This is a genomic window from Serratia sp. BIGb0234 (assembly GCF_024809915.1).
GTDB lineage: Bacteria > Pseudomonadota > Gammaproteobacteria > Enterobacterales > Enterobacteriaceae > Serratia > Serratia liquefaciens.
In genome coordinates this window covers 115344-173014 of record NZ_JANUEI010000007.1, presented here as the reverse complement: position 1 = coordinate 173014, position 57671 = coordinate 115344, and the positions used below count along the sequence as shown (strand labels likewise).

Below are 57671 nucleotides of genomic sequence, written 5' to 3'. Positions count from 1 at the left end.
GTCTGAAACCAAGGCCGGTACCGGCTGCGGTGGCTGTATTCCTCTGATCACCCAGGTGCTGAATGCCGAACTGACCAAACAGGGCATCGAAGTCAACCATCACCTGTGCGAGCACTTTGCTTATTCACGCCAGGAGCTCTACCACCTGATCCGCGTCGAAGGCATCAAATCCTTCGACGAACTGCTGGCCAAATACGGCAAGGGTTACGGCTGCGAAGTGTGTAAACCTACCGTTGGCTCACTGCTGGCCTCCTGCTGGAATGAGTACGTGCTCAAACCGCAACATACGCCGCTGCAGGACACTAACGACAATTTCCTCGGCAATATCCAGAAAGACGGCACTTATTCGGTGATCCCACGCTCCGCCGGCGGTGAAATCACGCCGGACGGTTTGATGGCGGTCGGCCAGATCGCCAAGGAATACAATCTGTACACCAAGATGACCGGCTCTCAGCGCATCGGCATGTTCGGCGCGCAAAAAGACGACCTGCCGGCCATTTGGAGCAAACTGATTGCCGCCGGTTTTGAAACCGGCCACGCCTACGCCAAGGCGCTGCGCATGTCGAAAACCTGCGTTGGCAGCACCTGGTGCCGCTATGGCGTCGGCGACAGCGTCGGGTTTGGCGTCAAGCTGGAACACCGCTACAAAGGCATTCGCACCCCGCACAAAATGAAGTTTGGCGTTTCCGGTTGCACCCGTGAATGCGCCGAGGCGCAGGGCAAGGACGTCGGCATTATCGCCACCGAAAACGGCTGGAACCTGTACGTCTGCGGTAACGGCGGCATGAAGCCGCGCCACGCCGATCTGCTGGCGGCTGACCTCGACAGCGTGACGCTGGAGCACTACCTCGATCGCTTTATGATGTTCTATATCCGCACCGCCGATAAGCTGCAGCGCACCTCGGTATGGCTGGAAAGCCTGGAAGGCGGCATCGATTACCTGCGCAAAGTGATCATTGACGACAAACTGGGCATCAACGCTCAACTGGAAGCCGAAATCGCCCGCCTGCGCGATGCGGTGATCTGCGAGTGGAAAGAAACCGTTGAGCACCCCGAATCTCAGGTCCGCTTCGCCCACTTTATCAACAGTAGCCAGCGCGATCCGAACGTCCAGGTGGTCGCCGAACGCGAGCAGCACCGCCCGGCCCGTCCGGATGAACGCATTCCCGTCACCCTGTTGGAAACCGAGGAGAACAACGCATGAGCCAGTGGACAACCCTTTGCCCTATCAGCGATATCCTGCCAGGTACCGGCGTGTGTGCCCTGATTGGCGACCAACAGGTGGCCATCTTCCGCCCCTACGCCGACGATCAGGTCTTTGCCATCAGCAATATTGATCCCTTCGCCCAGGCCAGCGTGTTATCACGCGGGCTGATCGCCGAACATCAGGGTGAGCTGTGGGTCGCCAGCCCGTTAAAAAAACAACATTTCCGCCTGCACGACGGTTACTGTCTGGAAGATGACAGCCGCTCCGTCGCGCATTTCGCCAGCCGGGTTTTGGACGGCATGGTGCAGGTCGCGGCCTGATATTTCTACTTTAACCTCAGGGGAAGCAGCATGTTCACCGATACCATCAACAAATGCGCCGCCAATGCGGCGCGCATCGTCCGGCTGGCAAAACACAGCCCGCTGGGCTTTTGGATCAGCTCGGCAATGGCCGGGGCCTACGTCGGCCTCGGCATCATTTTGATCTTCACCCTCGGCAATCTGGTCGCTCCCTCCCTGCGTCCGCTGGTGATGGGGGCCACCTTCGGCATCGCGCTGACGCTGGTGATCATCGCCGGTTCCGAACTGTTCACCGGCCACACCATGTTCCTGACGCTCGGCGTCAAGGCCGGCACCATCACGCAGGGCCAAATGTGGGCGGTCTTGCCGCAGACCTGGTTAGGCAACCTGTTGGGCTCGGTGCTGGTGGCGCTGATGTACTATTACGGCGGCGGCAGCCTGTTGCCGGTGGACACCAGTCTGGTACACACCGCGGCGTTGGCAAAAACCACCGCACCGGCGGAAGTGCTGTTCTTCAAGGGTGTGCTGTGTAACTGGCTGGTCTGCCTGGCGATTTGGATGGCGATCCGCGTGGAAGGTGCCGCCAAGTTCATCGCCATCTGGTGGTGTCTGCTGGCCTTTATCGCTTCCGGCTATGAACACTCGGTTGCCAATATGACGCTGTTCGCCCTTTCCTGGTTCGGCCATCACAGCGAAGCCTATACCCTGAGTGGCATCGGCCATAACCTGCTGTGGGTGACGCTGGGTAATATCCTGTCCGGCTCGGTGCTGATGGGCCTGGGCTACTGGTACGCCACACCGCGTGCCGAACGGCCGCAGGCTGAAAAAGCCGTAACGCGTCAAGCCGCATAATATTCCGGGGCGCTTTGCGCCCCACTGCTGATTGCCCCGAGGATTGCCGATGGATTACCTGCCGATTTTCTGCCAACTGCAACACAAAGCCTGCCTGCTGGTCGGTGGCGGCGAGATTGCCGAACGCAAAGCCCGTTTGCTGCTGGATGCCGGCGCGGCGTTGACCGTCAACGCCTGCAGCTTCAGCCCGCAATTTCACGAATGGGCCGCGCTTGGCCGGGTCACGCTGGCAGAAGGCGAGTTCAGCGCGGCATTGCTGGCGGAAAAGTGGCTGGTGATCGCCGCCACCGATCGCGTGGAAGTCAACGCGTTGGTGTATCAATGCGCCAACCAGCAACGGGTGTTCTGCAACGTCGTGGATGATCCCAAGCGCGCCAGCTTTATCATGCCATCGATTATCGATCGCTCGCCGATTATGGTCGCGGTGTCTTCCGGCGGTAAAGCGCCGGTGCTGGCGCGGCTGTTGCGAGAAAAACTGGAGGCCATACTGCCTCAGCACCTTGGCAAGCTGGCGCAACTGGGCGGCTCATTGCGTCAACGGGTGAAAAAGCACTTCTCTGACATCGGCGCACGCCGTCGTTTTTGGGAAAAACTGTTTGCCCACGACCGCCTGGCGCAGTCTTTGGCCAATGATGACCAACCGCTGGCGGATCGGCAGATCGAAGAGCTGTTTAGCCATCAACAGCAACAATGCGGTGAAGTGGTACTGGTGGGTGCCGGACCGGGTGACGCAGGCCTGTTGACCCTGAAAGGTTTGCAGCAGATCCAGCAGGCTGACGTGGTGGTTTATGACCGCCTGGTCTCCGATGAGGTCATGACGCTGGTGCGTCGCGATGCCGAGCGCATTTTCGTCGGCAAACGTGCCGGCAACCATTGCGTGCCGCAAGATCAGATTAACCAAATCCTGCTCGAGCAGGCGCAACAAGGTAAGCGCGTGGTACGACTGAAAGGCGGTGACCCATTCATCTTTGGCCGCGGCGGTGAAGAGCTGGAAACGTTGGCCGACGCCAATATTCCGTTCTCGGTGGTGCCGGGCATTACCGCGGCTTCCGGTTGCTCAGCCTACAGCGGTATTCCCCTCACCCATCGCGACCATGCGCAAAGCGTACGCCTGGTGACGGGGCACGCCAAGCGCGATGGCGGGTTAAACTGGTCAACGCTGGCCGCCGGGCAGCAAACGTTGGTGTTTTACATGGGCCTGACGCAGGCGGCAGAGATCCAACGCCAACTGATCGCGCACGGTATGCCGGCCTCCACCCCGGTGGCGCTGGTAGAAAACGGCACCTCTTGTCGTCAAAGGGTGATCGAAGGGGAACTGAACCAGCTGGGAACCCTGGCCATGCGAGCTGCCAGCCCAAGTTTGATCATCGTCGGCAGCGTGGTGAACCTGCGCAGCAAGCTGAACTGGTTCTCCAGCCAGGAATCACCACAGCCACTGGCGCAAATGGCTTGATTCAGACGTAAAAAAAGCGGCCAATGGCCGCTTTTCTTTTATGGCGAGGATCACTGTGGCGACACGAAGCCAACCGCCTGGTAAACCTTGGCCAACGTTTCCTGTGCGCGCGCACGAGCCTTGGCCGCACCGTCACGCATCACCTGCTGCAGCAAGGCCTCGTCATTGCGGAAACGGTGGTAACGCTCCTGCAGCTCACCCAGCATGCCTGATACCGCTTCGGCTACCGCACCTTTCAGGTGGCCGTACATCTGGCCTTCAAACTCGGCTTCCAACTGAGCGATGCTCTTGCCGGTCACACCGGCGAGAATATCCAGCAGGTTTGATACCCCTGCCTTGTTCGCCACGTCGTAACGCACTACCGGCGGCTCTTCAGAGTCGGTCATCGCACGTTTGATTTTCTTGCTCACCGCTTTCGGATCTTCCAGCAGGCCAATCACGTTGTTGCGGTTATCGTCCGACTTGGACATTTTCTTGGTCGGCTCTTGCAGCGACATCACGCGAGCGCCGGACTTGGGAATAAACGGCTCAGGGACTTTGAACACGTCACCGTACAGCGCATTGAAACGCTGACCAATGTCACGGCTCAGTTCCAGATGTTGCTTCTGGTCTTCACCGACCGGAACCTGGTTGGTCTGGTACAGCAGGATATCCGCCGCCATCAGCACCGGGTAGCTGAACAGGCCGGCGTTGATGTTTTCCGCATAGCGTGCGGATTTGTCTTTGAACTGGGTCATGCGGCTCAGTTCGCCGAAATAGGTATAGCAGTTCAACACCCAGCTCAGTTGCGTATGCTCCGGCACGTGAGACTGTACGAAGATGGTGCTCTTTTGCGGATCGATGCCGCAGGCCAGATACAGCGCCAGCGTGTCCAGCGTAGCTTTGCGCAGTTTTTCTGCGTCCTGACGTACGGTGATCGCATGCAAATCAACGATGCAGTAGATGCAGTCATAATCGTCCTGCATTTTCTCCCACTGACGCAGGGCACCCATGTAGTTGCCAATGGTCAGTTCACCGGACGGTTGTGCGCCGCTAAATACGATGGGCTTACTCATGTTTAAATTTCCTGATTCTCTAAAGATGACAGCCCAAGAGCGGGCAACAAATCGGCAAAGCGCTCCAACACGCGGTCGGGATGGCTCAGGGCAATCGCCTCGCCGTAGTTATAACCGTAGGTCAGCGCGGCGCTAGGGCAGCCAGCCGCCTGCGCCGCCTGAATATCGTTGCGGGAATCGCCCACAAACAGCAACTCGTTGGTGCGCAGACCCAACTTGCCGAGGACCAGATACAGCGGTGCCGGGTGCGGTTTCTTTTCCACCACGTCATCGCCGCCGATAATCAGCGAAAAGTCATCGAGAATGCCCAATGCGGCCAACAGTGGTGCGACAAACGGCGTCGGTTTGTTGGTCACCAGCGCCATGGGATACCCTTGCGCAGCTAATTGGGCCAGCGTTTCCTTCACCTGCGGAAACAGACGGCTGCCGCTGTCCACGGTTTGCGCATAGAAGTGATCAAAACGTTCGCGCAGTTGTTGGCAGTGTTCCGGGGTGGCTTCCACCTCAGCCCAGCGCAGCGCGCGTTGTACCAGCACGTCTGCGCCATTGCCAATCCAGGTGCTGACCCGGTCTTCGCCGGCCTGCGGCAGACCCATTTCCGCCAGCGCCATATCAATAGCGGCCGCCAATCCCGGCGCGCTGTCTACCAGCGTGCCATCGAGATCAAAGGCCAGAGCGCGGATGGCACTGAAATCAGCCATGCGTCACCTTCGCCAGTTCGCTGCGCATATCATCAATCACCCGGCGATAGTCCGGCTTGCCGAAGATGGCTGAACCGGCGACAAACATGTCTGCACCGGCTGCGGCGATTTCGGCGATGTTGTCGACTTTCACGCCGCCATCCACTTCCAAACGGATATCGCGACCGCTTTCGTCTATCAGCTTGCGCACCTGGCGCAGCTTATCCAAAGTGCCGTGGATAAACGACTGGCCGCCAAAGCCAGGGTTGACCGACATCAGCAGGATCACGTCGATTTTGTCCATCACGTAATCGAGATAGCTCAGCGGCGTCGCCGGGTTGAATACCAAGCCGGCTTTACAGCCGTGCTCTTTAATCAATTGAATGGTGCGATCGACGTGTTCGGAGGCTTCCGGATGGAAAGAGATGTAACTGGCACCCGCTGCGGCGAAGTCCGGCACTATGCGGTCTACCGGCTTCACCATCAGATGCACGTCAATCGGTGCGGTGATGCCGTAGTTACGCAGCGCCTGACAAACCATCGGCCCGATGGTCAGATTGGGAACGTAGTGGTTATCCATCACGTCGAAGTGCACTACGTCGGCACCTGCGGCCAGCACGTTGGCTGTGTCTTCACCCAGGCGAGCAAAATCTGCCGACAAAATGGACGGGGCAATCAAAAATTTTTTCATCCGCTATCTCCAAACGTAGGGTTCGAATTTGTTATACGCCGGGGCGTAACCCCGGTTTAACGATAAAGCGCCAAAAGTTCATTCACTTTGCTGCGGCCGAGAATATTGCGGCTGATGGTGCGACGCGCTTTCACAACAAACAGCGAGGCGTGCTGATACCAGTCACGCGTCAGTTCGGTATCGTGGTTGGAAATCAATACCGGCACCTGGCTTTCTACTGAAAGCTGATGTGCCATCAACGCCAGGCTTTGTTGATCGGCCATGCTGAAGCTGTTGGTGTGGTAGGCGGTAAAATTCGCCGTCGCCGATAATGGCGCATACGGCGGATCGCAATACACCACGGTACCACGCTCGGCTTTTGCCATGGTATCCCGGTAATGCTCGCAGACAAAAGTGGCGTTGCGGGATTTTTCGGCGAACCAGTACAGCTCTTCCTCGGGGAAGTACGGTTTCTTGTAACGTCCAAAGGGAACGTTGAACTCGCCACGCAGGTTATATCGGCACAGGCCGTTATAACAGTGGCGGTTCAGATAAAGAAACAGCAGCGCGCGGCGATAAGGATCGGCACTAGTATTGAACTGTTCGCGCAGCAGGTAAAACTGATCCGACTTATTGAATTCATCGGTGAAAAGAAGGCGGGCATCACGCACGAAGTCATCCGTACGCAGCTTAACGATGTTATACAGGTTAATAAGATCGCTGTTGATGTCGGCGAGAATATAGGCATCGTATTCCGTGTTCAGAAAGACTGAACCCGCACCCACGAAGGGCTCGATTAAGCAGTCGCCTGCTGGCAGATGACGACGAATCTCGTCCACCAGCGGGTATTTTCCACCAGCCCATTTTAAAAAAGCGCGGTTTTTCTTCATGCCGTCAATTAGCTACTTATTATACAATTCAGAGCGGCGGATTGTACTCTGTTTCAGACAGCACATCAGCGCACAAATTTAAGTGATTGATACCCATCATACTTCAAGCCGCAGCATCGCTGGCCACGCACGGTTGTTCAGCCTGTTTCCAGGCCACTTCAGTCATCTGTCGCGGGTTAACTGGCGCACCCCGATTAACATGGGCGCAGCATGCTGCGCCCCTTAATGTCTGAAACCCCTGCTCTTGCCGTCTGACTGCAGCTTGAAATCTACCGGGTTACTTTTTCAGTTCTTGCTGTACCTGGCGTACAGGTCGAACCCATGGTTTTTTCGCCTGAACATCCGCTGGCAGCGTCGCGATTGCGCGCTTCGCTTCTGCCGAAGAGGCATAGTTGCCACTCACCAGCACATACCAAGGTTTACCGTCACGCTGGGTTGCGTACACCAGATAATGCTGCAGTTTCTGCTGCTTGGCGTAGGCATTGAGCGTATCGGAACGCGAGGCACTGCTCAGTTGCAGAGTGTAATGGCCTGCCGGTGCAGATTGCAGCGAACCCGCGTTGCCGCTTACGGCTCCCGCCTTGGCACTTGCCGCTCCCGCTTTGGCGGAAGAGGTCGGCGCCGGTGTATACACCGTGGTTGGCGCTTTGTGCTGCGAGGTCGTAGCCGTCGGCTTGCTGACGGTTTTTGCCGGCGTTTTGTGTTGCTGTGGCGCCGTTCCCTGAACCGGACGTACGGTTTCTTTCGCCGTTGCGCCGTTCATCAGAGTCGCAGGAGCCGTCGGCAGGGTCGAAGCCGGCCCCGTCATGCCCTGCGCCGCGGTATCAACCTGCCCCTGCTGGGCCGACAACGCGTCCGACATATTGCCCGGTAAATCGACCCGTTGCTGCGCGCCGCCCTGCGGCTGCTGCGGTTGCGCTTCCGTCGGGGTGCTGGCGATCGGTGGAACGCTGACGGTTTGCGGCTGCGAACTGCTGCTCACACCGTTATTGTCATTGGTGTCGGTAGTACCACCCGGAACGCCGGAATTACCGGCCGTCAGCGACGAAGAACCGGACAGGTTAATGTCTTTGGCCGCGCCATTTTGCGCGCCTTCCTGGGCCGCTTCATGCTTGGTTGGCGCTTTCAGCGCCGAGCCAATGCCGACAATCAGCAATAACAGCACCAAAATACCGATACCAATCATTAAATGCTGACGTGAAACGGCAAAACGCGGTCCCGGAGCCGGTTTGCGCGAACGTGCAGGACGACGATCGCTGCTATCAGGTCTGAGATCGTCTTCCGGTTTAAACTCATCCATCTGAAACCCTCCAACTAGAGGCAAAAGCCCACCACTGTAGATTTACCGTGGCACGGGCAGATTAACCCGATGATGTCAAAGCGACGCCATGCCTGCTTTGCACATAATTAATATAGATGTAAACGGCGGCTAAGCCACTGTTACTTCGTCCGATTTACTTAGGCATTCCCTGCAGGAAGGCAAGCTGCGATGGAAGCAAGCACCATTTCATGCCCAACTCCGCCGCGGACTTCCGCCTGGCCAATGGCCGTCGGCAGTACCAGACGCAGTTCACCGGCCAGTACTTTCTTATCGCGCATCATATGTGGCAAATAAGATTCCGGTGCCATTTCCTGCGGACCACACACCGGCAAGCCAGCGCGTAATAACAGTGCTTTGATACGTTCAATATCTTCGGCGGAGAACTGACCGAGACGGTGCGCGGTTTCTGCCGCCATCACCATGCCAGCAGCGACGGCCTCACCGTGCAACCATACACCATAGCCCATTTCGGCTTCGATAGCATGGCCGTAAGTATGGCCCAGATTCAGCAGCGCACGCAGACCGCTTTCGCGTTCGTCAGCGGCAACGACCTCAGCCTTAAGTTCACAGCAACGGCGGATGCAATAGGCCAAAGCCTGCATGTCCAACGCCACCAGAGCATCAATATTGTTTTCCAGCCAGACAAAGAAATCGCGATCGAGAATAATCCCGTACTTGATCACTTCAGCCAAACCAGAGGAGAGCTCACGCGCCGGCAAGGTTTTCAGGCAATCCAGATCAACCACGACTGAAGCGGGTTGATAGAAGGCACCGATCATGTTTTTACCGAGCGGATGATTGACGGCGGTTTTACCGCCAACGGAAGAGTCCACCTGCGACAGCAGAGTGGTAGGGACCTGAATAAAGCGGACTCCGCGCTGATAACACGCGGCGGCAAAACCGGTTAGATCGCCTACCACGCCGCCGCCAAGGGCAATCAGCGTGGTATCGCGACCGTGCGGTTTTTCCAACAGCGCCGAGAACACCTGCTCGAGCACGGCAAGAGATTTGTACTGTTCGCCATCAGGTAAAATCACCTGATCCACCATGACGCCAGCCTGTTCCAGCACCTTCCGGACGTGGTCCAGATAGAGTGGCGCCAGGGTTTGGTTGGTGACCAGCATAACCTGCTCACCCGCCTTCAGCGGCATAAAAGAAGCCGGATCGTTGAACAATCCGGCGGCTATGGTAATCGGGTAGCTGCGCTCCCCAAGCGTTACGGTAATTCTCTCCATGTCGCGCTCAGTTCTCAGTGTGGTTTATCCCCGCTACTGCGGGGAACACAATCAGTCTTTCCGCATTTGCCGTGGCGAACACGGAAACCGCAATCAGTTGCTTTCCAGCATGTTGATAATCTGGTTGGCAACCACTTTGGCGCTTTGATCGTCGGTGCGGATGGTGACATCTGCAATTTCTTCGTATAACGGATTGCGCTCTTTCGCCAGCGCTTCAAGCACTTCACGCGGAGGAGAATCAACCTGCAGCAGCGGACGCTTTTTGTCGCGCTGGGTTCGGGCCAATTGCTTCTCGATAGTGGTTTCCAGGTACACCACTACGCCACGCGCCGACAGACGGTTACGCGTTTCACGCGATTTAACCGAACCGCCGCCGGTAGCCAGCACGATGCCTTGCTTTTCCGTCAGTTCATTAATGACTTTTTCTTCACGATCGCGGAAACCTTCTTCACCTTCCACGTCGAATACCCAGCCCACGTCAGCTCCGGTACGTCGCTCAATTTCTTGATCGGAGTCGAAAAACTCCATATTGAGTTGCTGAGCTAACTGACGGCCAATAGTGCTTTTGCCGGCACCCATAGGCCCAACCAGAAAGATATTGCGTTTCTCTGCCATGTTTTTCGGTATTACTAAGACAATTCGTTAATGTTAACCCGCCCCGCCAATCAAATCAGCGGCGGGACCTAAACTGAAACCTCATGAACGATAGTGCGAGATCAGACGGAAAATTATCTCAACACTCTTGGTAGTTTGGCAACCGAATAAATCGCAATCCACGCCGCAGGAGGGAAACCATACGTTTTTAACGGCGTCTTGGCGCTAACAAAAAAAACCTCGGTGCTCAATTCGGTAACCCTTGTAAGCTAAATCGGTCGCAGCGTCAAACGCAGATGCCCCCAAGGCGATAAAAAAGTGCATCTGCTCATCAACTTTAGGTGATTTCCCACGAACCTGACACATTGCCGCTCAGGCCTTAATCAATGTCGGAGTAATGAATATCACCAGCTCACGCCGTTTATGCTGCTTGCTGCTCTGTTTGAACAAAGATCCCAGCAGTGGCACATCGCCAATACCGGGCACCTTATCTGCCCCCTGGGCGCTATGGCGCTGAAATACGCCACCCAAAACAATGGTTTCGCCATCTTTCACCGTCACCTGGGTTTTGATCTCCTGCTTATCTATCGCCAGCGTCTCGCCTGTCGCGCGGCTGATGGAGCGCCCCGGCATGTTCTGACTGATTTGCAACGTCAGGGTAATACGGCCATTCGGCAAAATTTTTGGCGTCACCTCCATGCCCAGCACCGCCTCTTTAAATTCTATCGATGTCGCCCCGCTGGCACCGCTGTTCACTTCATAGGGAATTTCCGTCCCTTGCTTGATACTGGCAGTCTGCAGATTAGCGGTCAGCAGGCGCGGGCTGGCGATAATTTCCACCCGGTTCTCCTGTTCCAGCGCCATCAGTTCCAGATCGAGCAAACGGCCACCGATTCGTGCCAGATGAAAACCGGCGCTGACGGCGCTACGCTCCAACGGCAACGCCACATTGAAGCCATCCAATTGCCACGACTTTGCTGGCCGCTCGTCCGGCGCCAGCCCCCAACGCACACCAAGCTCCCGCAAGCTTTCGCTGTTAATAGTGACGATATGCGCCGCTAACTGCACCTGCGCCAATGGCACATCCATCTCCGCGATCCGCTGCGTCAATAACGCCACTATCGGTGCGGTATCGCGGAGCAGCACGGCATTGGTGCGTTTGTCCGCCACCAGGCTGCCCCGCTCACTCAACAAGGTACCGTCCTGAGCATTCAGATTTTCAGCAATCTCCGTCGCATCGGCATGATTCAGCGGCAGGGTCACGCTGTGTAATGGCTGTTTTTGCGCTAAAGCCAGCTGTTGTCGTTGCTTTTCCTGTTCGCTTGGTTCGGGAAACACCATCATCACGTTGCCCTCCAGCGTCATAGTCAGTTTCCCCACGCGTAAAATCACGGCCAGCGCCTGCCGCCAGGGTACCTTATCCAACCGCAGCGTCAGGTTTCCCCCCACGCCTGCGGCGGTGACAACATTAAGCTGCTGATGATCCGCCAGCGCCTGCAATACCACAGCCACAGGCGCATCCTGAAACTCCAGAGAAATGGGGTCAGGCTCCTGTGCTATGCTTGCGAACGCACTCCCCCACAGCAAAGCTGCAAGCCAACGACATCCTTTCATTTTTCTTCCTTATGCTTTCCCAACGCCAACACCACCCTATCCTCGGCAACCGAACAGGCCGGATTACTCTGAACCGCGCTTAACGTCACTTGCCGCTCCAGAATCTGCTCAACCTGCCAACGCCCAGCCAGTAGCATTTGGCTGGGTTTGACTCGCAACCACTTTCCGCCCGGCGTAACTATCCAGGCAAAACGCAGCCTCTCGTGTCCGAGGGTACCTTTTAAGCGCCAATTCACCGGCGACTCTGCCGCAGCAGGACAGTCGGGGGAAGGCAGCGGTCGAAAAGGATCCCGTGGCTGCGCCAGCAGCGCCATCGGTAGCAACAACAGCCAGAATCCAAGGTTTTTATTCATAGGGGGCAACCCGCACAGCCTCAGCCACATCCTGGAAAGTGAAATGCACCGACATCCCCTCCGTCTGCGTTTCAACAGTCATCTGATCGATGCGTAGCCTGGTGGGCAATTTTTCCAGCAGCCTTAATAAGCTGCCGTACTCAAGATGCAGCCGTAGGGCTTGCCGCGAGGCACTTTCCTGCTGCTGCCAGCGTTGCAGCCCGGCCCCCACTTGCTGCAATACGTCCAGCACCGCTTCATTAGCCACCGGTGAGGGCTTAACCTGTTGCAGTTGTTGATTGAGAGCCTCCATTGTCGGCATCCGGGCCAATTGTGCCCACAGCGGAGACATTTGTTGCGTTAGGCGTTGCCGCTCCACCTGGGTCTGCCCCAGTTGCTGCCATTTGTCCTGTAGCAGCAGAAGGCCGAACAGCAGGATCGGGCCGCTCAACGCCAGCCACTGCATCAGCAACAGCTTCCACCCCGGCAGGTTCAAGCATCTCGTTAGCCAGCGCGGTAGAGGCTTATTCATCCCGCCCCCACTGTGCCGTCAGGGTAAATGAAAACAAACCATCCTGACGCTGCACCACCTCAGTCAGGCGGCCGTGCTGCAACAACGGCAACGCAACTAGCCGTTGTTCAAACTGAGTCACCGCCTCATAACGGCGGCTCAGGCCCCGCAGACGGATATTTTGTGCATTAGTATCCAATGCGATAAGCCACAACGCTGCGGGCAACAGGGGCGACAGCTGTTGCAGCAATTGAAGGTAACGTCGGTTGTGCACCCCATTTCTGCCCTGTTGCTCCACCTGCGCGGTTAAGCGTGCCAGGCGAGCCATTGCCCGTTGCCGTTGCTGAAAACGTTCCGTCAATTCCGTCTGCTGCCCGACCAGCGTCAAAAGTGCCAGATACTCTTGATCCTGCTGACGGTTTAACACCCCCAAAACCCCCGTCAGCACCGCCGCAGCCAGCGCCAGTTGCAACACCAACAGGCGCAACCAGAAAGTGGCGCGCCGACGCTGAGCTCGAGTGCGCCAGGGCAAAAGATTAACCTGATACATCAGCTAGTTGTCCTCTGTGCGCAGCGCCAAACCCCCGGCTAATACAAATGCCGCCGGTATAAGGGGCTGTGGTGGACGCAGTTGACTAAAAGCGCTAAATGGAGACCAGGACAAACATCCTGGCGGAGGCAGCTCATCCAGCACGCTGCTATAGTAAATTTGCTGCGTAGCAAGTGGCTGGCAGGCGGCATGCATTGCCGCCAGCGCCTGACCCGCCTCTGTGGCCTCCACCATTGGGACAACCCCATAGGCAAAGGACCTAGAAGGTGATGCAACCCATAACCACTCCAGCTCGAGGCGATGCAGCAAACCGGTTTCGGTCGACACGCCTGCCGCTGTCGCCATCGTGCGAAGCGCGCAAGGGGTAATATCCACCGCCTGCGGCTGCAAATTGGCTTGGTGCAAGCAATGCAGCCACTGTTCCAGCTCCTGCTGTCGCGCAGCGGTAAGCAGCAAAGTGGCAGCGTCTGCCGGTGATGGACGGTAATCCAGAGCCAGCGACTGGCTGTCCAGCGGGAACTGTTTTAATCCCTGGTTGGTGATGTATTCACCGCGAGCCGGCTCTTTCAGCCTGGCGTCCGGCAGCGGCATCTGCTGCTGTAAAACCCGCTGCGCGGGCAAAGCAATGCGTAAGGAAATATGTCTTGGTAACTGAATTCGCCATTGTCGCAGCGCCTGAATCAGCAGCTCGGGGTGTTCGAGGCAGCCTTCTCGCAACACCGGTTGCGGTAGCCTTTGTTGCCACCAGTGACGCAGTTGCCAACCGTTGCGGCGGCGCTGTACCGCCAGGGCGCGAATGCAGTGACTTTGTATATCCAGCCCCACCTGCCATGCTTGAGTGAACATATTTCGCCCGACCTCCATATCGTCAGATGATAAAAGAACATATCCATGTTGCAGGCTTGCCTTTATACTACCGCGCGGTTGTTTATAAACTGCCCAAATGACATGAAAATGGGAAATCTCAGGTGAAGTTCGTAAAGTATTTACTAATCCTTGCAGTGTGTTGCATCGTATTGGGGGCAGCCTCGATCTTTGGCTTGTACAAATATGTCGAGCCACAGTTGCCTGACGTTGCGACGCTGAAAGATGTGCGGCTGCAAATACCGATGCAGGTTTACAGCGCCGACGGCGAACTGATCGCCCAATACGGTGAAAAACGCCGTATTCCGCTGAAGTTGAACCAAATTCCACCGGTTATGGTGCATGCGTTTATCGCTACCGAAGACAGCCGCTTCTATGAGCATCATGGCGTCGACCCGGTCGGTATCTTCCGTGCCGCCTCTATTGCGCTGGTCTCCGGCCATGCGTCGCAGGGGGCGAGTACCATTACCCAGCAGTTGGCGAGAAACTTCTTCTTAAGCCCGGAACGCACCCTGATGCGCAAAATCAAGGAAGCTTTCCTGGCGATTCGCATCGAACAGATGCTGAGCAAAGACGAAATTCTCGAGCTGTACCTGAACAAAATCTATCTGGGGTATCGCGCCTATGGCGTGGGTGCCGCGGCTCAGGTTTACTTCGGTAAAGACGTTAGCCAGCTCACCTTAAGCGAAATGGCGACCATCGCCGGCTTGCCAAAAGCACCGTCTACCTTCAACCCGCTTTACTCCCACGATCGCGCCGTCGCGCGCCGCAACGTGGTGCTGTCGCGCATGATGGATGAGCATTACATCACTCAGGCGCAGTACGATCAGGCCCGTAGCGAAGAACTGGTGGCCAACTACCATGCACCGGAAATCAGCTTCTCCGCCCCGTATCTCTCCGAGATGGTGCGTCAAGAGATGATCAAGCGTTATGGCGACAACGCCTATACCGACGGTTACAAGGTCTACACCACCATCACCAAAAAGCTGCAGCTGGCGGCGCAGGAGTCGGTACGCAACAACGTGCTGGCCTACGATATGCGCCACGGTTACCGCGGCCCGTCCAACGTGCTGTGGAAAGTTGGTGAAGCGGCGTGGGATCAAAAACAGATCGTCGATTCGCTGAAGAATCTGCCGAACTACGGCCCGCTGTCTCCGGCGGTGATTGTCTCGGCCAACGCCGAAGAAGCGACGGCGATGATGGCTGACGGCAGCCACATTGCGCTACCGATGGCGACCATGCGTTGGGCACGTCCTTACAAATCCGATACTCAGCAGGGCCCAACGCCGAAACGCGTCACCGACGTAGTGCAGGCCGGTCAGCAAGTCTGGGTACGTAAGGTGGGCGAAAATTGGTGGCTGTCACAGGTGCCGGACGTCAACTCGGCCCTGGTGTCGATCAACCCGAATGACGGGGCCGTGAAGGCGCTGGTCGGCGGGTTCGACTTCAACCAGAGCAAGTTCAACCGCGTTACCCAGGCGCTGCGTCAGGTCGGTTCCAATATCAAACCTTTCCTGTACACCGCCGCGATGGACAAGGGCCTGACCCTGGCAACCATCCTGAATGACCTGCCGATCACCCGTTGGGATCCGGGCGCCGGTACCGACTGGCGACCGAAAAACTCACCGCCAACCTACGATGGGCCAATTCGTCTGCGTCAGGGTCTGGGACAGTCGAAGAACGTAGTGATGGTGCGTGCGATGCGTGCGATGGGCGTCGACTATGCGGCAGAATACCTGCAGCGTTTCGGCTTCCCGGCGCAGAACATCGTGCACACCGAATCACTGGCGTTAGGCTCCGCGTCGTTCACCCCTATGCAACTGGTGCGCGGCTATGCGGTTCTGGCTAACGGCGGTTACCTGGTGGATCCGTACTTTATCACCAAGATTGAAGACGATAGCGGCAACACGGTGTTCGAAACCAAGCCGAAGATTGTCTGCAGCAGCTGTAATCTGCCGGTGATCTACGGTGATACCCACCGTTCCGCCGTACTTTCTGAAGACAATATTGAAAATGTCGCTACGTCGCAGGAAGGCAAGAATGGCAGCGTGCCGATGCCGCAACTGGAGCAGGTGACTCCGGCTCAGGTGCTCCAGGATGGCGATCAGCAGTATGCGCCACACGTGATCAGCACCCCGCTGGCGTTCCTGATGCACGACGCGCTGAACAGTAACATTTTCGGCGAACCGGGCTGGATGGGCACCGCATGGCGTGCGGGTCGTGACCTGAAGCGTCGTGATATCGGCGGTAAAACCGGGACCACCAACAGCTCGAAAGATGCCTGGTTCTCCGGCTATGGCCCGGATACCGTGACCTCGGTATGGATTGGCTTTGATGACCATCGCCGTGACCTTGGCCGTGCTACGGCTTCAGGCGCGATACCGGATCAGATTTCCGGCGGTGAAGGCGGTGCGAAGAGTGCACAGCCGGCATGGGACGACTTTATGAAAACCGCGCTGGAAGGCATTCCGGAGCAGAAGGTCACTCCACCACCGGGCATCATCAGCGTCACCATCGACAAGAGCAGCGGCAAGCTTTCTGGCGGCGGCGGCGGCAGTCGCTCCGAGTACTTCATCGAAGGGACTCAGCCAACGGACTACCCATCGCGAGATACCGGCACGACGTTGACGGATCCCGGCGGCGAGAGCCACGAGCTGTTCTAACAAAAAAAGGGCCAGAGAAATCTGGCCCTTTTTTTATCTAGCAATCAACGATTAACGTGAACCGCGTAAAAATGCCTCGGTCAGGAACAGCGCACTGACATTGCGAGCCTCACGGAAATCCGGTTCGGCCAGCAACGCCATCATATCGGCAATCGGCCAGCGTACCTGCGGTAAGGGCTCCGGCTCATCCCCTTCCAGACTCTGCGGGTAGAGATCGTGCGCCAGCACGATATTCATTTTGCTGGAAAAGTACGAAGGGGCCATCGTCAGCTTGCTGAGGAAATCAAAACGTTTGGCGCCAAACCCCACCTCTTCCATCAGTTCACGGTTGGCCGCCTCCAACACACCCTCACCGGGATCGATCAACCCCTTGGGGAACCCCAGCTCATAAGATTCGGTACCCACCGCATATTCACGGATCAGCAGCAAGTCATCGCCAATCACCGGCACAATCATCACGGCCTCACGGTCCGAGGGCCGCATCCGCTCATACACCCGCCGTACACCGTTACTGAACTCCAGATCGACGGACTCAACGTTAAATAAACGCGAACGTGCGACCGTTTCAACTTTCAGAATTTTAGGTTTTTGCAGGTGTTTATCCATGATTGCCTCAAATGAGTTATCCGGCGGCAGGCCACAACATCAGGCGTGATGACGCAGATAACCAGAATAATGATTGGCGTGACGCGCAGTTCACTTGCGCTCAAACGCTGACCAAAACCGATCTTGATCACATTGTGCGTTAATGAGAACCTTTGCCGCAACGAGCACAAGCAGTAATTTACTTTTTTTTAACAACTGTAGCCAGCACCTGCCGATTTTCTGTCTTTCTCGGGTAAAAAAGAGTGCATTAAAATAAGATAATGCCGATACCGATAGAAGAGCCCGATTGCTATCATCACGCAGGTAAGACATGGCGATAAAACGGGCAGTTATTATCAATAAATGAGATCCCGGCGGAGAATCTTTCCTCCCGTCACTGTTCAGGGTGTCTCTTGGTGATTTGACTGCGTATAATGCGCCACGATTCATCAGGTTGGTGAGGTTCACGGGTCCAAGATGGGGATAGCATGAGCACAATAGTGTTGATATTGGCCTTAGTGCTTGCCTGCCTGATTGCCGCTGGCCTGTATCTCTGGTTTAAAGCCCGCAATCAGCCGCTGCTCACGCGCGCGTTGCCCTTTATCAAACCCACACACCGTAAACTGACCGGCGAAGAGCGCACCGCCGTCGAGCATTATCTCGGCCAGCAAAATAAGCTGAGCAACAAACTGTTGCCCGGTAACGGCTCATTGCCTTCCGCCAAGCTGGCGCTGACCCCGCAAAGCGATAACGTCTACCCCATTACCCACGCCATTACCCGCTATGGGCTGGCCAGCGATGAACCCAACAAGTGGCGCTATTATCTGGACGCCGAAGAGGTGCATCTGCCACCGTTCTGGGAACAGTACATCAGCGCCGATAACCATGTGGAAGTGATCAGAACCCAGACGTTACCGCTGGTTATCTCCCTCAACGGGCATTCGCTGAAAGACCATATTCACGATCGGCCGCAACCGCCGGTGGTGAAAGCAGCCCCGAGCCAAAATGCCTCCATTCGCAAGGAAGAGAGCGAGCATGTCGAGCTGGTGAATATCCGCAAGGAAACGCCGGAAGAACATGCGCTAACTCGCCCGAACGGCATCAAGGAAGCCGCCGTTATCTCGGCTGCCCTGCTGCTGCTGTTCTTCAGCCTGATAAGCCCGGTGGTGGTCATTCCCTGGATGATAGTGGTCGCCGTGCTGATGATCGCCTGGGGTTGCTGGAATCTGTTCCGTCGGCCGACATCACGCGAACTGAAAGAAGTGCACTGCCTGCGTGGCACCCCCAAGCGTTGGGGGCTGTTTGGCGAATCTAATCAGGGGCAGATCAGCAATATCTCTCTCGGCATCATCGATCTTATTTATCCGCCGCACTGGCAGCCTTATATCACCCAGGATCTGGGCAAGACCACCGACGTGGATATCTACCTTAACCGCCAGGTGTTGCGCCAGGGACGCTTCCTTTCTCTGCATGATGAGGTGAAAAACTTCCCGTTGCAGCAGTGGGGCAGAAACGCGGTGCTGATGGCCAGTTCGTTTTTGGTGCTGGTGCTGCTGCTGACCTATATTCCGCTAAGCCTGCCGCTTAAGCTGAGCATGGCCTGGCTGCAGGGCGCGCAAAAAATCGAAGTGACCAACGTTCAGGCTCTCGAAGGCGCCACCTTGCGCATCGGCGATACCCTGAAAGCTCAAGGCAACGGTATGTGTTATGTGCCGCCACCGGTCAGCGGTTCGCACACCTCCAACTTTATGCCTTTCGACTGCTCAGGCATTTACTGGAACAACGCAGCCCCTCTGCCACAGCCGGAATCCGATATCATCGACAAAGCTTCAGCGTTGCTGGCGACGGTTAATACCCAGCTACATCCCGACGGTACCGATCAGAAACTCAACCCGCAGCTGGCCAGCGCGATTGAGAAATCCGGCATGATCCTGCTGGACGATTTTTCCGATATCGTGCTGAAAACGCAGGATCTGTGCCAGGCGGACAACGACTGCGTTCGGCTGAAAAACGCCCTGGTGAACCTGGGTAACGTCAAGAACTGGGCTACCCTGGTAAAACGCGCCAAGTCGGGCGCTTTGCAGGGGGTCAACGTGTTGCTGCGCCCGGTAAGTGCCGAATCGCTGGAAAGCCTGACCAAGGTTGCCGCATCGTCGTTTGTCTACAGCGAAACCCGACAGGCTGCCGCCGCGCTCAACAGCCCTCCACCTGGCGGGTTCCTGATCAGCAGCGATGAAGGCAAGCAGCTGGTCAATCACCCACAGCCTGCAGTCCCCTTAAACGAGTACAACGCGCTCGATCAATGGAATGAGCTGCAACGTCTGGCCAGCATGCTGCTGCATACGCCGTTTGAAGCTCAGGGCGTGATCACCAATATCAGCGTCGACGCCAATGGTACACGCCATATTGCGCTGCACAGCGAGCCGGATATCATCACCCTGTGGCGCTATCTCGGTACCAGCCTGCTGCTGCTGACGGTCGCCGTCGTTCTGGGCTACAACACCTGGCGACTGGTGCAGCGCCGCCGCATCAACCAGCACCGAACCGCCGATATCCAGCGCTATTACGAAAGCTGCTTTAACCCACAGCTCTCCCCAATGTCATTGCGGCCAATGCCCTGAGTCGTTCGTCGGCCTGCTTCCTGTCATCCGCTTATGCTACGCTAACGCTATTCCCCTTATCCTGCGGACCCCCGACGGTTCGCCTATGGAGTTTTCATGGTTCCCGAGTTTGACTGGCGTGAAATTGATACCGTGCTGCTGGATATGGACGGCACCCTGCTCGATCTGGAGTTCGACAGCCACTTTTGGCTCAGCCTGGTGCCACAAGCCCTGAGCGAGCAGCGTGCTATTCCCTTCGACGAAGCGCGTAAAATCATTCACCAGGAATATCTGGCGGTGCAGCACACCATGAACTGGTACTGCTTCGACTACTGGAGCGAACGGCTGGATCTTGATATTTACCGCATGACCACGGAGGTCGGCAGCCGGGCACGCCTGCGTGAGGACACCGAGCCCTTTTTGCAGGCATTGCGAGCCGCAGGTCACCGGACTATCCTGTTGACCAATGCCCATCCGCACAGCCTGGCGGTAAAAATTGAGCATACCGGTTTGGATCGCCACCTTGATTTATTACTTTCTACCCACACATTTGGTTATCCGAAAGAAGATCAGCGTTTGTGGCAGGCCGTGCAGCAACACACCGGATTTGATCCGCAACGCACCCTGTTCGTCGACGACGGTGAACCTATTCTGGATGCTGCCCGCACCTTCGGTATTCGCTATTGCCTGGGCGTGCAGAATCCGGACTCCAGCATGGCGGAGAAAACCTTTCGACACTACCCGGCAATGCGCGACTACCGCCTGTTGATACCGGCGTTAGCCAAGGGGGAGCAATGAAAGATAAGGAAACACGGGACGACGCGGTCCGGCTGGATAAATGGCTTTGGGCGGCTCGTTTCTACAAAACCCGCGCGTTGGCGCGGGACATGATCGACGGCGGCAAGGTGCACTATAACGGACAGCGCGGTAAGCCGAGCAAGAATGTCGAGCTCAATGCCGAGATCAAGCTGCGTCAGGGTAACGATGAACGCACGGTGATCGTTCTGGCTCTGGCCAGCCAACGGCGCGGCGCCGACGAGGCGCAGCAGATGTATCAGGAAACCGAAGCCAGCATCGCCAATCGAGAGAAAGTGGCGCTCGCACGCAAGATGAATGCGCTGACCATGCCGCATCCGGACCGCCGTCCGGACAAGAAAGAGCGGCGCGACCTGATTAAATTTAAATTTGGTGAGCAGGAATAACCCCTCGCCGCAATGAGAGAAAACTATGTCTAACCATGACCAATTGCACCGTTACCTGTTTGAAAACTACGCGGTGCGCGGTGAGCTGGTTACCGTCAGCGAAACCTATCAGCAGGTCCTGAACAACCATGATTATCCGGCGCCGGTTAAAAAACTGCTGGGTGAACTGCTGGTAGCCACCAGCCTGCTGACCGCAACCTTGAAGTTCGACGGCGATATCACCGTACAATTGCAGGGTGACGGCCCGCTGAAGCTGGCCGTGATTAACGGCAACAACCGCCAGGAAATGCGTGGCGTAGCGCGCGTACAGAGCGAAATCGCCGATGACAGCACGCTGCATCAGTTGATCGGCAACGGCGTCATGGTGATCACCATCGCGCCAACCGAAGGCGAGCGCTATCAGGGCGTAGTGGCACTGGAAGGCGAAACGCTGGCCGAATGCCTTGAGGCTTACTTCCGCCAGTCCGAACAGCTGCCAACCCGTCTGTTCATTCGCACCGGCGAGTTCGAAGGCCAACCGGCCGGGGGCGGTATGTTGCTGCAGGTGCTGCCGGCACAGGACGGCAATGCCGATGATTTCGATCATCTGGTACAACTGACCAACACGGTGAAAAGCGAAGAGCTGTTCAGCCTGCCGGCCAATGAAGTGCTGTATCGCCTGTATCACCAGGAAGAAGTCACTCTGTATGAACCACAGGACGTGATCTTCCGTTGTACCTGTTCACGTCAGCGCTGCGCTGATGCGTTGGTCACCTTGCCAACCGACGAAGTGGCCCAAATGCTGGAGCAGGATGGCAATATCGATATGCACTGCGATTACTGCGGCAATCACTATGTGTTTGACGCCGTAGACGTCGCCGCCTTGTACACTGGTAACACCGGTGACAGCGATCAGTTGCACTAAGTAGCACCCCATATCGGCGGGCGCGCCCTGCGCCCGCTCATTCACCTCGTTTGCACGTTTGCTTTTTTCCGTGTGCTATCTCTCAGATCGTAACGAAAAACCGACTAAAACGTTAAATATTTGATACCTATCGCGGTTACTCGCTGCTGAATCCCTACAATTGGCGCCAGAAATTCTGTGACCAAGGAGTAGTGACATGCGTGTTAAAGGTATAACCCCTCAGGATTTGGCCGCTTATGGGATTCATAACGTCGGCGAAATCGTTCACAACCCGAGTTATGACTTGCTGTTCAAGGAAGAAACAGACCCATCTCTGGAAGGTTATGAGCGTGGGGTCGTAACCAAGCTGGGTGCTGTATCCGTCGACACCGGTATTTTTACCGGCCGTTCCCCGAAAGATAAGTACATCGTCCGTGACGACATCACCCGCGACACCGTCTGGTGGGCCGATCAGGGTAAAGGCAAAAACGACAACAAACCCCTCAGTCCGGAAATTTGGGCTGACCTGAAACAGCTGGTCACCACGCAGCTCTCCGGCAAACGCCTGTTTGTGGTGGATACCTTCTGCGGCGCCAACGCCGACTCACGCTTGAAAGTCCGCTTTATCACCGAGGTTGCCTGGCAGGCGCACTTCGTCAAAAACATGTTCATTCGCCCGACGGAAGAAGAACTGCAGGATTTCGAACCGGACTTCGTGGTGATGAACGGCGCCAAATGCACTAACCCGAACTGGCAGCAACAGGGCCTGAACTCGGAAAACTTTGTCGCTTTCAACCTGACCGAACGCATGCAGCTGATTGGTGGCACCTGGTACGGCGGCGAAATGAAAAAGGGTATGTTCTCCATGATGAACTACCTGCTGCCGCTGAAAGGCATCGCTTCCATGCACTGCTCGGCTAACGTGGGTGAAAAAGGTGACGTGGCGGTGTTCTTCGGCCTGTCCGGCACCGGCAAAACCACCCTGTCTACCGATCCAAAACGCCAGTTGATTGGCGATGACGAACACGGCTGGGATGACGACGGCGTGTTCAACTTCGAAGGCGGTTGCTACGCCAAAACCATCAAGCTGTCCGAAGAAGCCGAGCCGGATATCTATCACGCCATCAAACGCGATGCGCTGCTGGAAAACGTCACGGTGCTGGCCGACGGTACGATTGATTTCAACGACGGCTCGAAAACCGAAAACACCCGTGTTTCCTACCCGATCTATCACATCCAGAATATCGTCAAGCCAGTTTCCAAGGCCGGCCACGCCACCAAGGTGATTTTCCTGACTGCGGACGCCTTCGGCGTGTTGCCACCGGTTTCTCGCCTGACCGCCAACCAGACCCAGTACCACTTCCTGTCCGGCTTTACCGCCAAGCTGGCCGGTACCGAGCGCGGCGTGACCGAGCCGACCCCAACCTTCTCCGCCTGCTTCGGCGCAGCCTTCCTGTCGTTGCACCCAACGCAATACGCAGAAGTCCTGGTGAAGCGCATGCAGGCTGCGGGTGCCCAGGCCTACCTGGTCAACACCGGCTGGAACGGCACCGGTAAACGCATTTCGATCAAAGATACTCGCGGTATTATCGATGCGATCCTCAGCGGTGAAATCGATAAGGCAGAAACCATTACCCTGCCGATCTTCGATCTGGCGATGCCAACCTCACTGCCGGGCGTCAACCCGGATATCCTGGATCCGCGCGCCACTTACGCCAGCATTGAGCAATGGCAAGAGAAGGCACAGGATCTGGCCGAGCGTTTTGTCACCAACTTTGACAAATACACCGACACTCCAGCGGGTGCAGCGCTGGTCAGCGCCGGTCCAAAACTGTAATAGCTTCCTTTTACAGCTTCAGCTAAGGCGTGGATATCACGCCTTTTTTTATTTTTATTGGTTGTTTTTTTGATCGACGCAAAGAGATAATAATGCAGTGCAATCATTGATAGCAACGGAGGTTTCAATGGCTACCATAACCGTCAGAAATCTGGACGACGAAGTAAAGGAGTTGCTGCGCGTCTCGGCAGCAAAAAATGGCCATTCCATGGAGGAGGAAGCTCGCATGATTTTGAAACAGGCATTAGTGAAAAAACCGCCGCGTTATGGGTTAGGCACCTGGATGCATCAACACTTTGCCGAGTTGGGCGGGGTTGAACTGGAGATCCCACCGCGCGATACCACGCCGCCGCGTATTGTCACCTTTGACGACGACGATGACCAATTATGATTATTCTCGATACCAACGTGGTTTCAGAAACGTTGCGCCCCAACCCGCACTATAACGTCATCAGATGGCTGAATGAAAAAGACAATGATGAGCTTTATCTGAGTGCGATAGTTCTCGCCGAGTTGTTCAGTGGAGTTGCCTGTATGCCTGATGGGAAACGGCAGCGCGAATTCAAACACAAGCTGGCGGAGGCAGTGCAGATTAGATTTGATGAGCAAACCCTGCCATTTGATACACTCTGCGCACTGCAATACGCGGAACTTATGGAGAAAAATCAGCGTCAGGGCCGGCTAATGGGCATCGTCGATACCCAAATCGCCGCCACCTGCCTGCATTACGGTGCCACCCTGGCCACGCGCAATACCCAAAACTTTATCCATTGCGGCATTGAGTTAATCGATCCCTGGCAGGCCACGACGGGCCGGCGTCTGCATGAAGAGGCAGCGGAATACTACGTGATGAGCAGGAAGTCCTGACGGGGGCGCAAACTGCGGCCCCCAGACAAAAAGATTACGCGCTGTCCTTCGGGGTCTGATGCCCATTGCCCGACTCTTTTTTCTCCATCGGTAACGGAATATAAGCCCGAATCAACAGCCCACCGCGTTCGCTGGTGCCGATATCCAGTGCGCCATGATGCCCATCGATAATACGCTGTACGATAGCCAGGCCCAGCCCGGTCCCGCTGGTACTGCGCGCGCTGTCACCACGAACAAATGGCTGCAACAGATGCTTCAGCTCTTCCGGTTTAATGCCCGGGCCGTCGTCTTCCACCTGGAACCAGCCGCGCTGCAGCTCACGGCCGCTGCTGACTTTGATCCAGCCGTTGCCGTAACGCGCCGCATTCACCACCATATTCACCGCTGCACGCTTGATCGACAACGGATGCACATTCATCATCAGTTCGCCCGGCGCCAAAGCGGTTTCAATCACCCGCTCATAGCCACTCTCGGCAGCCACCACTTCGCCCAGAATGCTATTCAAATCGCTGATTTCTGTCTGCATCTCCTGGCCGGTGCGCAGATAATCAATAAACTGCTCAATGATGTCGTTGCACTCTTCAATATCTTTATTGATCGACTCCGCCAGGTAGCCGTCTTCGGCACTCATCATCTCGGTCGCCAGACGGATACGCGTCAGTGGCGTACGCAGGTCGTGGCTCACCCCGGCCATCAGCAATGTGCGGTCGTCCGCCAGCTGCTTGACGCCCGACGCCATCTGATTAAAGGCCCGCGTTACCGAACGGACTTCCGATGCGCCATACTCACGCAGCGGCGGTGGAATGATGCCCTTGCCCACCTGCAAAGCGGCATGCTCAAGCTCCACCAGCGGGCGGTTCTGAATACGGATAAACAGCCAGGCGCCACCTATGGCCAACAGCATAATCGCCAGGGTATAGCGGAACAGCGGCGAGAAATCGCCCTGGTGAATTTCAGTCAGTGGAACACGCACCCAGATATCCGGTTGCAGCCAGGTTTTCAGCCACACCACCGGTGAGTTTTTGTTTACTTCCACCCGCACGTCGGTGGGCCCGCCGAGCTGCTGCGCCATTTGCTGGCTGAGGAATTGGTAGTGCTGCGCCCAGCGCAGACCGCTCTCTTCCGCCGCAGAATTGGTGTAGAGAGAAATGCCCAGTTCGCGATAGATTTCGCGACGGAACGCCGGCGGTACTTCCAGCAAAGTACCATCCTCCAGCTGCAGCCGGTCGGTCATCAGCATACGAACTTCGTAGGCCAACACCTTATTGAACTGCTGCAGGCTGGGCAGGATGGCGAAGTTCAGCACCACCAGATAGGTCGTCACCAGGCTGACGAACAGCAAGGTGACGATCAATAGCAGGGTTCGGGCAAACGAGCTACGCGGTGAAAAGCGCAATCGTCTCATGCCTTGCTGCCGTCCGGGACGAAGACGTAGCCAAGACCCCAAACGGTCTGGATGTAGCGTGGATGCGCAGGATCTTCCTCAACCATGCGACGCAAACGAGAAATTTGCACGTCGATGGAGCGTTCCATGGCGCTGTATTCACGGCCGCGGGCCAGGTTCATCAGCTTATCGCGCGAAAGCGGTTCGCGAGGATGGCTCACCAGCGCCTTCAGCACTGCGAATTCGCCGCTGGTCAACGGCATAGGCTCGTCTTCGCGGAACATTTCGCGGGTGCCGAGGTTCAGTTTGAATTTACCAAAGGCGATCACCGCCTCTTCCTGTGAAGGAGCGCCCGGCAGTTCATTGGCCTGACGGCGCAACACCGCACGGATGCGGGCCAGCAGTTCACGTGGGTTGAAGGGTTTTGGGATGTAATCGTCAGCGCCGATTTCCAGGCCAACGATACGGTCGACTTCTTCACCTTTGGCGGTCACCATAATGATCGGCATAGGGTTGCTTTGGCTGCGCAGACGGCGGCAGATGGAAAGACCATCTTCGCCCGGCAACATCAGGTCAAGCACCATCAGGTGGAATGATTCACGAGTCAGCAAGCGATCCATTTGCTCAGCGTTGGCTACGCTGCGAACCTGAAAACCCTGTTCGGTTAAATAACGCTCTAAAAGCGCACGCAGGCGCATGTCATCATCGACGACCAGAATCTTATGATTCTCTTGCATTGTATTACTCCCAAAGGCTTTATTGCCTGACGTGAATATTGTTAAAAAACCCTGTCATTTCGGACAGCGTTTAATGGTATATATTCTAGACGAAATTGTTACAAAGCTTATTCTTTTGCCCATTTATCAACAATTTTCATCAAAATGCCCGCGACGATTCGCCAAAATCACGATGCGCATAGGTTAAATTTAGAAGCACTGCGTCTTTTGGCTGGCGGCATACCCGACGGCTGATTCGGCAGTGTAACTCAGCCGGGGCGATAAGAAACGCCAGCACCGGCAATTTTGCGCGTGGCCGATGATTAACGCTCATTGGATTGTGCAACAGCAGCCTACAGCCCGATGCGAGTTTGTGCGACACTTTGCCAACGCAATGACGTCCTTCCCTTTGATATGCCCCTAAAGGAGGAACCACGATGAGAACGCAGCTGATAACCCGCGAAGGTTACGACAAGCTAAAGCAGGAATTAGACTTTCTCTGGCGCGAAGATCGGCCAGAGGTCACCAAAAAAGTGACCTGGGCAGCCAGCCTCGGCGACAGAAGTGAAAATGCCGATTATCAGTACAACAAAAAACGGCTGCGGGAAATCGATCGCCGCGTACGCTACCTGACCAAATGCCTCGAGCAATTAAAGATTGTCGATTACTCCCCGCAGCAGGAAGGCAAAGTGTTTTTCGGTGCCTGGGTGGTAGTGGAAAACGAGGACGGCGACACTAAACGCTTTCGCATCGTCGGCTATGACGAGATTTTTGGCCGCCGAGACTACATCTCCATCGATTCGCCCATGGCCCGCGCGCTGCTTAAAAAAGAAGTGGGTGATGCCGCCACCGTTAATACGCCAGTCGGCGATGCCCTGTGGTACGTGAATGAGATCGAGTACGTAAAATAAGATTTCAGTTTTTTCCGAGCGACCGCCCGCCGCCGCAGTACAGGCCGCTTTACGCGCTATGACTGTCGAGAGGCGGCCCGCTCCACTGGCATTTTCCCCGCGCAATCCGTATAACTGTCCCCCTGTTTACCAACCGTTCTCAACAGATACCAGACTTATGAATGACCCACTGAGCCGCATTATTGCAACAGAACTGCAGGCCCGGCCGGAGCAAGTTGACTCCGCCATCCGTCTGCTGGATGAAGGTAATACCGTGCCCTTTATTGCACGCTATCGTAAGGAAGTCACCGGGGGTCTGGACGATACCCAACTGCGCCAGCTGGAAACCCGCCTGGGTTATCTGCGTGAACTGGAAGACCGCCGTCAGACCATCCTTAAATCGATCGACGAGCAGGGCAAACTGACCGAACAGCTGGCGACGGCGATCACCGCCACGCAAAGCAAAACCGAACTCGAAGACCTCTACCTGCCTTACAAACCGAAGCGCCGCACCCGCGGCCAGATCGCGATTGAAGCCGGTCTGGAGCCTCTGGCGGACACGCTGTGGCAGGATCCTCAGCAGCAACCTGAACAGTTGGCCGAAGGTTACGTTAATGCAGACAAGGGCGTAGCGGACGTAAAAGCCGCCCTCGACGGCGCGCGTTATATCCTGATGGAGCGCTTCGCCGAAGATGCCGCATTACTGGCCAAGGTCCGTAACTACCTGTGGAAACATGCGCACCTGGTGTCCAAAGTGGTGGAAGGCAAGGAAGAAGCCGGGGCCAAGTTCCGCGACTATTTCGATCATCATGAACCCATTGCCCAGGTGCCATCGCACCGTGCGCTGGCCATGTTCCGCGGCCGTAACGAAGGCGTACTGCAGCTGGCGCTGAATGCCGATCCGCAGTTTGAAGAAGCCCCACGCGAAAGCCAGGCGGAGCAGATCATCATCAGCCACCTGGATCTGCGCCTGAATGATGCTCCGGCGGATGCCTGGCGCAAAGCGGTGGTCAACTGGACCTGGCGTATCAAGGTGCTGCTGCATCTGGAAACCGAACTGATGAGCACGGTGCGCGAACGCGCGGAAGACGAAGCGATCAACGTCTTTGCCCGTAACATGCATGACCTGCTGATGGCGGCCCCGGCCGGTATGCGCGCCACCATGGGGCTGGATCCGGGCCTGCGTACCGGGGTCAAAGTGGCGGTAGTCGATGCTACCGGCAAGCTGGTCGCCACCGACACCGTGTACCCGCACACCGGTCAGGCCGCTAAAGCCGCCGCCATCGTCGCCGCCCTGTGCATCAAGCATAAAGTGGAGCTGGTCGCCATCGGCAACGGCACCGCATCGCGCGAGACCGAACGTTTTTACCTCGACCTGCAACAGCAGTTCAGCGAAGTCAAAGCACAAAAGGTGATCGTCAGCGAAGCCGGCGCTTCGGTGTACTCCGCTTCCGAACTGGCGGCGCTGGAATTCCCTAACCTCGACGTCTCGCTGCGCGGTGCGGTATCCATCGCACGTCGTCTGCAGGATCCGCTGGCCGAGCTGGTCAAAATCGATCCGAAATCCATCGGCGTCGGCCAGTATCAGCATGACGTCAGCCAAAGCCAACTGGCGAAAAAACTCGATTCCGTGGTCGAAGACTGCGTGAACGCCGTCGGTGTGGATCTGAATACCGCCTCGGTGCCGCTGCTAACCCGCGTAGCCGGCCTGACGCGCATGATGGCGCAGAATATTGTCACCTGGCGTGACGAAAACGGCCGCTTCAGCAACCGCGAACAGCTGCTGAAAGTCAGTCGCTTGGGGCCGAAAGCCTTTGAACAGTGCGCCGGCTTCTTGCGTATCAACCACGGTGACAACCCACTGGACGCCTCGACCGTTCACCCGGAAACCTACCCGGTGGTCGAACGCATTCTGGCCGCAACTCATCAGGCTCTGCAGGATCTGATGGGCAACCCGGCGGCGGTGCGCAGCCTGAAGGCCAGCGACTTTACCGACGAGAAGTTCGGTGTGCCGACGGTGACCGACATCCTGAAGGAGCTGGAGAAGCCGGGCCGCGATCCGCGTCCGGAATTCAAAACCGCAACCTTTGCCGAAGGGGTGGAAACCCTCAACGACCTGCAGCCGGGAATGATCCTGGAAGGTTCGGTCACCAACGTCACCAACTTCGGTGCCTTTGTTGATATCGGCGTGCATCAGGATGGGCTGGTGCATATCTCCTCGCTGGCGGACAAGTTTGTCGAAGATCCGCACACCGTGGTGAAAGCCGGTGACATCGTCAAAGTGAAGGTGATGGAAGTGGACCTGCAACGTAAACGCATTGCATTGAGCATGCGTCTGGACGAGCAACCGGGTGAAGGTTCCCCACGGCGCGGTGGCAATTCAGCGCCGGCCAAGGACAACACCTCGCGACCGCAGGCCAATAAGTCCAAACCGCGTGGCGCTAACACCTCGGCAGGCAACAGCGCCATGGGTGACGCACTGGCGGCGGCCTTTGGCAGAAAGTCGTAGTCAGGCGGCCAGCAGAAAACGCATGAGACACAGGGAGGGGGTTAACCCCTCCCTTTTCCGCTAAATACCCTCATCATTTTTTGACCCGCCTCAATAAACCCGCATTTTTATTCGCTGCCGCCGACAGCCCTGATAATTCCGGTTTTAAGCCTGAAAGCCACGCTAAATAGCCATTTATTAACATCTCTATTAACATTAAATTCTCATTCCGGTATTTCTCAGCGAAACACAAATGCTTAGCGCTCGTATTCAGCCGGCAATATGTTGCCTAATAAATACCGATATTGACGTCACTGAATCAAAGCTGTCGAATCTGTCACTACTTTTTTCAAACCGGAAAAATTCACTACAAATACGTAACTGATTTAACTCACCATTCGCATTTGCACCCCACCAGGCTGGGTGATAAAAATAGCGCTGTCAGGCAATTGCATTCTCTAAATGTGATCGCCACAACCTTTGGTTACCAATACCCCTATTTTTTGTATTGAATACGATAATTATTCTCACTATTATTATTTTGCGTGTTCACTGCATTGCCTCATGGATTGAAAGCGTCGGCAGCCCGTGGTTTTTATCTCGGGACTGCCATTGGAACGTTCTTTTATCATCACCAGCCCAATAGCCTGGGCTTAGAGAAGGTTACATGCATCTTCTGCCTAAACGGTCTTATAAGATCGCCGGCTTCGCCAATGAAATCGGCCCGGCTTATCGCCAAAAACTTTTATCCCTCGGCATGCTGCCGGGCTCGTCTTTTGAAGTGGTACGCGTCGCACCATTGGGTGATCCCATAGAAATAAAAACCCGCCGCGTCAGCCTGGTGCTGCGCAGGAAAGATCTGGCCCTGATCCTGCTCGACGGCTAGTCCTGAGCCGCCTTGCTTTGGCCATGCATCTTGCCTGGCCCAATTTCCATTGACTGATATCACGCTAAATTATGAAAAAACTCACTATTGGCTTAATAGGCAACCCCAACTCCGGTAAAACTACGCTGTTCAACCAGCTGACCGGGGCACGCCAGCGGGTCGGTAACTGGGCGGGCGTGACGGTAGAACGCAAAGAAGGACTGTTCACCACGCCGCAATCACAGGTCAAACTGGTCGATCTGCCCGGCACCTACTCCCTGACCACCATCTCGGAGCAAACCTCACTCGACGAACAAATTGCCTGCCACTACATTCTGAGCGGCGACGCCGATCTGCTGATCAACGTGGTCGATGCTTCCAATCTGGAACGCAATCTATACCTGACGCTGCAACTGCTGGAGCTGGGCATCCCCTGCATTGTCGCGCTGAATATGTTGGATATCGCCAAAAGCCAAAAAATTAATATCGATATCGCGGCACTGTCGGCGCGTCTCGGCTGTCCGGTGGTGCCGATGGTGTCCACCAAAGCCGACGGCATTGGCGTGCTGAAGCAGATGATCGACAATCATCAATTCAATGAATTAAAAGCGCTGGTGAACTACCCGCCGCTGCTGCTCAAGGAAATGACCACGCTGAGCGACGCCATGCCGCAGACCCTGCCAAGCGAGCAACGTCGCTGGCTGGCGCTGCAGATGCTGGAAGGTGATATCTACAGCCACCAGCTTGCCGGCCCTGCGGCGGCCCTGCTGCCGGCGGCCAAACAGGCGCTGCAGCGGCAACAGCAGGAAGATCCTGCACTGGTGATTGCCGATGCGCGTTATCAGTCAATCGCCACCCTGTGCGATGCCGTGAGCAATTCACAACAGGCCATGCCGAACCGTCTGACCGAAGCGCTGGATAAAGTGATCCTCAACCGCTGGTTAGGGGTGCCCATCTTCCTGCTGGTGATGTATTTGATGTTCCTGCTGGCCATCAACCTCGGCGGCGCACTGCAGCCGATCTTCGATATCGGGTCAGCGGCAATCTTTATTCAGGGTATTCAATGGCTGGGCTATACCCTGCACTTCCCTGAATGGTTGACCATTTTCCTGGCGCAGGGGGTCGGAGGTGGTATCAACACCGTGCTGCCGCTGGTGCCGCAAATCGGCATGATGTACCTGTTCCTGTCGTTCCTCGAAGACTCCGGCTATATGGCGCGTGCGGCATTCGTGATGGACCGTCTGATGCAGGCGCTCGGGTTGCCCGGCAAGTCCTTCGTGCCGCTGATCGTCGGCTTCGGCTGTAACGTGCCTTCGATCATGGGCGCACGTACGCTGGATGCGCAGCGCGAACGCCTGATTACCATCATGATGGCGCCCTTCATGTCCTGCGGGGCTCGGCTGGCGATCTTCGCCGTGTTTGCCGCTGCTTTCTTTGGCCAGGATGGCGCAGGCGTGGTGTTCTCTTTGTATATGCTGGGTATTGTGGTGGCAATCCTCACCGGTCTGGTATTGAAGTACACCATCATGCGCGGTGAAGCTTCCCCCTTCGTGATGGAGTTGCCGGTTTACCACGTGCCACACCTGAAAAGCCTGCTGCTGCAAACCTGGCAGCGCCTGAAAGGCTTTGTGCTACGTGCCGGTAAGGTGATTGTGGTTGCCAGCATCTTTATTGGCGGCCTGAACAGCTTTTCGTTCAGCGGCAAGCCGGTAGATAACATTAATGACTCGGCGCTGGCGTCGGTGTCCAAAGTATTGACGCCGCTGCTGAAACCGATGGGCGTGCACAGTGACAACTGGCAGGCTACCGTCGGCCTGGTGACCGGGGCCATGGCGAAAGAAGTGGTGGTCGGTACGCTAAATACCCTGTACACCGCCGAACATATCAACAGCACCGAATTTGATGCCGCCAACTTTAACCTGCTGGATGAACTGGGTGGCGCATTGGACACCACCTGGCAAGGGCTGAAAGACACCTTCAGCCTGAGCGTACTGTCCAACCCGATTGAGGCCAGCAAGGGCGATGGGGAAATGGACGTCGGCTCAATGGGCGTTATGAGCAGCAAATTCGGCTCCGGGGTTTCCGCCTACAGCTACCTGATCTTTGTGTTGCTGTACGTCCCTTGCGTCTCGGTGATGGGGGCCATCGCCCGCGAATCCAGCCGCGGCTGGATGACCTTCTCCATTCTCTGGGGGCTGAACGTCGCCTACTCGCTGGCCACGCTGTTTTATCAGATTGCCACCTTCAGCCAGCATCCGCAGTACAGCCTGGCGGCGATCGCCATCGTGGTGTTATTCAATCTGCTGATTCTGTTCGGCCTGCGCCGGGCACGTAGTCGGGTCACGGTACGCCTGAGCAACGCCACCCCGGCAGCCTGCTGTCAGGGCGCCAAGGGCAACTGCCACTAATGGCCGGCCTGCTGCAGATCCGCGACGCATTGGCGCTGCACGGTAGCGTACAGGCGCTTCAGCTCAGCCGTCAGCTGGCGGCTCCGCTGCCGCTGGTGCAGGCAATGCTGGAGCGTTTGGTCGCAATGGGGAAAGTGGAGCGCATCGAGCAGGATAACAGCGCCTGCCTGAGCGGCAGTTGCAAAAGCTGTCCGGAAGGCAAAGCGTGCAGCAGTACGGTGATATATCGGTTAAAACACTGAGAGGTGGGGCGCGGCACGAGGCGCGCCCCCTTCTTGATTATTGCTTGTCTTTGTACACTTCGGCGATAGCACTGAACTTGCCGTGCTCACGGCCTGCCAGGATCACGTAATATTGTCCGCCTTTTTCATCAGCCAGTTTGGACAGTTCTTCTTTTGCATCCATCGGCGATGTGGTTTGTGCGGTGGTAGTTACCGTACCGATCTTCTCATATTTACCCGGATTCTTATCCAGGTCTTCCTTGGTCAGCAAGGTTGCCGCCAGGGTGCTGAAAGACACGGAACCCACAACTAACGCTGCAACAATCATTTTCAAAGATTTCATTACCATACCTCTCAAGGGATAATTTATTTGTTATGAAAGCCGTCCAGAGTAAATGCGCGATAACACTGGCTGCCGTGACATCTTCGGACCTCGTTGCTTTCCCTGACGAGACCGTTTTCCCAGAGACGAAACGCCGAATGAAAATACGCACGCGTTTTTTCATTGTGCAGCCAACGCAGTTACCCACCTAAGTATTGAACAGGTTTATTTTTTATCCACTAAGCGGCTCTTTTTTTAGCGCTTTATTGTGCGATTTTGGGTCAGATCCCATTTTCTGCCACAAAAGTGCCAATAATTTCTGCAAATTCATCAGGGTGGGAAATGAATGGTGCATGAGCTGCTTTTGCAATGATGATTGATGGCGAGTTTGGCCACTTGGCATCAAGCAGTTCTGCCACCTTACGCGGCACCAAACCGTCCAGATAACCGTAAACCCGCAACAGCGGCAACGGCAGCTTGGCCAGTGGCTGGCGCAAATCGGCCATTCGCAGTATTTCCAGCCCACCGTTTAATACCTCAACGCTTGGCATCGGTTGGTTAAGCACCACCGATTTCAGCAAGCGGGCATCTTGCCGCGCGCTTTCCGTTCCCAGCGTCTGCAATGCCAGAAAACGCTCTACGGTACGCTGAAAATCCTGCCCCAGCTGATGCTGGAAACCGCTCAACACCTCCGAGCGGATCCCCGGCCAGTCATCCTGAGCGGCAAAACAGGGTGATGAAGCCACGGTGATCAACCCGCTCACCCGTTGCGGCTGCAACAGCGCAATCTGGCTGGCCACCAGCCCGCCCAGCGACCAGCCCAGCCACCAGGCCTGCGCCGGTGCCGCGGCCATCACGGTTTCCGCCATCTGTTCGAGTGACATAGGGCCAAACCCCTGGCTACGGCCATAGCCCGGAAGGTCGACCAGATGCAGGCGGAAATGCGGCGTCAGCCGCTCAATCATGCAATGCCACACTTCGGCATTCAGCCCCCAGCCGTGGAGCAGCACAAGATCGCGATCGCCTTCACCTATTGTTTGCCAGTACAACGCACTCATCCGTTATTGTCCTTTCATTCTCATCCGTCAGGGAGGACGGTTATGCTATCAATCCAGAGCCGCTGTTGGCTATGCCGACAGTCGCTGCGTCTTTATGGTCAGGGTATCTGCAGCTACTGCCTGCGTCACATGCCCGCCAAACCTTTGTGCTGCCCGCGCTGCGGCCTGCCCGCTGGCGATGCCAGATTGCCCTGTGGCCGCTGCCTGCAACAGCCGCCACCCTGGCAGGCGCTGGTGTTCGTCAATGACTACGCCGCGCCGCTGCGCCAGTTGATAAAAAAGTTCAAGTTTCAGCACACGCCGGAACTGGCCCCGCTGCTGGCGCGGCTAATCCTGCTGAACTGGCAACAGGCGCATCGAGAGCAATATCTGAACAGACCCGATATCATTTTAGCGGTACCCTTACAGGCAAAACGTTGCTGGCGGCGCGGCTATAATCAGAGCGATCTGCTGGCGCGGCCACTGGCCCACTGGTTAGGGTGCGATTACCGCCCCGCAGCCCTGAGCCGGGTGCGTAAAACGGCTCCGCAGCAACGGCTATCGGCCCGCGCGCGGCGGCGCAATTTGCGTGGTGCGTTTCGTTGCCATGAAGCCATGGCGGGCCGACACGTCGCGCTGCTGGATGATGTGGTGACGACCGGCAGTACGGTCATGGAAATCGCCAAGTTGTTGCAGCAGCAGGGAGCCGCATCGATCCAGATCTGGTGCGTTTGCCGCACGTTGTAGTACCAGGGCAATGGGCGTATTATAACCTAGTATTAAAGTCAACTATTTGAACTAACGAGCTAATGCCATGATTCGTATAACAGATACTGCACAGGAACACTTTGCCAAACTGCTGGCAAACCAAGAGGAAGGCACCCAAATCCGCGTATTCGTGATCAACCCGGGTACGCCTACGGCCGAATGCGGTGTCTCTTATTGCCCGCCGGACGCCGTTGAAGCGACAGATACCGAGCTGAAGTTCGAAAAGCTGTCCGCCTATATCGACGAGCTGAGCAAACCGTATCTGGAAGATGCCGAAATCGACTTCGTCACCGACCAACTGGGCTCGCAGCTGACGCTGAAAGCGCCAAACGCCAAAATGCGCAAGGTAGACGACAATGCGCCGCTGATGGAGCGTGTTGAATACGTGCTGCAGTCGCAGATCAACCCACAGCTGGCTGGCCACGGCGGCCGTGTGACCCTGATGGAAATCACCGACGATAGCCTGGCTATCCTGCAGTTTGGCGGCGGTTGTAACGGTTGTTCAATGGTCGATGTGACCCTGAAGGAAGGCATCGAGAAAGAGCTGCTGCAGAAGTTCCCTGAACTGAAAGGCGTGCGCGATTTGACCGAGCACCAGCGCGGCGAGCACTCTTACTACTGATACCCTTCTTACTTGAAGTTGCAGCGTTGTTGGCTGCGTGCACTTACCCCAGTCACTTACCTGAGTAAGCTCCTGGGGATGCTCGCACTTGCCGCCTAGCTGCAACTCCAATTAATTTGGGTATCTACCATTTGCATGAGAGCTTAAGTTCTCATGCCCCGTCTTTAATACACAATGGCTCTCTGTTACCCCACCGAGACCTTGCGACGCCGCTTGTCCAAATCCTTCAGCAGGCGATTGACCTGCTGATCGGCAAACATCTCTTCCAGCGTTTTGGTCAGTTTTCGCCGCCAGTTTGGGTACTGATCGCTGGTGCCGGGAATATTGACCGGATCCGCCATATCCAGCCAGTCTTCCGGCTGCAGACCCAGCAAGGCGCTGGCGCTGTCGGCGACATAGCGCTGCAAACCACGATTAAGCAGCGGGCTCATATTCAACAACGCCGCCTTTTTGCCCACTTTCTGCGGCACACAGCCATAGTGATGTAAGCCATCCAGTAGCCCCTGCTTGGCACGTTCGCGATCGGCGAACAGCTCTTTCAGGATCTCCGCATCCGGATACAGCCCCAGCTTGTTGCCGAGCTTCAGATCGCCACTTTGCCAATAGCCGCGCAGCGTCGGCAGGTCGTGCGTGGTGATGGTCGCCATCGCCTGAACCGGATAGGCCTGCGGGGCGCGGAAGTGGTTCTCGCCGTCGCGTTCGAAGTACAGCACCTTGTAGGAATAAACGCCGCTGTCGCGCAGCTTGCCGACGATTTCCACCGGAACGGTACCGAGGTCCTCGCCAATCACCATGCAGCGGTGACGTTGACTTTCCAGCGCCAGCACCGCCAGCAGGTCATCGACCGGGTATTTCACGTAGGCGCCGTGAACGGCGGTTTCACCGTAAGGGATCCACCATAAACGCAGTAACGCCATCACATGATCAATACGCAGCGCACCACAGCTGGTCATATTGGCGCGCAGCAGATCGATAAACGGCTGATAGCCGCGCGCCGCCATCACATGCGGATCCATCGGCGGCAGCCCCCAGTTTTGCCCCAGCGGCCCGAGAATGTCCGGCGGTGCGCCAACCGAGGCCTTCAGGCAATACAGCTCGCGTTCGCACCAGGTTTCCGCGCCCCCTTCCGCCACGCCGACCGCCAGATCGCGATACAGGCCAATCGGCATCTGCTGTTGCTGACTTTGGCGGAAACAATCGGCGAACTGACTGGCAGCCAACCACTGCAGCCACAGGTAAAATTGCACCTGTTCTTGCTGCTGCTGACAAAATTGCTTTACCGCAGCGCTATCACCCTGCTGATATTCTTCCGGCCAGGCCGGCCAGCCCCACAGGCTGTCATCCGCAGCCGCAAGATGAGCATGTAGCGCGTCGAATGCCGCCTGCTGATACAAACTTTCGCCGCCGTCGATAACAAACTGCTCGAATGCCTGACGTTGAGAGTCAGCGGCTTTACGCGCCTGGAACAGCGGGAATGCCAGTTGCAACGCCGCCAGCTTAAGCTGCGTCACCTTGCCGTAATCCACCCGATCGCTGGCACGGGCCTCGGCCAACTTTTTTTGCGTTGCCGGTTTCAGCCACCATTGCTGGGCGGCTTCGTTGCGCTGGAAATCTTCCACCGCGTTCACGTCAATATAGATGACGTTCAACCAGCGTCGCGACGACGGGCTATACGGGCTGGCGCTTTCCGGGTTAGCCGGGTACAGCGAGTGAATCGGATTCAGCCCGACAAAAGCGCCGCCCCGTTCACCGACCTGCTCCACCATCTGGCGCAAGTCGCCAAAGTCACCGATGCCCCAGTTGCGATCGGAGCGAAGAGTGTAAAGCTGGACGCAAGCGCCCCACAGCTTCTTGCCGGTCAACAAGGCATCCGGTTCGAAGCAGCGTTTCGGCGCCACAATCAACCGGCACTGCCACTGCTGTTCACCCTGTGTCAGCGTCAGTTGATGATAGCCCGTTGGCAATTCAGCCGGCAGGGTGAACGTTTTGCGTGCGCTGGCGCGGCCTTGCTGCCGGCCGCCGTCTTCGCGCAGCAGCGTCCACTGATACTCTCCGCTGCCCGCCAGCGGCAATGCCACCGGCGCGCCCTGATAAAACACCTTCACCGCCGGCAGCGGCGTCACCGCAGGCTCCTGCGGTGACGCGCTTCGGCCCATGGCGTCCAGCAGCCTGCGCTTGGTGTCTTCAGCGATCGCCTGCTGTTGACCATGGGCGTTAATATAATCGGCAGCGATACCCGCCTGAGCTGCCGCCTGATCGATGACCTTGCGATCCATTCGCTCTCCTTAACGCTTGGCTTGCCAGATACGCTGCTGGTAGTCGCGGATCGAGCGATCCGAGCTGAACATCCCAACGCGTGCGGTGTTAAGAATAGTACGACGCGTCCATTCATCACGGTCACGATAGAGTTCGTCTACCTGCTGTTGAGCTTTACAGTAAGAAGCAAAGTCCGCCAGCACCAAATAAGGGTCGCCGCCTTCCAGCAGGCTGTGCAGCATCATGTCGAAAGCATGCTTGTCACCGTTGCTAAATGCGCCGCTCGCCAATTCGTCCAGAATCGCTTTCAGATGTTTGTCTTTCTTGCGGTAGCTGAGCGGATCGTAGCCTTTCGCCAGCAGCGCCTTCACCTGATCCACGGTATTACCGAAGATAAAGATGTTGTCTTCGCCCACCTGCTCGGCGATTTCCACGTTAGCGCCATCCAGCGTGCCGACGGTCAGCGCGCCGTTTAACGCCAGCTTCATATTGCCGGTCCCTGAAGCTTCTTTACCGGCGGTGGAGATCTGCTCGGAGATATCCGCGGCCGGGATCATCAGCTCAGCGACGGAAACGCGGTAGTCAGGAATAAACGCCACTTTCAGGCGATCCTTCACCAGCGGATCGTTGTTGATCTTCGACGCCGCCTGGTTGATCGCATAAATGATGTTTTTCGCCAGGTAATAGCCCGGAGCTGCTTTGGCGCCGAACAGGAACACGCGCGGCACGATATCCAGCTGCGGGTTATCACGCAGTTGACGATACAGCGACAGGATATGCAGCAGGTTAAGGTGCTGGCGTTTGTATTCGTGCAGGCGCTTGATCTGCACGTCGAAAATCGCGTCCGGGTTCAGTTTCAACCCCATGACGTCGTGCACGTAATTGGCCAATACGACTTTATTATCGCGCTTGATTTGCTGATAACGCTGACGGAACGCCGCGTCATCGGCGTACTTCTCCAACCCCTTCAGCGCGTCAAGATCGTTAGCCCACTCTACCTTCAGCGTTTCGTCAATCAGCCCAGACAACGCCGGGTTACATTGCTTCAGCCAGCGGCGCGGCGTGATGCCGTTGGTGACGTTGTGGAATTTGTTCGGCCACAGTTGGTGATATTCCGGGAACAGATCTTTCACCACCAGATCGGAGTGCAATTGCGCCACGCCGTTGACCGCAAAGCCGCTGACCACGCACAGGTTAGCCATGCGGACCTGCTTGTTATGGTGTACTGCCAACTTGGCCCACACCGCGTCGTCACCCGGCCAGTGCTTGTCCACCAGCTTTTTGAAGTTGGCGTTGATCTGCTTGATGATGGAGAAGTGGCGCGGCAGCAGGCTGCGTACCAGTTTCTCATCCCAGCACTCCAACGCCTCCGGCATCAGGGTATGGTTGGTGTAGGCGAAGGTCTTGCTGGTGATGGCCCAGGCGGCATCCCACTCCAACTGATGCTCATCCAACAGAATGCGCAGCATTTCCGGAATGGCGATGGTCGGGTGAGTGTCGTTAAGCTGGATCACTTCGTACTTCGGCAGATCTTCAATTTTGCGGCCTGCCAGATGGTGCTTACGCAGGATATCCGCCACCGAACAGGCGCACTGGAAGTATTGTTGCATCAGGCGCAGGCGCTTGCCTGCCTGGTGGTTGTCATTCGGGTACAGCACCTTGGTCAGCTTGGCCGCTTCAACGCCCTGCTTCTCCGCCTGCAGGAATTTACCGTCGTTGAAATCACTCAGATTAAACGGATGCTGATGCGTCGCCTGCCACAGGCGCAGCGGTTGAGTCACGCCATTGCGGAAGCCCAATACCGGCAGATCCCAGGCCTCGCCGCGCAGGGTAAATGCCGGACGCCACAGTTCACGGCCATCGGCCAATTTCTCCAGTTTCCCGCCGATGCCCACATCCACCGACAGCGCGGCGTTGTGGCGGAACCACGGGTAGCTTTCGCGCTGCCAGTTATCCGGCGCTTCCTGCTGCTGGCCGTCGCTAAACGACTGGCGGAACAGCCCGTATTGGTAATTCAACCCGTAGCCGGTGGCCGGTTGTTCCACCGTCGCCATCGAATCCAGGAAACAGGCCGCCAAACGCCCCAGCCCGCCATTGCCCAACGCCGGATCGGTTTCCTGCTCCAGCAGATCCGCCAGCTTGATGTCCTGCTCCGCCAATGCCTGCTCGACGGTGTCATACCAGCCCAGGTTAATCAGGTTGTTGGCCGTCAGGCGACCAATCAGAAACTCCATCGAAATGTAGTTCACGTGGCGCAGCGGCTTACTGCTTTTGCGCGGTGCAGGCTGCGCAGCCAACTGCTCGGCCAACGCCGCGCTTACCGCCTCCCACCATTGGTGCTGAGTCATTTGTTGTGCAGAACTGAGGCCAAACTTTTGCCACTGACGGGTCAGTGCCGCCAGGAAAGCATCCTTTTTAAGCGTAGGCTGGGACATAAAAAACTCTCTATCCAGTAAGTGGGTCAAATTAGCGTTATCGTGCCGGGGAGAAAGAGTGAAGGCATCATCCCGCCTGGGGATTAGCTGGGGAGGAGGATTGGGGCGTAGCTAAAATTGTGATCTCAGGCACTTTTTGACTCCCTTGCATCATGCAAAAAAGCCCACCGACGGACGCGGCGAGCACTGAGAACCAGGTGAAAACTTGTTCAATGACGTTAGCACAGTTATCGCAGAGGCTACAGTCGCCTGCGCGCCCATAAATGCTTTCTTGTACCTGCGTCACTCAAGCGCGCTAAAACACCACGGTTCCACAGGGCTTTAGCTGTAAACGTAAAAAAGTGTGATCAATAGCAATATAACTCCAAGCCAATGCGGAACCTTGTTGCAATACGTTTAACGTTGTCAGAAGTTAGGAGGGGGATTAATTACGAGCCATAAAATAATTAACCCTACTCCGATCCCGGCAGGCGTCGCGCTGCAATGAACGCCAACGGGCAGGCCAACGGCTACGGAAACCGCGATTTTCACTCTGGAATACTATGCTGATCCCATCGAAACTGAGCCGTCCGGTACGGCTGCAAAATACCGTGATCCGCGATCGCCTGCTGGCCAAATTAGCCAGCACGGCCAACTATCGCCTGACATTGGTCAATTGCCCTGCGGGATACGGGAAAACGACGCTGGTCGCACAGTGGGCGGCCGGTAAATCAGATCTGGGCTGGTACTCGCTGGATGAAAGTGACAACCAACCCGAGCGCTTCGCCAGCTACCTGATCGCCGCCTTGCAACACGCCAGCGGCGGCCACTGCGTCAAAAGCGAAGCACTGAGTCAAAAGCATCAGTACGCCAGCCTGTCGGCACTGTTCGCCCAGGTGTTTATCGAGCTTTCCGACTGGCATCAGCCACTGTATCTGGTGATTGACGACTACCACCTGATCACCAATGACGTGATTCATGAAGCCATGCGCTTTTTCCTGCGCCACCAGCCGGAAAATCTGACGCTGATCCTGCTGTCCCGCACCTTGCCGCCGTTGGGCATTGCCAATCTGCGCGTGCGTGACCAACTTTTGGAAATGGGCACGCAACAGCTGGCGTTTACCCATCACGAAGCCAAACAGTTCTTTGACTGCCGCCTGACGGCCCCCATGGAACAGCATGACAGCAGCCGGCTGTGCGATGAGGTCGAAGGTTGGGCTACCGCGCTGCAGCTCATTGCGTTATCCGCCCGTCAATCCACTTCTTCCGCCCAGCAGTCGGCCAAACGCCTGGCGGGGCTTAATGCCAGCCACCTGTCGGATTATCTGGTGGACGAAGTGCTGGATCACGTCGATGCCGAGGCGCGCGCCTTCCTGCTGCGTTGTTCGGTGCTGCGTTCCATGAACGATGCGCTGATCGTCCGCCTGACCGGCGAAGACAACGGCCAGCAACGGCTGGAAGAGCTGGAGCGTCAGGGCTTATTTATCCACCGCATGGACGACAGCGGCGAGTGGTTCTGTTTCCACCCGTTATTCGCCACCTTCCTGCGTCAGCGTTGCCAATGGGAATTGGCGCTGGAACTGCCGGGCCTGCACCGGGCCGCCGCCGAAGGTTGGCTGGCGCTGGGGTATCCGGCGGAGGCAATCCACCACGCGCTGGCGGCCAGCGATGTCAGCATGCTGCGCGATATCCTGTTGCAGCATGCCTGGTCGCTGTTCCACCACAGTGAGCTGGCCCTGCTGGAAGAGTGTCTGAACGCGCTTCCTTACGAAAAGCTGATCCAAAACCCCAAGCTTGCACTGCTGCAGGCCTGGCTGGCGCAGAGCCAGCACCGCTATATCGAAGTGAATACCCTGCTGGAGCGCGCCGAACAGGCAATGCGCGAGCATAAAATTGACGTCGATCGCACCCTGCACGCCGAATTTGATGCCCTGCGCGCGCAGGTGGCAATCAACGCCGGCAAGCCGGAAGAGGCCGAACGCCTGGCCACCGAAGCGCTGAAATTCCTGCCGCTTTCCAGCTATTACAGCCGCATCGTCGCCACCTCGGTCACCGGCGAAGTCCATCACTGCAAGGGCGAGCTGGCTCGCGCACTGCCGATGATGCAGCAGACCGAGCAGATGGCCCGACGCCATCAGGCTTACCACTACGCGCTTTGGGCGCTGCTGCAGCAGAGCGAAATTCTGATTGCGCAGGGGTTCCTGCAGGCCGCCTACGAAACGCAGGACAAAGCTTTTGAGCTGGTGCGCGAACAGCATCTGGAACAGCTGCCGATGCACGAGTTCCTGCTGCGTATCCGTTCACAAATCCTGTGGTCCTGGTCGCGGCTGGACGAAGCGGAAGACGCCGCCCGCGAAGGCCTGAAAATCCTGGCCAACTATCAGCCTCAACAGCAGCTGCAGTGCATGGCCATGTTGGCCAAGTGCTCGCTGGCGCGTGGCGATCTGGATAACGCCAATGCGCACATGCAACGTTGTGAAGTCCTGCTGCACGGCTCTCAATACCACCGCGACTGGCTGACCAATGCCGACAAACCGCGGGTGATCCACTGGCAGATGACCGGCGACACCGCAGCCGCGGCCCAATGGCTGCGCCAGACCGAAAAACCCGGCATGGCGGACAACCACTTTATGCAAGGCCAGTGGCGCAACATTGCCCGGGTACAAATCATGCTGGGCCAGTATGAAGAGGCCGAAGTGGTGCTCGACGAGCTCAACGACAATGCCCGCCGCCTGCGCCTGGTCAGCGATCTGAACCGTAACCTGTTGCTCAGCAACCAGCTTTACTGGCAGATGGAGCGTAAAAGCGACGCGCAGAAGGTCCTGATGGAGGCGCTTTCACTGGCCAGCCGTACCGGATTTATCAGCCATTTCGTCATTGAAGGCGAAGCGATGGCGCAGCAACTGCGCCAATTGATTCAGCTTAATACGCTGCCGGAGTTGGAAAATCATCGCGCCCAACGTATTCTGCGCGACATCAATCAACATCACCGGCATAAGTTCGCGCATTTTGACGAGAACTTCGTCGATAAGCTGCTAACTCATCCACAGGTACCGGAACTGATCCGCACCAGCCCGCTGACGCAGCGCGAATGGCAGGTTCTGGGGCTGATTTATTCCGGCTACAGCAACGATCAAATTGCCGGCGAACTGGACGTGGCGGCTACCACCATCAAAACCCATATCCGTAACCTGTACCAGAAGTTGGGCGTAGCCCATCGCCAGGAAGCGGTACAGCAGGCGCAGCAACTGCTGAAGATGATGGGGTACGGCGCCTGACGAATACAGAAAGGACTCATCGATTATGGAAGATGTCATTATTGGCAACGCTAAAAAAACTGATGCGGGAGAGGTGGTAAGGCTTATCGCACTGGCGGATAAAGATGCGGTACTGGCCCTGTCTGGCAAAGACGATATCAACGAAGCCCTGTTTCAGTACGAAGTGAACTTCGGCCGCCATGATGTCTATTTTGGCTATAAAAACGTCTTCGTGGCTCGGGACCAGGAAAAAATACTTGGCTGTATCCTGTATTTCAAAGGAGAAGATGAGTCAGGGTTCACAGCCATAACAGAACATCGAGCTGAAATGGAAAATGAATCAGACCCCGATGAAATATATATAGATTCCCTGGCCGTCCTGCCGGAGTGCAGAGGACGAGGGATAGCAAAATCTCTGATTAGCCGTGTTGTTGAGGAAGCCGGGCGACAAGGGCTCAATAAAGTCGGCCTTCTGGCAGATACGAAAAAACCTCATCTGAAAGCACTGTATCGCAAGCTAGGGTTCAAGGTGACGGCGGAGATAGAGCTCCTCAACGATCGCTACGAAAAGATGACGGTCGAAACGGGAGTTTAATGAGTCAGGAAAAGGGCGCCCTTTTCCTGATAGTGTTCTATATAGCAGCAGTACAACTGGTGTAATAAACCACAATTTTCATCTGGTCTTAATTGCCGCGAAATTGACTACAATGGCGGCATATTCTTATTACGAGGCAGTTGGCAGTTATGGAACAGTTTGAAGCGATCAACGTTGAGCAGGCGCACAGCCGTTGGAAAGACGACAGCGCCGCGCTGGTCGACATCCGCGATCCCCAGAGTTTTGAAGCCGGGCACACGCCAGGCGCCTTTCACCTGACCAACGCCAGCCTGCAGACCTTTATGCAGCAAAACGACTTTGATCGTCCGGTGATGGTGATGTGCTACCACGGCAACAGCAGCCGCAGCGCGGCGCAATACCTGCTGCATCAGGGGTTTGACGCGGTGTACAGCATTGACGGCGGCTTCGAGGCATGGGCACGCCAATATCCTCAGGACGTTGAAACCTCCGCATAATCCTCCCCCCGCCGTCTGCGGCGGGTTCCTTTTTCGCGCTTTTAGTGAGTGTTTTTGCGGGTTTTTCGCAGATCTGCTGCCTGCGCTCAGGATTTCGACGGTATAATCGGCCGTCAACGCCATCGGGGTAAACCGGCGGCTAAAATCATTCACTTAGACGGAAAAGCCATGGTTAGAGTAATCGCCGTATCCAACCCCCGCCTGGCGCAGGCCTTTGTCGACTATATGGCGACACAGGGCATCGAGCTACGGGTGCACAACAGCGGCGAAGCGGCAGAGATCTGGCTGGCTGACGACAGCCATCTGGAGCAGGTACAACATGAGCTGCAGCAGTTTCTGATCGATCCACTCAACAGCCGCTACCGGGCCGCCAGTTGGCAGGCCGGCAAGACCGACGCCGAGCTGCACTACCAGGGCTATTCTTATCTGCACACCTTGCGCAGCAAGGCCGGTCCGCTGACGCTGAGCGTGATGGCGCTGTGCATTGTGGTCTATATCCTGATGCAGATACTGGGCGACGACGCGGTAATGTACTGGCTGTCCTGGCCGCAGAACAGCGAGCAGTACACGCAACTGTGGCGCTGGGTCAGCCATGCTTTCCTGCATTTCTCGCTGCTGCACATCACCTTTAACCTGATGTGGTGGTGGTATCTCGGCGGCCCGATGGAAAAACGCCTCGGCGCCGGCAAGCTGTTCGTGCTGGCGGTGGTCTCGGCCTTTTTCAGCGGTTGGGCGCAGTCGCTGTTCAGCGGTGCCTTGTTCGGTGGCCTGTCCGGCGTAGTCTATGCGCTGATGGGTTACTGCTGGCTTAGCGGCGAACGTGCACCGGAACGCGGTCTGATGCTGCCACGCGGCCTGATGGTGTTTTCGGTTCTGTGGCTGGTGGCCGGATATTTCGATATTTTAGGAATGTCGATCGCTAACGCGGCACACGTAGCCGGTTTAGTGTTAGGGTTATTGATGGCATTTTGGGACACGCGTCATCGCGCGCACAACGAACAATAACAGCCAGGTACAAGCCGGGCGTTTTAGGGGATTATCGTGAAGCAAACACAGCGTCATGACGCAATTATCGAGCTGGTGCGCCTGCAGGGGTATGTCAGCACGGAAGAACTGGTCGAACATTTTGACGTCAGCCCGCAAACGATTCGCCGTGATTTGAATGACCTGGCCGATCAGAACAAAATCCAACGTCACCACGGTGGCGCCGCGCTGCCCTCCAGCTCGGTGAACGCCGCGTATAACGATCGTAAAGTGATGTGGTCGGAACAGAAAGCGCGTATTGCCCAACGCGTCGCCAGCCAAATCCCGGACGGTGCCACGCTGTTTATCGACATCGGCACCACGCCGGAAGCGGTCGCCCATGCACTGATGAATCACAAGAACCTGCGCGTGGTGACCAATAACCTGAACGTCGCCACCCTGCTGACCGCCAAAGAAGATTTCCGTTTGATCCTGGCCGGTGGTGAAGTGCGCACCCGCGATGGCGGCATCATGGGCGAGGCCACGCTGGACTTTATCTCCCAGTTCCGTCTCGATTACGGCATTCTCGGTATCAGCGGCATCGATATGGACGGCTCGCTGCTCGAATTCGATTATCACGAAGTGCGCACCAAACGCGCAATTATCGAAAACTCACGCTGCGTGATGCTGGTGACCGACCACTCCAAATTCGGCCGTAACGCGATGGTCAACCTCGGTAACATGAACCTGATCGACTATCTGTTTACCGACCAACTGCCACCGCCAAGCGTGATGAAAATCATCGAGCAGTACGACGTACAGCTCGAACTGTGCTAAGCCCTCTCCGTCACGTTTAACCCTGCGGTACCGCTTTTTACCTCCGTTATTCCTGCCGTTTTCTCCGGGGTTCAGCCTGCTGGCCCCGGTCATTCTTGATCGAAATACCCCTTCTTTTTGTATACCTACTATCACCAAACTGTTACCTCTATCACGCCTAAATGTTTTTGTTTGGTTAAGTCTTGGCTTGTTTGTTGGTTTTTGATTACAATCATGAGCGAAAACGAACATGAAAGAGCTATTTCGAACATCTGGAGGAAGTTGACGTGGAAACCAAAGACTTGATCGTTATCGGTGGCGGCATCAACGGTGCCGGCATCGCGGCGGATGCTGCCGGGCGCGGCCTGTCCGTACTGCTGCTGGAAGCGCAAGACTTGGCCTGTGCTACGTCTTCCGCCAGTTCCAAACTGATCCACGGTGGCCTGCGCTACCTGGAACACTACGAATTCCGTTTGGTCAGCGAAGCGCTGGCAGAGCGTGAAGTGCTGCTGAAATTGGCACCGCACATTGCCTTCCCTATGCGTTTCCGTCTGCCGCACCAGCCGCACCTGCGTCCGGCCTGGATGATCCGTATCGGTCTGTTCCTGTACGATCACCTGGGTAAACGCACCAGCCTGCCAGGCAGCAAGGGTTTGCGCTTTGGACCAGAATCGGTGCTGAAACCTGAATTGAAGCGCGGTTTCGAATATTCCGACTGCTGGGTCGACGATGCTCGCCTGGTGGTGTTGAACGCCCAGGAAGTGGAAAAACGCGGTGGCGAAGTGCGTACCCGCACCAAGGTCACCCGCGCATGGCGTGAGAATGGCCTGTGGATGGTAGAAGCGGTCGACGTCGACAGCGGCAAAACCTTTACCTGGCGCGCCAAAGGCCTGGTGAACGCCACTGGCCCATGGGTGAAACACTTCTTCGACGACGGCCTGAAGCTGAAATCACCTTACGGTATCCGCCTGATCAAAGGCAGCCACATCGTGGTGCCGCGCGTACACGATCAGCCGCAGTCCTATATTCTGCAAAACGAAGACCACCGTATCGTCTTCGTGATCCCATGGAATGACGAGTTCTCCATCATCGGCACCACCGACGTGGAATACCACGGCGATCCGAAAGACGTGAAGATTGACGATAACGAAATCAACTACCTGCTGAAAGTGTATAACGACCACTTCAAGAAACAGCTGGGCCGTGACGATATCGTCTGGACTTACTCCGGCGTGCGCCCACTGTGCGACGACGAATCGGACTCGCCGCAGGCGGTCACCCGCGACTACACGCTGGACGTGCATGACGAACAGGGTAAAGCGCCGCTGCTGTCGGTGTTCGGCGGTAAACTGACCACCTATCGCAAGCTGGCTGAGCATGCGATGGAAAAACTGTCGCACTACTACCCTGGCTGCGGCCCGGCGTGGACCAAAAACGGTTCGCTGCCAGGCGGCGACATCGGTGGCGATCGCGATAGCTACGCCGCAAAACTGCGCCGCGAGCACAGCTGGCTGCCTGAATCACTGGCGCGTCGCTTTGCACGCACCTACGGCAGCCACAGTGAGCTTATCCTGGCCGGTGCCAACAGCCTCAACGATCTGGGCGAAGATTTCGGTCACGGCCTGCATGAAGCCGAGCTGCGCTACCTGATCGAAAAAGAATGGGTGGTCGAGCTGGATGACGCTATCTGGCGCCGCACCAAGTTGGGCATGTGGCTGGACGAAACGCAGCAGGCACGAGTCAAGGCCTGGCTGGCAGAACACGCGAAAGCGAAAACGCTGTCTCTGGCATCGTAAACCGCTAAACGTTAAAAGGGCCGGATATCCGGCCCTTTTTTACATTACAGCTTAATGGGTTTGATGTGCCAGATTTCGTCCGCATACTCCTGGATGGTGCGGTCGGAAGAGAAGTAGCCCATATTGGCGATATTCAGCACCGCCCGACGCGTCCAGTCGTCCTGATTGCGATACACCTCATCCACCTTGTCCTGCGTATCCACATAGCTGCGGTAATCTGCCAGCAGTTGATAGTGATCGCCCAGATTTACCAGTGAATCAAACAGGTTGCTGTAGCGCTTGGGTTCTTCAGGGCTGTAAACGCCGGTGGCAATCTGGGTCAGCGCCTGATGCAGCTCCGGATCCTGCTCATAGTACAGATGCGGGTTGTAACCGTTGCGGCGTAGCTCCTCCACCTGCTCGGCGGTATTGCCGAAGATGAAGATGTTCTCCGCCCCCACGTGTTCCAGCATTTCAACGTTAGCCCCATCCAGCGTGCCGATAGTCAGCGCGCCATTCAGCGCAAATTTCATGTTACTGGTGCCGGACGCCTCGGTGCCTGCCAGCGAGATCTGTTCGGACAGGTCCGCCGCCGGAATGATCATTTGCGCCAGGCTGACGCTGTAGTTTGGAATGAACACCACTTTCAGCTGCGTATGCACTCGCGGATCGTTGTTGATCACCTTGGCGACGTCGTTGATCAAGCGGATGATTTGTTTGGCGGCGTAATAAGCCGAAGCCGCCTTGCCGGCAAAGATCACCACGCGCGGCACCCGTTCGGTTTCCGGATCCTGCAGCAGGCGGTTATACAGCGTGATCACGTGCAGTACGTTAAGCAGCTGCCGCTTGTACTCGTGGATACGCTTAATCTGTACGTCGAACAGCGCGTCCGGGTTGACCACCACATTCAACGTTTTGGCGATGTAGGTCGCCAGTCGCTCCTTGTTCTGACGTTTGGCGCTTTGCAACGCCTTCAGGAAGCTGGGGTAATCGATATTGGCCTTGATCTCGCTCAGTTGGCTGAGATCGGTACGCCAGGTCTGACCGATGCTGTCGTCCAGCACGTCAGACAGCGGTCGGTTAGCCAGCCCCAGCCAGCGGCGTGGGGTGACACCGTTGGTTTTATTGCAGAATCGATCAGGGAAAATACGGGCGAAATCGGCAAACAGCGATTGCACCATCAGTTCGGAGTGCAGCGCTGAAACGCCGTTAACCTTGTGGCTCGCCACGACCGCCAGCCAGGCCATACGCACCCGGCGACCATTGGTTTCATCAATGATAGACACCCGCGCCAGCAGTTCATTGTCGCCCGGCGCCACTTCCTGCACCTGTTTGAGGAAGTGATCGTTAATCTCGAAAATCAGCTGCAGGTGACGCGGCAGGATCCGACCAATCATGTCCAGCGGCCAGGTTTCCAGCGCTTCGCTCATCAACGTGTGGTTGGTGTAAGAAAACACCTGCTCGACCACCGCCCAGGCATCCAGCCAGCTGAACTTATGTTCGTCGATTAGCCGGTGCATCAGCTCAGGGATAGACAACACCGGGTGGGTATCATTGAGGTGAATGGCAATCTTGTCTGCCAGGTTGTCGAAGCTTTTATGCATCGTCCAATGGCGGTTGAGGATATCCTGCACCGTGGCCGACACCAGGAAATACTCCTGCCGCAGGCGAAGCTCACGCCCAGAATACGTCGAGTCATCGGGATAGAGCACGCGTGATACGTTTTCAGAATGGTTTTTATCCTCAACCGCCGCAAAGTAATCGCCCTGATTGAATTTACCCAGGTTGATTTCATTACTGGCCTGCGCGCTCCACAGCCGCAGCGTATTGGTGGCGTCGGTATCAAAACCGGGGATCACCTGATCGTAAGCGGTGGCGACTACCTCTTCGGTTTCCACCCAGCGCGCCTTGGCGCCTTCCTGCTGGATCCGTCCGCCAAAGCGCACCTTATAGCGGGTGTTATGACGCGGGAACTCCCACGGATTGCCGTATTCCAACCAATAGTCCGGTGACTCCATCTGTTGGCCGTTTACGATATTCTGTTTGAACATGCCGTATTCGTAACGAATGCCGTAGCCCCGACCCGGCAGCGCCAGCGTCGCCAGCGAATCCAGGAAGCAGGCGGCCAATCGCCCCAGCCCGCCGTTGCCCAGCCCTGGATCGTTCTCCTCCTCCAGCAGCTCGCCCAGGCTCAAGCCCATCTCATTCAACGCGTCGTCGATATCCTGATAAATCCCCATCGACAACAAGGCGTTGGACAGCGTCCGGCCAATCAGAAACTCCATCGACAGGTAATAAACCTGGCGCACATCCTGCGAAAGTTGCGCACGGTTAGAACGTAACCAGCGCTCCACCATACGGTCACGCACCGCAAACAGCACGGCATTCAGCCAGTCATGCTGGTTGGCGATAGCCGGATCCTTGCCGACGATAAACATTAACTTATAGGCGATGGAGTGTTTCAGCGCTTCAACACTGACCGTGGGTGAGGTGTAACTAATCGGTGAAGTCATAGCTTTTCGATCCCAAGTTTGTGGCTGCCCGTCGCCTTTCAAGCCGCAGCGTTGTTACCTGCACTTGCTCACCCAGTTACTTACTAAAGTAAGCGCCTGGGGATGAGTAAGCTGGCCACCTGGCTGCAACGTGAAATTCATAGAGCATTACAATAGGTGTTGATATACCCAAAATAATTGGCGCTGCATCAAGGCGGCAAAAAAACTTATCCCGATGAGCTTACACTGGTAAGTGATTCGGGTAAGTGAGTGCAGCCAACACAGAGGCAGCGTCAAATATGACGGGAATAAAGCGACAAATATTCCTTTGCCGCGACCTGCCAGCCAAAATCCACGCTCATGGCGTGGCGCTGGACGTGACGCCAATGCTTCGGCCTGCTCCACAGCACCATGGCGCGCCGAATGGCGTTGCCCAGTGCGGTGGCGTCACAATCATCAAACACAAATCCGCTGGCGCTGCCGTCGGCCAGATTCTCCAACGCGCAGTCCACCACCGTGTCCGCCAGCCCCCCGGTGCGGCGCACCAGCGGCAGCGTGCCGTATTTCAAGCCATAGAGTTGAGTCAGCCCGCAGGGTTCAAAGCGGCTCGGCACCATGATCACATCGGCCCCGCCGATAATGCGGTGCGAGAAAGCTTCGTGGTAACCAATCTGTACGCCAACCTGCTCCGGATAGTCGGCGGCAGCGGCGAGAAACGCCTGTTGCAGCACCGCATCGCCGGCCCCCAGCAGCGCCAGTTGGCCGCCCTGCTCCAGCAGCGCAGGCAGGGCTTCCAGCACCAGATCCAGCCCTTTCTGACTGGTCAGGCGGCTCACTACCGCAAACACCGGCAGCGACTCATCCACCTTAAGGCCCATGGCTTTTTGCAGGTGTAGCTTGTTCTTGACCTTGTTCTTCAGATCGTCAGCGTCGTAACGGGCGGTCAGCCGCGGATCGTGGGACGGGTCCCAAATTTTGTCATCTACGCCGTTAAGAATGCCGCTCAAGCGCCCCTGATGCTGGCGTTCCTGCAGCAGCCCCTCCATACCATAGCCAAACTCCGGCCGGGTGATTTCACGCGCGTAGGTCGGGCTGACGGCGGTGATATGGTCGGCGTAGTACAAACCCGCCTTCAGGAATGACATCTGGCCGTAAAACTCCAGGCCATAGACGTTGTAGAACGAAGGCGGTAACCACAGCTCTGCCACGTGATGGGCGGAGAACAGCCCCTGATAGGCCAGGTTGTGCACGGTGAAGATGGAACGTGCCGGATGGCCATTGGCGGCCAGATAGGCACAGGCCAGCCCCGCATGCCAGTCATGTGCATGCACTATCTGCGGGCGCCAGTACCGATCCAGCCCCTTGGCCAGCTCACAGGCCATCCAGCCCAGCAGGGCAAAGCGTCGGTGGTTGTCGGAATAGGCATTCATTGATTGGTCGTGATACGGGCTACCCGGCCGCTCGTACAGCCAGGGGGCATCAATCAGGTAAATGCCCACGCCGTGGTAGGTGCCGTAACGCAAGCCGACCCGGCCGGCGAAAGAATCGATTTCTGCCACCAGCACCGAGTCCGGTATGCCATTACGCACGTCAGGAAAAGCGGGCAATAACACCCGAACATCGCCGCCCTCGGCGATCTGAGCCGCCGGTAATGCGCCAACCACGTCTGCGAGCCCGCCGGTTTTCAACAGGGGGAACATTTCAGAACATACGTGTAAAACCTGCATTATCACTCCTGAGAATCGGCAAAATTACTCTGGAAAAGCAGGCTTGCCGCTGTTGTTAATCCCGCGTTGTGCAAGCCATCAGTCCGTTATACCCGTCATACTTCAAGCTGCTTGGGTGTTGGCTGAACTATTCGGCCCATCCTTGGGCCTCACCCCTTACGGGGCTGCTGCAAGCAGCGTTCAAATCTGCTCCCGGCAGATTTGTCACTCACCCCAGAAACGATCTTGAGTAAGCTCCTGGGGATTCACTCAGTTACCGCCTACAAGCAACTCGAATTATTTTGGGTATATATAGCGGCAGGCGGCAGTTTTTGCTGCCGACTACCTTAACTCACAACTTTGACAACATTTCGCGCGTAACCAGCACAATGCCACCTTCCGAGCGATAAAAGCGTTTGCTGTCCTCGTCGGCGTTTTCGCCAATCACCATGCCCTCGGGAATATGACAGGCACGGTCGATAATGCAGCGCCGCAGACGGCAGGAACGGCCGACGTTAACGTCCGGCAGCAATACGGTAGAGTCGATGGTGCAGAACGAGTTCACCCGCACCCGCGGGAATAGCACCGAATGCACCACCACCGAACCGGAGACGATGCAACCGCCGGACACCAGCGAGTTCATGGTCATACCGTGGCTACCGGAACGATCCTGTACGAATTTGGCTGGCGGCAGCGGTTCCATATGAGTGCGGATCGGCCAGGCACGGTCATACATATCCAGCTCTGGTGTCACCGAAGCCAGATCGAGGTTGGCGCGCCAGTAGGCCTCGAGCGTACCCACATCACGCCAGTACGGCGGCAGATCGGGGTTGGAGGTCACGCAGGACAGCGTGAACGGGTGCGCCCAAGCCGCTTTCTGGGCGGTGATTTTCGGGATCAGATCCTTGCCGAAATCGTGGGTGGAGCCCGGCGTCGACATGTCCTCTTCCAGCAACTGGAACAGGTAGTCAGCGTTAAAGATGTAGATCCCCATGCTGGCCAGCGACATATCCGGGTTGCCTGGCATCGGCGGCGGGTTGCTGGGTTTTTCCAGGAATTCGAGGATCAGATCGTTTTCGTCCACTTCCATCACGCCGAACTCGCTGGCTTCCTCACGGGGTACCGGCAAGCAGGCAACGGTGCATTGCGCGCCCTTCTCCACGTGGTCGATCAGCATGCGCGAGTAATCCATCTTGTAGATGTGATCGCCCGCCAGGATCACCACATATTCAGCGTCGTAACGGCGAATGATATCCAGGTTCTGGTACACCGCATCCGCCGTGCCCTTGTACCAGTGCTCGGTACTGAGGCGTTGCTGGGCCGGCAACAGATCGACAAACTCGTTCATCTCTTCGTTGAGGAACGACCAACCGCGCTGGATATGCTGCACCAGGGTATGGGACTGGTATTGGGTGATCACGCCGATGCGGCGGATGCCCGAATTCAGACAGTTCGACAGGGCAAAATCGATAATGCGGAATTTACCGCCAAAGTGGACGGCCGGCTTGGCCCGGGTTGAGGTTAAATCTTTCAAACGCGAACCGCGGCCACCGGCCAGGATCAGGGCGACGGACTTAATCGGCAGTTGGCGTGCCAACATCAGGGGGTCTTTATTTTCAAACCTAACCATAGCTGACTCCTTTTATTTTTTCTTTACCAGCACGCAAATCGAGTGCGCAGCCTGGTGCCAGGCGGGTAAAACCGCCCGCGAATCTTCCTGAGTAAAGGGAGCGACAAGCTGCCAATCGCCGACGGGCAACGTCATCTCCACCGCCTGCTGCGTGGCGTTCACGACCACCAGCCAGCGTTGCGACAGACAGATCTGCAAACGCAGTTCACCCTGCTCCCACTCTTGCGCGTCGAGGGGTTGCCCCTGCGCGTTCAGCCACTGCACGCTGCCGTCACCCTCCTGCCACCAGCGGTCTTGCTGCAAGGCAGGGATTTGTTGGCGTAAACGGATCAGTGCTGCGGTGTAATCGGTGAGAGCGTCATCTGCCGTGGCCCAGTCGAGCCAGGTGATAGCGTTGTCCTGACAATAGGCATTGTTGTTGCCCTGCTGGCTGTGTCCATGCTCGTCGCCGGCCAGCAGCATCGGCGTCCCCTGGGACAGCAACAACGTGGCGAGCAGCGCTCGTCGGCTGGCCCTGCGGCGTTGCAAAATGGCATCGTCGGCAATCGGGCCTTCAACACCGTGGTTATTGCTAAAGTTACGATCACTGCCGTCACGGTTACCTTCACCGTTCAGTTGGTTGTGCTTGCGGTTAAAACTGACCAAGTCCTGCAGGGTGAACCCGTCATGAGCGGTCAGCATGTTGATGCTGGCGTACGGCGCACGCCCGCGTTGGTTAAACAGATCACTGGAAGCGGCGAAACGTTGGGCGAACTGCCCCAACGATATGCCGTCCTGCAGCCAGAAACGACGGATATCGTCCCGGTAATGGTCGTTCCACTCGGCGAAGCGCCCCGGGAATTGGCCCACCTGGTAACCGCCAGGCCCGATATCCCACGGCTCGGCGATCAGCTTGCAGCGAGAAAGCAGGTCGTCCGCCAGTATCGCCTGAAACAACGGCGCATCGCGGTCGAACGCAGGCGTACGGCCAAGTACGCTGCCCAGATCGAAGCGGAAGCCATCAACGTGGCATTCGCCCACCCAAAAACGCAGACAGTCCATCACCCAGGCCACGCCCTGTGGCTGATCCAATCGCAGCGTGTTACCGCAGCCGGTATCGTTCACGTAGTCGCCGTCGGGGGTGAGCCAGTAATAGCCCGGGTTATCGATACCGCGCAGCGACAACGTCGGCCCATCGGTATCCAGCTCGGCGCTGTGGTTGAACACCACGTCGAGGATCACCTCAATACCAGCCTTATGCAGCGCTTTTACCGCATCGCGAAACTCGCTCAGCGGCGTCGTATCAGTGCGCAGGCTGGAATAACGGTTATCCGGCGCAAAGGGCGCAAGTACGTTATAGCCCCAGTAATTAATCAGTCCGAGCCGCTGCAGACGCGGTTCAGAACTGTGCTGCTGCACCGGCAACAACTCCAGCGCAGTGATGCCGAGCCGCTTGAAATAGGCAATCATCACCGGGTGACCGAGCGCGGCGAAGCTACCGCGCAACACCGGTGGGATCTCCGGATGCTGCAAGGTCAGGCCGCGCACATGCGCTTCGTAGATCACCGTTTTGCCCCAGGGCGTGGCCGGCGGGCGGTCATCCTGCCAATCGTAAGCTTCGTCAATCACCACGCACTTGGGCATCAGTTCGGCGCTGTCATGCTGATCCGGCCGGTCATAGCCGCCATGCAGATAGGGATCATCTGCAACCGGTCCCTCTACCGCGCGCGCGGCGGGATCCAACAGCAGTTTGTTGGGGTTAAAACGCAACCCCTGCGCAGGATCAAACGGACCATGCACCCGGAAACCGTAACGCTGCCCCGGTTTACCGCCCGGCAGGTAGCCGTGCCAGATATCACCGCTGCGCGCCGTCAGTGGCAGCCGAACCTCCTGCTGCTGCTCGTCAAACAGGCACAGCTCCACCCCCGTGGCTCGGGCGGAATAGAGGCTAAAGTTGATGCCGTTACCGTCATAGCGCGCCCCGAGAGGCGCGGCGATGCCGGGCGTCAGCTCAGTCATTGCGCCTCCCGCAGCAGGTAGATAGTCGCCAATGGCGGTACGGTCACGCTGATCGAATGCTCGCGGCCGTGGTTGCCTATCGGTTCAGACACCACGCGGCCCTGATTGCCGGTATTGCTGCCGTGATAATGATGCGAGTCGGTATTGAGGATTTCCCGGTATTCGCCGGCACGCGAAATGCCGATGCGATAATGATGGCGCGGTACCGGAGTGAAGTTGCTGACGGCAATCAGCTCATTACCCTGCGAATCGTAACGGGCAAAGGCGAACACCGAGTTGTCGTGGTCGTCCACCACCAGCCACTCAAAGCCGTCAGGGCGATAGTCGCGCTCATACAACGGCGCCTGCTGTTGATAGCAATGGTTGAGATCGCGCACCAGCCGTTGCACGCCGTGGTGCCAGCCGTCCAACCCTTCCAGCAGGTGCCAGTCGAGGCTGCTGTCGAAGTTCCATTCGCGCCCCTGGGCAAATTCGCAGCCCATAAACAGCAGCTTCTTGCCCGGATGCGCCCACATAAAGCCGTAGTAGGCGCGCAGGTTGGCAAACTTCTGCCAGGCATCGCCGGGCATGCGGTCGAGCACCGATTTCTTGCCATGCACCACTTCGTCATGGGAAATCGGCAGCACAAAGTTCTCGGTGTAGGCGTACAACATGCCGAAAGTCATCTGATTGTGATGATATTTACGGTGCACCGGGTCGCATTTCATGTAGTTAAGCGTGTCGTGCATCCACCCCAGGTTCCATTTGTAATGGAATCCCAGGCCATTGGATTCCGGCGGCAGCGTCACCCCTGGGTAATCGGTGGATT

General features: G+C 56.7%; 49 protein-coding genes (2 of these 49 cut by a window edge). 25 read left to right on the top strand and 24 right to left on the bottom strand.

Annotated features, from left to right (window positions below; translation table 11 throughout):
• The 4 genes in view from nirB to cysG are tightly spaced (at most 49 nt apart) and all read left to right on the top strand, a layout consistent with a single transcriptional unit that may run on beyond the window.
• Positions 1 to 1204, top strand: the final stretch of a protein-coding gene (nirB, locus tag M2407_RS21610) for a nitrite reductase large subunit NirB (protein ID WP_259219722.1). 1346 nt of this gene lie to the left of the window's left edge; 1204 of the gene's 2550 nt are visible here — the last part of the coding sequence; the start codon falls outside the window, past its left edge; its stop codon occupies positions 1202 to 1204.
• Positions 1201 to 1527 carry a nitrite reductase small subunit NirD gene (nirD, locus tag M2407_RS21605; RefSeq protein ID WP_020837321.1) on the top strand — a complete coding sequence of 109 codons (327 nt, stop codon included), beginning with the start codon at positions 1201 to 1203 and terminating at the stop codon, positions 1525 to 1527. The genes nirB and nirD overlap by 4 nt, the downstream gene beginning before the upstream one ends.
• Positions 1528 to 1557: 30 nt before the next feature.
• Positions 1558 to 2358, top strand: a complete 801-nt coding sequence (gene nirC / locus M2407_RS21600; protein WP_259219720.1) for a nitrite transporter NirC — start codon at positions 1558 to 1560, stop codon at positions 2356 to 2358.
• A 49-nt stretch (positions 2359 to 2407) separates the two neighbouring features.
• Positions 2408 to 3811 (top strand): siroheme synthase CysG, encoded by a 1404-nt coding sequence (gene cysG, locus M2407_RS21595; RefSeq protein ID WP_259219719.1) that lies wholly within the window; start codon positions 2408 to 2410, stop codon positions 3809 to 3811.
• 50 nt (positions 3812 to 3861) lie between these two features.
• On the opposite strand, the gene trpS is transcribed toward cysG, so the two are convergent.
• The 12 genes from trpS to pilM form a co-directional block, all read right to left on the bottom strand.
• Positions 3862 to 4866 carry a tryptophan--tRNA ligase gene (trpS, locus tag M2407_RS21590; protein WP_020837324.1) on the bottom strand — a complete coding sequence of 335 codons (1005 nt, stop codon included), beginning with the start codon at positions 4864 to 4866 and terminating at the stop codon, positions 3862 to 3864.
• A 2-nt stretch (positions 4867 to 4868) separates the two neighbouring features.
• Complete coding sequence (locus tag M2407_RS21585) at positions 4869 to 5567, bottom strand: phosphoglycolate phosphatase (protein ID WP_046372482.1); 699 nt, start codon at positions 5565 to 5567, stop codon at positions 4869 to 4871.
• Positions 5560 to 6237, bottom strand: a complete 678-nt coding sequence (gene rpe / locus M2407_RS21580; protein ID WP_020837326.1) for a ribulose-phosphate 3-epimerase — start codon at positions 6235 to 6237, stop codon at positions 5560 to 5562. Before rpe ends, M2407_RS21585 begins: the two co-directional genes overlap by 8 nt.
• Before the next feature lie 56 nt (positions 6238 to 6293).
• Entirely contained in the window at positions 6294 to 7106 is an 813-nt protein-coding gene (gene dam, locus M2407_RS21575; protein WP_128865271.1) for an adenine-specific DNA-methyltransferase, read from the bottom strand.
• Positions 7107 to 7383: 277 nt separating this feature from the next.
• Positions 7384 to 8406, bottom strand: coding sequence for an SPOR domain-containing protein (locus tag M2407_RS21570; protein WP_259219715.1), 1023 nt, complete (start codon positions 8404 to 8406; stop codon positions 7384 to 7386).
• Positions 8407 to 8564: 158 nt separating this feature from the next.
• Positions 8565 to 9662, bottom strand: a complete 1098-nt coding sequence (gene aroB / locus M2407_RS21565) for a 3-dehydroquinate synthase (RefSeq protein ID WP_020837329.1) — start codon at positions 9660 to 9662, stop codon at positions 8565 to 8567.
• A gap of 93 nt (positions 9663 to 9755) precedes the next feature.
• Positions 9756 to 10277 (bottom strand): shikimate kinase AroK, encoded by a 522-nt coding sequence (gene aroK, locus M2407_RS21560; protein WP_004391482.1) that lies wholly within the window; start codon positions 10275 to 10277, stop codon positions 9756 to 9758.
• Positions 10278 to 10628: 351 nt separating this feature from the next.
• Positions 10629 to 11870, bottom strand: coding sequence for a DNA uptake porin HofQ (gene hofQ / locus M2407_RS21555; RefSeq protein ID WP_217331893.1), 1242 nt, complete (start codon positions 11868 to 11870; stop codon positions 10629 to 10631).
• A complete protein-coding gene (locus tag M2407_RS21550) occupies positions 11867 to 12223 on the bottom strand; it encodes a HofP DNA utilization family protein (RefSeq protein WP_217331892.1) in 357 nt (118 codons plus the stop codon). Before M2407_RS21550 ends, hofQ begins: the two co-directional genes overlap by 4 nt.
• Positions 12216 to 12734, bottom strand: a complete 519-nt coding sequence (locus M2407_RS21545) for a hypothetical protein (RefSeq protein WP_259219711.1) — start codon at positions 12732 to 12734, stop codon at positions 12216 to 12218. The genes M2407_RS21550 and M2407_RS21545 overlap by 8 nt, the downstream gene beginning before the upstream one ends.
• A complete protein-coding gene (locus M2407_RS21540; RefSeq protein WP_259219710.1) occupies positions 12727 to 13263 on the bottom strand; it encodes a PilN domain-containing protein in 537 nt (178 codons plus the stop codon). The genes M2407_RS21545 and M2407_RS21540 overlap by 8 nt, the downstream gene beginning before the upstream one ends.
• Before the next feature lie 3 nt (positions 13264 to 13266).
• Entirely contained in the window at positions 13267 to 14109 is an 843-nt protein-coding gene (gene pilM / locus M2407_RS21535; protein ID WP_259219708.1) for a type IV pilus biogenesis protein PilM, read from the bottom strand.
• A gap of 122 nt (positions 14110 to 14231) precedes the next feature.
• Here pilM and mrcA point away from each other — a divergent pair, with 122 nt between their 5' ends.
• Complete coding sequence (mrcA, locus tag M2407_RS21530; protein WP_128865277.1) at positions 14232 to 16790, top strand: peptidoglycan glycosyltransferase/peptidoglycan DD-transpeptidase MrcA; 2559 nt, start codon at positions 14232 to 14234, stop codon at positions 16788 to 16790.
• 51 nt (positions 16791 to 16841) lie between these two features.
• Here mrcA and nudE read toward each other — a convergent pair whose 3' ends face one another.
• Positions 16842 to 17396, bottom strand: a complete 555-nt coding sequence (gene nudE / locus M2407_RS21525; RefSeq protein ID WP_006319109.1) for an ADP compounds hydrolase NudE — start codon at positions 17394 to 17396, stop codon at positions 16842 to 16844.
• A gap of 467 nt (positions 17397 to 17863) precedes the next feature.
• Between nudE and M2407_RS21520 the strand changes: the two genes are divergently transcribed.
• The 7 genes from M2407_RS21520 (at position 17864) to M2407_RS21490 (ending at position 24764) form a co-directional block, all read left to right on the top strand.
• Complete coding sequence (locus M2407_RS21520; RefSeq protein WP_259219701.1) at positions 17864 to 19996, top strand: intracellular growth attenuator family protein; 2133 nt, start codon at positions 17864 to 17866, stop codon at positions 19994 to 19996.
• Positions 19997 to 20092: 96 nt separating this feature from the next.
• Complete coding sequence (gene yrfG / locus M2407_RS21515) at positions 20093 to 20773, top strand: GMP/IMP nucleotidase (RefSeq protein WP_046372475.1); 681 nt, start codon at positions 20093 to 20095, stop codon at positions 20771 to 20773.
• Entirely contained in the window at positions 20770 to 21177 is a 408-nt protein-coding gene (gene hslR, locus M2407_RS21510; RefSeq protein WP_020837348.1) for a ribosome-associated heat shock protein Hsp15, read from the top strand. Before yrfG ends, hslR begins: the two co-directional genes overlap by 4 nt.
• A 25-nt stretch (positions 21178 to 21202) precedes the next feature.
• Positions 21203 to 22081 carry an Hsp33 family molecular chaperone HslO gene (gene hslO / locus M2407_RS21505; RefSeq protein ID WP_259219697.1) on the top strand — a complete coding sequence of 293 codons (879 nt, stop codon included), beginning with the start codon at positions 21203 to 21205 and terminating at the stop codon, positions 22079 to 22081.
• 196 nt (positions 22082 to 22277) lie between these two features.
• Positions 22278 to 23897: a phosphoenolpyruvate carboxykinase (ATP) gene (gene pckA, locus M2407_RS21500; protein WP_020837351.1), complete on the top strand. Its 1620-nt coding sequence runs from the start codon at positions 22278 to 22280 to the stop codon at positions 23895 to 23897.
• A gap of 127 nt (positions 23898 to 24024) precedes the next feature.
• Entirely contained in the window at positions 24025 to 24288 is a 264-nt protein-coding gene (locus M2407_RS21495) for a FitA-like ribbon-helix-helix domain-containing protein (protein WP_142816252.1), read from the top strand.
• Complete coding sequence (locus M2407_RS21490; protein ID WP_046372473.1) at positions 24285 to 24764, top strand: type II toxin-antitoxin system VapC family toxin; 480 nt, start codon at positions 24285 to 24287, stop codon at positions 24762 to 24764. Before M2407_RS21495 ends, M2407_RS21490 begins: the two co-directional genes overlap by 4 nt.
• Before the next feature lie 34 nt (positions 24765 to 24798).
• On the opposite strand, the gene envZ is transcribed toward M2407_RS21490, so the two are convergent.
• Positions 24799 to 26169: a two-component system sensor histidine kinase EnvZ gene (gene envZ / locus M2407_RS21485; RefSeq protein ID WP_142816250.1), complete on the bottom strand. Its 1371-nt coding sequence runs from the start codon at positions 26167 to 26169 to the stop codon at positions 24799 to 24801.
• The gene (gene ompR / locus M2407_RS21480; protein WP_004709363.1) at positions 26166 to 26885 is read right to left on the bottom strand and encodes a two-component system response regulator OmpR; all 720 of its coding nucleotides are present in this window, start codon (positions 26883 to 26885) and stop codon (positions 26166 to 26168) included. Before ompR ends, envZ begins: the two co-directional genes overlap by 4 nt.
• Before the next feature lie 416 nt (positions 26886 to 27301).
• Between ompR and greB the strand changes: the two genes are divergently transcribed.
• The 5 genes from greB (at position 27302) to M2407_RS21455 (ending at position 33757) form a co-directional block, all read left to right on the top strand.
• Positions 27302 to 27775: a transcription elongation factor GreB gene (gene greB / locus M2407_RS21475; protein WP_020837359.1), complete on the top strand. Its 474-nt coding sequence runs from the start codon at positions 27302 to 27304 to the stop codon at positions 27773 to 27775.
• A gap of 157 nt (positions 27776 to 27932) precedes the next feature.
• Positions 27933 to 30263 carry a Tex family protein gene (locus M2407_RS21470; RefSeq protein ID WP_046372471.1) on the top strand — a complete coding sequence of 777 codons (2331 nt, stop codon included), beginning with the start codon at positions 27933 to 27935 and terminating at the stop codon, positions 30261 to 30263.
• Positions 30264 to 30909: 646 nt separating this feature from the next.
• Entirely contained in the window at positions 30910 to 31128 is a 219-nt protein-coding gene (gene feoA / locus M2407_RS21465; RefSeq protein ID WP_020837362.1) for a ferrous iron transporter A, read from the top strand.
• A gap of 71 nt (positions 31129 to 31199) precedes the next feature.
• A complete protein-coding gene (gene feoB, locus M2407_RS21460; RefSeq protein ID WP_020837363.1) occupies positions 31200 to 33515 on the top strand; it encodes a Fe(2+) transporter permease subunit FeoB in 2316 nt (771 codons plus the stop codon).
• Positions 33515 to 33757, top strand: coding sequence for a FeoC-like transcriptional regulator (locus M2407_RS21455; protein WP_044554790.1), 243 nt, complete (start codon positions 33515 to 33517; stop codon positions 33755 to 33757). Before feoB ends, M2407_RS21455 begins: the two co-directional genes overlap by 1 nt.
• Before the next feature lie 37 nt (positions 33758 to 33794).
• Here M2407_RS21455 and M2407_RS21450 read toward each other — a convergent pair whose 3' ends face one another.
• Positions 33795 to 34079 (bottom strand): YdgH/BhsA/McbA-like domain containing protein, encoded by a 285-nt coding sequence (locus M2407_RS21450; protein WP_046372469.1) that lies wholly within the window; start codon positions 34077 to 34079, stop codon positions 33795 to 33797.
• Between the two features lie 260 nt (positions 34080 to 34339).
• On the bottom strand, positions 34340 to 35116 hold the full coding sequence (gene bioH / locus M2407_RS21445; RefSeq protein ID WP_201895925.1) for a pimeloyl-ACP methyl ester esterase BioH: 777 nt from the start codon (positions 35114 to 35116) through the stop codon (positions 34340 to 34342).
• 42 nt (positions 35117 to 35158) lie between these two features.
• Here bioH and gntX point away from each other — a divergent pair, with 42 nt between their 5' ends.
• Both gntX and nfuA read left to right on the top strand, forming a co-directional pair.
• The gene (gene gntX / locus M2407_RS21440) at positions 35159 to 35842 is read left to right on the top strand and encodes a DNA utilization protein GntX (RefSeq protein ID WP_046372467.1); all 684 of its coding nucleotides are present in this window, start codon (positions 35159 to 35161) and stop codon (positions 35840 to 35842) included.
• A gap of 67 nt (positions 35843 to 35909) precedes the next feature.
• Complete coding sequence (gene nfuA, locus M2407_RS21435; protein WP_006328556.1) at positions 35910 to 36485, top strand: Fe-S biogenesis protein NfuA; 576 nt, start codon at positions 35910 to 35912, stop codon at positions 36483 to 36485.
• A gap of 185 nt (positions 36486 to 36670) precedes the next feature.
• Here the strand turns inward: nfuA and malQ are convergent, their stop codons facing one another.
• Both malQ and malP read right to left on the bottom strand, forming a co-directional pair.
• Positions 36671 to 38761 carry a 4-alpha-glucanotransferase gene (malQ, locus tag M2407_RS21430; RefSeq protein ID WP_020837368.1) on the bottom strand — a complete coding sequence of 697 codons (2091 nt, stop codon included), beginning with the start codon at positions 38759 to 38761 and terminating at the stop codon, positions 36671 to 36673.
• Positions 38762 to 38770: 9 nt separating this feature from the next.
• Positions 38771 to 41176: a maltodextrin phosphorylase gene (gene malP / locus M2407_RS21425; RefSeq protein WP_020837369.1), complete on the bottom strand. Its 2406-nt coding sequence runs from the start codon at positions 41174 to 41176 to the stop codon at positions 38771 to 38773.
• Between the two features lie 542 nt (positions 41177 to 41718).
• Here malP and malT point away from each other — a divergent pair.
• The 6 genes from malT (at position 41719) to glpD (ending at position 49058) form a co-directional block, all read left to right on the top strand.
• On the top strand, positions 41719 to 44433 hold the full coding sequence (gene malT, locus M2407_RS21420; RefSeq protein ID WP_020837370.1) for an HTH-type transcriptional regulator MalT: 2715 nt from the start codon (positions 41719 to 41721) through the stop codon (positions 44431 to 44433).
• 25 nt (positions 44434 to 44458) lie between these two features.
• Entirely contained in the window at positions 44459 to 45007 is a 549-nt protein-coding gene (locus M2407_RS21415; RefSeq protein WP_020837372.1) for a GNAT family N-acetyltransferase, read from the top strand.
• Positions 45008 to 45156: 149 nt separating this feature from the next.
• Entirely contained in the window at positions 45157 to 45483 is a 327-nt protein-coding gene (gene glpE, locus M2407_RS21410; protein ID WP_020837374.1) for a thiosulfate sulfurtransferase GlpE, read from the top strand.
• A 168-nt stretch (positions 45484 to 45651) separates the two neighbouring features.
• Positions 45652 to 46488, top strand: coding sequence for a rhomboid family intramembrane serine protease GlpG (glpG, locus tag M2407_RS21405; RefSeq protein WP_020837376.1), 837 nt, complete (start codon positions 45652 to 45654; stop codon positions 46486 to 46488).
• Positions 46489 to 46524: 36 nt separating this feature from the next.
• Positions 46525 to 47283: a DeoR/GlpR family transcriptional regulator gene (locus tag M2407_RS21400; RefSeq protein WP_020837378.1), complete on the top strand. Its 759-nt coding sequence runs from the start codon at positions 46525 to 46527 to the stop codon at positions 47281 to 47283.
• Positions 47284 to 47549: 266 nt separating this feature from the next.
• Positions 47550 to 49058, top strand: coding sequence for a glycerol-3-phosphate dehydrogenase (glpD, locus tag M2407_RS21395; protein WP_046372456.1), 1509 nt, complete (start codon positions 47550 to 47552; stop codon positions 49056 to 49058).
• 44 nt (positions 49059 to 49102) lie between these two features.
• Here the strand turns inward: glpD and glgP are convergent, their stop codons facing one another.
• The 5 genes from glgP to glgB all read right to left on the bottom strand — a co-directional run.
• The gene (gene glgP / locus M2407_RS21390; RefSeq protein WP_259219692.1) at positions 49103 to 51550 is read right to left on the bottom strand and encodes a glycogen phosphorylase; all 2448 of its coding nucleotides are present in this window, start codon (positions 51548 to 51550) and stop codon (positions 49103 to 49105) included.
• 272 nt (positions 51551 to 51822) lie between these two features.
• On the bottom strand, positions 51823 to 53256 hold the full coding sequence (glgA, locus tag M2407_RS21385; RefSeq protein WP_020837382.1) for a glycogen synthase GlgA: 1434 nt from the start codon (positions 53254 to 53256) through the stop codon (positions 51823 to 51825).
• Between the two features lie 331 nt (positions 53257 to 53587).
• Positions 53588 to 54865, bottom strand: a complete 1278-nt coding sequence (glgC, locus tag M2407_RS21380) for a glucose-1-phosphate adenylyltransferase (RefSeq protein ID WP_020837383.1) — start codon at positions 54863 to 54865, stop codon at positions 53588 to 53590.
• A gap of 12 nt (positions 54866 to 54877) precedes the next feature.
• A complete protein-coding gene (gene glgX / locus M2407_RS21375; protein ID WP_198640135.1) occupies positions 54878 to 56863 on the bottom strand; it encodes a glycogen debranching protein GlgX in 1986 nt (661 codons plus the stop codon).
• Positions 56860 to 57671, bottom strand: partial view of a 1,4-alpha-glucan branching protein GlgB gene (gene glgB / locus M2407_RS21370; protein WP_020837385.1) — the 3' end only. 1375 nt of this gene lie beyond the right edge of the window; the window shows 812 of its 2187 coding nt (coding positions 1376-2187); its start codon lies off the right edge, out of view; it ends in the stop codon at positions 56860 to 56862. Before glgB ends, glgX begins: the two co-directional genes overlap by 4 nt.

Excerpts from the sequence above, each read along its gene's own strand:
- nirD (WP_020837321.1), top strand. The coding sequence starts at position 1,201 with ATGAGCCAGTGGACAACCCTTTGCCCTATCAGCGATATCCTGCCAGGT.
- nirC (WP_259219720.1), top strand. The coding sequence starts at position 1,558 with ATGTTCACCGATACCATCAACAAATGCGCCGCCAATGCGGCGCGCATC.
- cysG (WP_259219719.1), top strand. The coding sequence starts at position 2,408 with ATGGATTACCTGCCGATTTTCTGCCAACTGCAACACAAAGCCTGCCTG.
- trpS (WP_020837324.1), bottom strand. The coding sequence starts at position 4,866 with ATGAGTAAGCCCATCGTATTTAGCGGCGCACAACCGTCCGGTGAACTG.
- M2407_RS21585 (WP_046372482.1), bottom strand. The coding sequence starts at position 5,567 with ATGGCTGATTTCAGTGCCATCCGCGCTCTGGCCTTTGATCTCGATGGC.
- rpe (WP_020837326.1), bottom strand. The coding sequence starts at position 6,237 with ATGAAAAAATTTTTGATTGCCCCGTCCATTTTGTCGGCAGATTTTGCT.
- dam (WP_128865271.1), bottom strand. The coding sequence starts at position 7,106 with ATGAAGAAAAACCGCGCTTTTTTAAAATGGGCTGGTGGAAAATACCCG.
- M2407_RS21570 (WP_259219715.1), bottom strand. The coding sequence starts at position 8,406 with ATGGATGAGTTTAAACCGGAAGACGATCTCAGACCTGATAGCAGCGAT.
- aroB (WP_020837329.1), bottom strand. The coding sequence starts at position 9,662 with ATGGAGAGAATTACCGTAACGCTTGGGGAGCGCAGCTACCCGATTACC.
- aroK (WP_004391482.1), bottom strand. The coding sequence starts at position 10,277 with ATGGCAGAGAAACGCAATATCTTTCTGGTTGGGCCTATGGGTGCCGGC.
- hofQ (WP_217331893.1), bottom strand. The coding sequence starts at position 11,870 with ATGAAAGGATGTCGTTGGCTTGCAGCTTTGCTGTGGGGGAGTGCGTTC.
- M2407_RS21550 (WP_217331892.1), bottom strand. The coding sequence starts at position 12,223 with ATGAATAAAAACCTTGGATTCTGGCTGTTGTTGCTACCGATGGCGCTG.
- M2407_RS21545 (WP_259219711.1), bottom strand. The coding sequence starts at position 12,734 with ATGAATAAGCCTCTACCGCGCTGGCTAACGAGATGCTTGAACCTGCCG.
- M2407_RS21540 (WP_259219710.1), bottom strand. The coding sequence starts at position 13,263 with ATGTATCAGGTTAATCTTTTGCCCTGGCGCACTCGAGCTCAGCGTCGG.
- pilM (WP_259219708.1), bottom strand. The coding sequence starts at position 14,109 with ATGTTCACTCAAGCATGGCAGGTGGGGCTGGATATACAAAGTCACTGC.
- nudE (WP_006319109.1), bottom strand. The coding sequence starts at position 17,396 with ATGGATAAACACCTGCAAAAACCTAAAATTCTGAAAGTTGAAACGGTC.
- M2407_RS21520 (WP_259219701.1), top strand. The coding sequence starts at position 17,864 with ATGAGCACAATAGTGTTGATATTGGCCTTAGTGCTTGCCTGCCTGATT.
- yrfG (WP_046372475.1), top strand. The coding sequence starts at position 20,093 with ATGGTTCCCGAGTTTGACTGGCGTGAAATTGATACCGTGCTGCTGGAT.
- hslR (WP_020837348.1), top strand. The coding sequence starts at position 20,770 with ATGAAAGATAAGGAAACACGGGACGACGCGGTCCGGCTGGATAAATGG.
- hslO (WP_259219697.1), top strand. The coding sequence starts at position 21,203 with ATGTCTAACCATGACCAATTGCACCGTTACCTGTTTGAAAACTACGCG.
- pckA (WP_020837351.1), top strand. The coding sequence starts at position 22,278 with ATGCGTGTTAAAGGTATAACCCCTCAGGATTTGGCCGCTTATGGGATT.
- M2407_RS21495 (WP_142816252.1), top strand. The coding sequence starts at position 24,025 with ATGGCTACCATAACCGTCAGAAATCTGGACGACGAAGTAAAGGAGTTG.
- M2407_RS21490 (WP_046372473.1), top strand. The coding sequence starts at position 24,285 with ATGATTATTCTCGATACCAACGTGGTTTCAGAAACGTTGCGCCCCAAC.
- envZ (WP_142816250.1), bottom strand. The coding sequence starts at position 26,169 with ATGAGACGATTGCGCTTTTCACCGCGTAGCTCGTTTGCCCGAACCCTG.
- ompR (WP_004709363.1), bottom strand. The coding sequence starts at position 26,885 with ATGCAAGAGAATCATAAGATTCTGGTCGTCGATGATGACATGCGCCTG.
- greB (WP_020837359.1), top strand. The coding sequence starts at position 27,302 with ATGAGAACGCAGCTGATAACCCGCGAAGGTTACGACAAGCTAAAGCAG.
- M2407_RS21470 (WP_046372471.1), top strand. The coding sequence starts at position 27,933 with ATGAATGACCCACTGAGCCGCATTATTGCAACAGAACTGCAGGCCCGG.
- feoA (WP_020837362.1), top strand. The coding sequence starts at position 30,910 with ATGCATCTTCTGCCTAAACGGTCTTATAAGATCGCCGGCTTCGCCAAT.
- feoB (WP_020837363.1), top strand. The coding sequence starts at position 31,200 with ATGAAAAAACTCACTATTGGCTTAATAGGCAACCCCAACTCCGGTAAA.
- M2407_RS21455 (WP_044554790.1), top strand. The coding sequence starts at position 33,515 with ATGGCCGGCCTGCTGCAGATCCGCGACGCATTGGCGCTGCACGGTAGC.
- M2407_RS21450 (WP_046372469.1), bottom strand. The coding sequence starts at position 34,079 with ATGAAATCTTTGAAAATGATTGTTGCAGCGTTAGTTGTGGGTTCCGTG.
- bioH (WP_201895925.1), bottom strand. The coding sequence starts at position 35,116 with ATGAGTGCGTTGTACTGGCAAACAATAGGTGAAGGCGATCGCGATCTT.
- gntX (WP_046372467.1), top strand. The coding sequence starts at position 35,159 with ATGCTATCAATCCAGAGCCGCTGTTGGCTATGCCGACAGTCGCTGCGT.
- nfuA (WP_006328556.1), top strand. The coding sequence starts at position 35,910 with ATGATTCGTATAACAGATACTGCACAGGAACACTTTGCCAAACTGCTG.
- malQ (WP_020837368.1), bottom strand. The coding sequence starts at position 38,761 with ATGGATCGCAAGGTCATCGATCAGGCGGCAGCTCAGGCGGGTATCGCT.
- malP (WP_020837369.1), bottom strand. The coding sequence starts at position 41,176 with ATGTCCCAGCCTACGCTTAAAAAGGATGCTTTCCTGGCGGCACTGACC.
- malT (WP_020837370.1), top strand. The coding sequence starts at position 41,719 with ATGCTGATCCCATCGAAACTGAGCCGTCCGGTACGGCTGCAAAATACC.
- M2407_RS21415 (WP_020837372.1), top strand. The coding sequence starts at position 44,459 with ATGGAAGATGTCATTATTGGCAACGCTAAAAAAACTGATGCGGGAGAG.
- glpE (WP_020837374.1), top strand. The coding sequence starts at position 45,157 with ATGGAACAGTTTGAAGCGATCAACGTTGAGCAGGCGCACAGCCGTTGG.
- glpG (WP_020837376.1), top strand. The coding sequence starts at position 45,652 with ATGGTTAGAGTAATCGCCGTATCCAACCCCCGCCTGGCGCAGGCCTTT.
- glgP (WP_259219692.1), bottom strand. The coding sequence starts at position 51,550 with ATGACTTCACCGATTAGTTACACCTCACCCACGGTCAGTGTTGAAGCG.
- glgA (WP_020837382.1), bottom strand. The coding sequence starts at position 53,256 with ATGCAGGTTTTACACGTATGTTCTGAAATGTTCCCCCTGTTGAAAACC.
- glgC (WP_020837383.1), bottom strand. The coding sequence starts at position 54,865 with ATGGTTAGGTTTGAAAATAAAGACCCCCTGATGTTGGCACGCCAACTG.
- glgX (WP_198640135.1), bottom strand. The coding sequence starts at position 56,863 with ATGACTGAGCTGACGCCCGGCATCGCCGCGCCTCTCGGGGCGCGCTAT.